Origin of the sequence: Stenotrophobium rhamnosiphilum (genome assembly GCF_003052265.1) — a bacterium.
Classification (GTDB): Bacteria; Pseudomonadota; Gammaproteobacteria; order Nevskiales; family Nevskiaceae; genus Stenotrophobium; species Stenotrophobium rhamnosiphilum.
The window spans coordinates 687,612-745,282 of the sequence record NZ_QANS01000002.1 but is presented as its reverse complement, the minus strand read 5'-3'; the positions used below and the strand labels follow the sequence as shown (position 1 = coordinate 745,282).

The window sequence follows — 57,671 nt, the reverse complement described above, 5'->3', positions numbered from 1 at the left end:
CTATACCGCCTTGGTTGGCTCTATTGTCTTTGGTTTGTACTTGCCGTGGTCATGGGGCGGTCCGGCACCGACACCATTACAGCTTCTACTTTTCCTCGCCACGGGTGTTTTAGGTGGATTGGGACATTTTCTATACACCGCCGCGCATCGTGAAGCTCCGGCATCCTTGCTCGCGCCGATGATGTACATACAACTGGTTTGGGCAGGCCTGCTGGGATGGATCGTGTTTGATCATGTGCCTGACACAACCGCCATTCTCGGCATGTGCATCGTTGCCGCATCTGGGCTGATGGTGGCGCTGAAATCGCGTATGGCGCAGCGGACGTTGGCAGAGCCGGTCGAATAATTGGCAATCCCGGGTTTCACCCGGGCTACAAAAAGCCCGCACTGATTGAAGAGTTCAGTGCGGGCTTTTTAGTGCCTACAACATCAATCAGAAAATCAGTCTCGCAGCGTTGTAAATCAAACCGATCAACACCAGCGAAGACAGAAAGAACACCGCAAAGCGCAGTTCAATCTTGTTAATGACCGCCTGCACAAAACTGTGCAGCACGCGCAATCCCACATACGTCCAAGCCAGCGTCAGGTTCATCCCATCGCCTGCGCCAATGATCGCCAGTGTCAGCGCGATCGCATAGAAAATCGTCGGCTGTTCCATCAGATGGTTGTAGTTGTCTGCTTTCCAGCGAACGTTGGCCGGCAGGGTGTTCATCTGCTCGCCACGCGGCGCTTGGGAATCCAGCTTCAGCTTCATCCTTTGAATGGCCGGAATACGTGTGACGTACATCCAGAGCCACATCACCATCGACCAAGCAATGAGGGCAACAACAGGGGCAAGTATTGGGCTGTGCGGGAACATTTGAACTCCTTGTGTTTGAGATGTTTGTGGTGATGTGTAGGCGAGCGTACCGACTGTTTGGGCGCTATGTGCTTTGTCCTGCATGCCGCAACAAAAAATTGTGCAGTGCACTACAAAGCGCAGCAAAAATAAAAGTGTAAATAACGCACAAAAACGGTGCGTTTGCATAAAAAAAGAGTAAAAGTAGTTTGGGACGCATGCGCGTGAGCGTCTACAAGAAGGACTTTTGCTGCACTTTTCAAGACGGCTGCTTGGATTGACCCGCTGTAAAAAGATAATTCTAAGGAGAGAGAAGATGATGATGAAAAGTCGTGCGTTATTGCGATTGGGTGCGGGCTGCTCGTTATTGGCCCTGCCTTTAAGCGCTATGGCATTCCCCTTTGACCTCGGCCCTGTAAAGGGTAGTTTCGACACTACAGTTTCCGTCGGCACGGCAATGCGTATGCAATCACCGGACGGGAACTTGGTTGGCATCGCCAACGGCGGCACTTCACGAACCCCAAATGAAGACGACGGCAACTTAGGTTTTGCCAAACACGATCTTATTTCGGCCACCGCCAAGGCTTCGCACGACATCGAGTTGAAGTGGAAGAACTTCGGCGCCTTCTCTCGCGTCACTTATTTCTACGATGGTATTTCTACGCATGCGCGGCCTCGCGAAGACCGCATGAATGCATTGAACAATCCGACGAGTGATCGTAAAGGTGGCAGTTACGAGCTCGGTCCCGAGGGTCGTGATCGTCTGGGTTCAGAACTCGATTTTCTCGATCTCTTTGCCTATGCCAATTTCAATGTCGGCGGCGTCGGCGTCTCTACACGCTTTGGTAAGCAAGTGGTGAGCTGGGGCGAAAGCACGTTCATCGGTAACAGCATTAATTCAATCAATCCCATCGACGTTTCCAAGATTCGTGCGCCGGGTGCTGAACTCAAAGAAGCGCTGATCCCAACCGCGATGTTGTGGAACTCGCTACAGGTCGGTGGTGGCGTGAGTGTTGAATCGGTGTGGATGACGTCGTATGAAAGCACCCGCATTGATCCACGCGGCTCGTTCTTCTCCACTAATGATTTTCTGTCAGACGATGGCGATAAAGCCTATCTAAGCTTTGGACGTCGTGAAGACGATGGTCATACGCTGCGTAGTCCTATTGCCGCCAATGGCGGTTCGGCAAGTGTTTGGGCTCCACGCGATGCCGGAAGGAAAGTTGCGAGTGCGACCAAGCAGTATGGTTTTGCAGTGCGCTATATGGCGGACTGGCTGCACAGTACCGAGTTGGGTCTCTACTATTTGACGTATCACAGCCGCACGCCTTTGGCTTCGGGTATCGCGGGTGGTGGTACCTCATCACAAAGAGGCACCAATCTGCTGACGCAAGGTTTGCCAACGTGCTCGTCGCAAGCAACGCCGACAGCACCTTGTCGCGGAACGTATTTCAGCGAGTATCCCTCCAACATCAATCTGTATGGCCTGAGCTTTAATACGACGGGCCCTATCGGTATTGCTTTGCAGGGTGAGTATTCTTACCGTCCCAACATGCCTTTGCAGTTAGCTTCACCAGAGCTGTTGCTGGCTGCCTTGGGTGTGCCAAGCACTGTGAGCGCAACGCCGATAGCAGCGGGTAGCTATATCAAGGGTTATCGTCGTGTCGGCATGCATCAGGCGCAGGCGACGGCAACCAAATTGTTTGGCCCAACGTTTGGTGCTCAGCAGTTCACGATGGTCGGTGAAGTGGGTGCGACTCATCTCAATCTACCTGACAAGCTGAAGTTCAATGGCCCGGGCGTAGCGCTTCCTTCTTGCAGCGTATTCAGAACGCTGCCTGCTGGATCTCAGCTCGGTGTTTCGGGCGGGTCTTGCCAAGAAGAAGTGGGCGGCGGTTATGCCACCAAAGATTCTTGGGGCTATCGCATCGTCAGCCGCTTGGATTATGAAAATGCTATTGGTGCAGCACAGCTTTCGCCACGCATTATTTTTGCGCATGACGTAGCAGGCGTAGGTCCGAGCTTTAATCGCGATACTAAGGCGATCACTTTTGGTCTGGCGCTTAACTATCTACAGCGCTGGCAGGCTGATATCGGCTACACCACTTTCCAAGGCGGTCGCGTATTTGCAGGAACAGATGCAGTTCCTCCAGGAACCGTTCTTGCTGCTGGCCCACCGCCAACGTTTGTGCCGGGTGACTCGACTCAATCAGCTTCATTTGCGACGGGCTCTAACCAAAGCAAGGATCGCGATTTCCTCGCCGTCAGCGTTTCCTACGCATTTTAAATCGATAAGAATTCGGAGAAATTATTATGCGCAAACCATTATTTATCGCCACGCTTTTAGCGGCGACTTTAGGAGCAACGGCTGCACAAGCCGCTGTCTCCGCTGCTGATGCTGAAAAGCTTGGTTCAACCTTGACGCCGATGGGCGCGGAGAAAGCAGGCAACGCTGCAGGCACTATTCCGGCATGGACAGGTGGACAAACCACTGCGCCTGCTGGCTTCAAACCCGGCGGTCATTATCCTGATCCGTTTGCTGCGGACACTGTGCAGTTCACGATCAGCTCAGCAAATATGGATAAGTACAAAGACAATCTCAGCCCCGGTCAGATTGCGCTGATGAAGCGTTATCCCGATTGGAAAATGAATGTCTTTCCAACGCGTCGCAGCGCTGCGTATCCAGCAGGGATCTATGCTGAGACGAAAGCCAACGCCACCAAGGTAAAACTAGTTTCTGGTGGTAACGGTTTCGAAGGCACCACCGGCGGCATTGCATTCCCAATTCCGCAAAGCGGTTTGGAAGTGATCTGGAATCACCTGACGTCTTACAAGGGTGATACCTATGCCACTTCATGGGGGCAGGCGCCTGTTACTGCGAGCGGTGACTACAACTTGGTGAAGTTCGATTATGAGTATGACTTTATCTACGGCAATCAGAAGAAGACAGCAGCTCAGCGTGCGGACAATCAACTGTTCTACTTCTTGCAGGTGATCACCGAGCCGCCACGTTTAGCGGGCGGCATCTTGCTGGTGTACGACTACGCAGACCAAGTGAAAGAACCGCGTAAGGCTTGGACGTATAACCCCGGACAGCGCCGCGTTCGTTTGGCGCCAACGGTGTCTTACGACAACCCGGGCACCGCGTCTGATGGCCTGCGTACGACAGACGATTTCTTCATGTTTAACGGTGCAACCGATCGTTACGATTGGAAGCTGGTTGGCAAGAAGGAAATGTATGTTCCGTACAACAGCTACAAGATCAACGGCCCCAGCTTAAAGACGAAAGATGTGTTGAAAGTGGGTCACGTCAATCCTGACCCAGCACGTTATGAGTTGCATCGCGTCTGGGTGGTAGAAGCCACACTCAAGGGCGGTACCTCGCATCTCTACAAGCGCCGCACGATGTATCTGGACGAAGATAGCTGGACGATTCTGGTTGCCGACAAGTACGACAACCGTGATCAGCTCTGGCGCGTTGATGAATTGCACACCACGCAGTACTACGATGTTCCATTCCTCGCGCCGGGTCTCGAAGTGCATCATGACTTGCAGTCGGGTCGCTACATTGCGCTGTCACTGCGCAATGAAGAGAAAACCGTTTACACGCCGATTAATCGCACCCCGGCAGATTTCTCACCAGATGCGCTACGCAGCAAAGGCACGCGATAAAGTTTTAAGCTTTGTAAAAAGGGCCGACATAATGTCGGCCCTTTTTTTGTACAGGATGTGCGGTATGTAGGCGGAGGTGGGGATGCCTAAGAGCCGACAGATGAGCGATGATTTTACTCAATGTACTGAGGGGATTCCGTCAGCAGGACCGTTGGTGGAATACCGAGAATTGATATTAGTGATGTGCGAGTGCCGAGCATGCCTACAGAAGTTGTGGGGGTGAGTGGACTGCCACTTGGTTTAGGCGACGTTAGGTGCGGAATATCGCGTGTCCACATAACTAGCCGATAGCGACCGCTAGCGTTCTTGAAAAGTAGGGCGTAATCAAGTGGATTGGACAAGGTAATTCTGGATTGGAGTTCGTAACCAGCCAATTCTGTCGACATTGTCTTCAGCGCGGTATATGAAGGTTTTGCAAGAGAAGGTGCGTTGCTGTTCAACGTCACGGCTGAAACCAAGCCGTAGTTTTTTTCGTTATCAAAAGGATCGATCCCGTTATCTTTCCAGTTGTACCAAATGCTAATAGGAATATTGTTTGCAAGGTTGGTTAATTGCTGGCGTACGACAAGCGCCGCTTGAACCATAGACGTTACGCCGTAGCTGACGAGAGGTGCCGAGTAGTAGCCCCATTCACCGCTAATAATCGGTAGCGTGCCTGTGCCAACAGGCGTATTCATCATCTCGCGCAATGTGATGTAGTCATCGGCTACGGTTTCTGGATTGCCTGTTGTCGTAGCGCCAGCTCTATATGGGTGAACGCTGATCGCATCCAAGCATGAGCGTAGGTTCGAGTTTGGATCGAGAAGTTTCTCCATATAAGTTTTTCCGGCAATTGAAACTTGCTGTGTGCTTTGCGGGTTGGTCGCGGAAAAATTCAACTTGGACAGCGCAGGCCCAACGATTGTGGCGTTCGGCGTGACGCTGCGAATAGCTGTACAAGTTGCCACTGCTAGCTCTAAATACTGCTCGACGGGAGTTTTTGAAGAACCTGCTACTGGGTACCAAAAAGTAGCCAAATTGGGCTCGTTCCATATTTCCCAAATGATCCGTGGGTTCGTTGGAAATCTATGCGGATCATCGAAATGACTTACTGCAGCAGCAGCCCAGTTAGAAAAGGCGGCAATGCTATTTGTGTGCTGTGGTGAATAAAGCTTTGAACACTCAGTGCCCGAAGGAACAGCGCAAATTTCGTACTTAGGATGGGAATGATGCAAGATGAAATATGGCCGTATGCCGTTTTGAATCATGCTGTCTACGATGTTCTCGTAGGCGCTCCAGTCATACCAGATATTTCCTTGCTCAGTTCGTTTCTCAATCAGATCCCACGCGAAATCCATTCTGGCAAATTTAATGCCGGCAGCTGCCATCATGGGCATGTCTGTTTTGAATGCCTCAATGCTTGGACCCGTCGCGGTGAATGTAACGTTTACGCCAACGCTATTTGACACCGACGGTGTTGGTAAGTCCGCGCAAAAGGCGGATGAAGATAACAGACCAATCGCGATAGCCTGGAAAATTTTTCCTTCCATGTCGTTTCCCCTCAAGATTTTTGTGGATTTATTTATGCAAGCACTCTAGGTGGGCTTGTCGTAAATCTATTTGACGTAAATGCAGGTTTCTCTTAACTGTAAGCCGCCCGACTTTACCGCATCAATGATGTCCGGTGCGAAACGCGTGGGGCGAAACATTCTTCCATCGCTTGAGGGCATGAATACAGCTGGCCGGTTCTGAGTAGCTCCAGCACATCGAGATTTCTTCAATCTTCACACCCGGCATGCGCAGATACTCCTCAGCCAACATTTGTCGCACTTCTTCACGGCTTGCAGTCGGGCCGCTACATTGCGCTGTCACTGCGCAATGAAGAGAAAACCGTCTACACGCCGATTAATCGCACTCCGGCAGATTTCTCACCAGACGCTCTACGCAGCAAAGGCACGCGATAAAGTTTTAAGCTTTGTAAAAAGGGCCGACATAATGTCGGCCCTTTTTTTGTATAAAAAAGAAGAGCCAAGCTTGAATGTCTCAAGCTTGGCTCTGCTCTATGCGACTTTTTTACTGTAGCAAAGTGCTATTGAACCAGTTTGCACTCATCTACGCCGGCTTTGCCTGTTGATTCATCAACTAGCTGTAGCTTCGATCCGCCAGAAATCATGCCCATCTTTACTTCTTGCCATACAAAGTAATTTTGTCCGGCTTGTGCATTGACGGTTAAGGAACCCTCTCCCTGCGAGGTCAGTACATGTGATCCTGGATTTACCTGACGGTAGATGTAAGTTTTTGATGCAGTTTCGCCAACCTGAGCGCCATCTAGCGTTACAGGCATCTTCAGCGCTGCACCTAAGGTTTCGTTGCGATAAACATAGATATTGGCTTGGCCTGGCGCGGCGCGATAGGCCTTTGCAGTTGTGTCTGCCTGAGGCGATGCCATTGGAACAGACGCGCAACCTGTGACAAGGACGGACAACGTCAACGATGTAGCGATAATAAATTTTTTCAACACAGAATCTCTCCCTTTTTTATGGAACATCGATTAATTGGGGCAAACTCTAAAGCATTTAATTCTTGGAGAGAATAGGTTTCACTTGGAAATAGGGCGCGTAAAGAAAATAGAGTTGTGGGATTTACTGCCCGGCGCGGAAGGCGTGAGGCGAAACATTCTTCCAGCGTTTAAATGCGTGGATAAAACTGGCTGGCTCTGAGTAACCAAGCCGCATCGAGATTTCTTCAATCTTCATGCCCGGCATGCGCAGATATTCTTCCGCCAGCATTTGTCGAACTTCTTCAACCAGTGCACGGAAGGTGGTGCCTTCTTCTTCCAGCCGACGGCGCAGACTGCGCACGGCCAGATGCATCTCTTCTGAGACCTGTTCAATGCCGGGCATTTCGCTGGGCGCTTTGAGCAGACGATCACGCACACGACCCGCGACGCCAGTGCGTATGCGCCGCTTTTCCAGCAACTGTCTGCATTGATCAAGGCAGAGTCGCGCCATGTCGCTGTCGCTTTGCGGCAATGGTTCGTCGATATGAGCGGAGTTGAACGTGATGATGTTGTCTTGCGTTTCGTATTGCGGCTCAACGCCGCAGAGATCGCGATAGCGTTCTCCGTAAGCCGGGCGCTTGCAGCGGAAGGTCGCACTGATCACAGGTAGCAGGTCAGGGCGTATTTCACGCATGACATTGCCCCAAGCGGCGAAATCGCGCTCAAACAAAAACTGTCGCACGTCTTCAGGAATATGCGTTTCTTCTATGCGGAGTTCATACACCTTGTCGCTGACCACGCCTGGCTTGAAGCGGACGAAGGCGTAGCTCAGATCTAGATAGTTCTCGGCGGTGGTGAACATATTGCGAAGGTTGACGCTGGTGAGCAGCGCAAAGCCGAAGATGCCGTAAGACGAAAGATTGTATTGAGCGCCAGCGTCGAGCCCGATGCCGGGGATGTGGCCGATCTCTTTGACGATGTTACGGACTAACTGCAATTCCTGCGAAGCGAGAATTTCAGTGTTGGGATTGGCCAGTGTTGCTTCATCGATTCCGGTGTCGCGCAGGCAGGTCGCCAGCGTTACGCCGTGGCCCGCGGCAAAGCGCGCCTGCAGTTGCATGCTGAGAACGGGACGGCGGACTTCGGAAATCGGCATAACCCATCGGGATGACTATAGACTGGCCTCGATTATCAATCGAATGGCTGCTACCGTCATCCCCTAACGATGGCGGAGTGGTCATTATCTGGCCTCATCAGTACCCCAACTCGGTAATTCAGATGGCTAATCAGGCAAACAACAGCTGCAAGGTCGCGATCATTGGCTCAGGCTTCGGCGGTCTTGGCATGGCGTATTCGCTGCGCAAATCGGGTATCGACTCAATTGTGATTCTTGAAAAAGCCGATGACCTTGGTGGCACTTGGCGTGAGAACACTTATCCGGGCTGCGGCTGCGACGTGCCTTCGCACTTCTACTCATACTCGTTCGAATCTCATTATTCATGGGAATGGCGCTACGCCAAGCAGAGCGAGATTCTGAAATATCAGCACCACATTGCAAGCAAATACGATCTCGAAAAACACATTCGCTATCGCACCGAAGTAACGAGCACTGCGTATGACGATGCACGCGCCGTGTGGGTGCTGCAGATGAAAGATGGCAGCACGCTGGAGGCAGAGAGCGTGGTTAGTGCTGTCGGCCAGTTGCACCAAGCGGCGTACCCAAAGATTGCGGGTCGCGAAAAATTCAAAGGCGCGGCTTTCCACTCAGCGCATTGGGATCACAGTTTCGATCTCAAAGATAAAAAAGTTGCAGTGATTGGTAGCGGTGCGAGCGCCGTGCAGTTCCTCCCGGAGATTGCGAAAACGGTGAAATCGCTTGAGCTGTTCCAGCGCTCACCCGGTTGGACTTTCCCCAAGGCTGAGAAAAAGCTGTCGAACTTCGAGCTCTGGTTGTTCAACACATTTCCGATTCTGCATACGCTTGATCGTCTACGCATCTTCTTGTTCATCGAAACGCTGGCCAAGGCTTACAACGGCAACAAACCTTTGTTGTGGCTGGTAACGGCACTCTCCAAACTGCAAATGCGTTGGCAGGTGCGTGATCCGGAATTGCGTAAAAAGCTCACGCCGGAATTCGCGATTGGTTGTAAACGCCTTCTGCTCAGCAACGATTGGTTGCCAGCGTTGACGCGTTCTAATGTGGATGTGGTCGTTGATGCAGTCACCGAAATAACCGAGACCGGTGTGCGCACCGCAGACGGCAAGTTGCATGAAGTCGATGCCATCATCTACGGCACCGGCTTTGCTGCGACGCAGTTCCTCACGCCAATGCGGGTGACCGGCCGCAACGGTCGCGATTTGCATACCGATTGGGCGAAGGGCGCTTCCGCTTATCTGGGCATGGCGATTTCTGGCTATCCGAATTTCTATGTGTTGTACGGTCCTAACACCAACGTTGGCGCTGGCTCAATCATCTTCATGTTGGAGCAGCAGCAGAACTACATCGCCAAGTTGATGAAGCAGCGTGTGCAGAATAACTGGCGCAGCATTGAAGTGACTGCAGCAGCGCAGGCTCGCTACAAGAACGAAATGGATTCCCGCAGTGCTGAAACCACGTACTCAGGCGATTGCCAGAGTTGGTACAAAACCGCTGAGGGCGTCAACACCAACAACTGGGTTGGCTCCATGGTGGAGTTCCGCCGCCGTTGCGCGGAACCAATCGCCGAAGATTTTCAGAGCGAGAAAGCTTCTACTGCAGCGGCGTGAGGCAAAGCGGTTTGGCGTTGAGACAAAATCAAAACTAGATATGGAATCGACATGATCGATTCCAACGAGGAGCTACAGATGGCGGCCACCAAGAATCCAAAGACCACGTTGCTGCATTGCCTGCTGCATTGGGAAGTGACGCAGACACATCGTGTGTACATGACGCAGCCTTATGCCGATGGCCGCGTGGTCGATTACACATGGGTAGAAGTTGCGAGTCAGGTGCGTCGCATGGCGACGCATTTGCGTTCATTGAATCTGCCGCCGCGTAGCAATATTGCTTTGCTCGGCAAGAACAGCGCGCATTGGATCATGGCGGATCTCGCGATCTGGATGGCGGGTCACATCACTGTGCCGCTTTATCCTGCGCTTAATGGCGATACCGCTGGTTACATTTTGGAGCACAGCGAAGCGAAGTTGCTGTTCCTCGGCAAGATGGACGGCAAGAGCGATGGCTGGAACGAGATTGCGCCGGTTGTGCCCAAGGGCTTGCCGATCATTGCGCTGCCGATGGCCCCGCGTGATGACGTGCCTCAATGGGAAACCATCATCGCCAACACGCAGCCTTTGCAGGACCTGAAACTGCCAAGTGCTGATGACCTCGCAACGATTCTCTACACCTCAGGCAGCACCGGTCGCCCGAAAGGTGTGATGCACAGCCACGGCAGCTTCACGCGTTCGGCTGAAGGTTTGAATCGCATGCTGCACCTGTCTGCGAACGATCGTTTGTTGTCGTATCTGCCTTTGGCACACGTTGCTGAACGCGCGCTGGTGGAGTCAGGTTCCTTGTATAACGGCTGCCGCATCTTCTTCGCTGACAAGCTCGACACTTTTCCCGCGGATTTGCGTCGCGCAACGCCAACCATTTTCTTCTCGGTTCCACGTCTGTGGACCAAGTTCTATCTGGGCGTAAACCAGAAGTTGCCGCTGGCCAAACAGAAGAAGCTGTTCGCTATTCCGTTTGTTTCCAAGATCATCAAGAAGAAAATTCTCACACAACTCGGCTTGCAGGATGTACGCGTTGCGCTCACTGGTTCCGCGCCACTGCCGCAGGAGTTGATGAACTGGTATCGCAAGCTCGGCCTTGATCTGCTCGAGGTCTACGGTATGAGCGAAAACTTTGCGTACTCGCATGGGGCGCAGCCGGGCAATGTGCGTGACGGTTGGATTGGTCAGGCCTATGCAGGTGTTGAGTCACGCATCGATAACAACGGCGAGCTGCTGGTGAAGAGCCCTTGTCAGATGACGGGCTACTACAAGATGCCTGAGAAAACAGCAGAAGAAATGACCGAAGACGGTTTCTTCCGCACCGGCGATCGTGGGGCTTTTGATGAGATCGGTCGCGTGCGCATAACTGGTCGCGTGAAGGAACTGTTCAAGACCAGCAAGGGCAAGTACGTTGCGCCAGCGCCAATCGAAAATCGAATTGGTAGCCATCCTGTCGTTGAATCTTCCTGCGTCACCGGCTCCGGTTTGGCGCAACCTTTTGCCTTGGTGATGTTGTCACCAGAAGCGCATCAGCGCTTGCAGAGTGGCGGTCAGGCTGCCATGGGCGGGGAACTTCAGATCGTTCTGGATCGCGTGAATAAAGAACTTGAAGATCATGAGCAACTCGATTTTCTCGTCGTGGTGAATGAACCATGGACGGTCGAGAACGGTTTCCTCACGCCCACACTCAAAATCAAACGCAACATCATTGAAGAGCGTTACATGCCGCAGGCTGAAAAGTGGTCTGAGCTGAAGCGCGCAGTGATTTGGCAGTAGCAAGAATTTTTAAAAGGAATTGAAATGAATACCCAAACTCCACCCGCCGTGATCGACGCGCCAGCTCCATGGACGTTGCTCGGTCGTGGTTATATCTGCATGTTCCGCGCGCCTGCAGCGCTGCTTGACGACGAACGTTTCGTCGAGCCATCACTGCGCGGCCGTCGCGGCGCATCGCGCTTCTGCTACATGATGTTTGTCGATTACTCAGATTCTCCGGTGGGTCCGTATCACGAGTTGCTGTTCATTCCTGGCACTTTTCCGTTTGAAGACGGCAAGCGACATCTGTCGATCAGCCGCATCTTCGTGTCGTCGCTCGACAGCGTTGTGAATGGTCAACGCAATTGGGGTATTCCTAAAGCTGTTGCACAGTTTGACGTGCGCTATGGCGAGAATGGACTCGACTGTGTCAGCGTCAGTCTCGATGGCAAAACTTTCGCTGAGATGGACTTTGTCTCTTGGCCAATCTCGCTGCCGTTCACTACTGCGATGCTGCCGAATAGCTGGATCACGCTGGGTCAGCATCTCGACGGCAAGAGCTATGTCTATCAGCCTTCAGCCAAAGGCTGGGTGCGTCCGGGCAGTCTGAAGCGTTCGAAGTTTGACCCGACCGTATTCCCTGATCTGGCGCAGGCCACTTCATTGCTGACCGTTGGCGTTTCCAAATTCAATATGACTTTCCACGAATCAACGATTCGACCAGTCGCTAAATAAAAATAATACCGAGGAGCTGTTGCATGAAACGTAGGCCGCTGGATTCCGAGATGGAAATGTTCCGTGACTCGGCACGTAAATTCTTTCAGCAAGAAATTCGCCCACACGGTGAGCGTTGGCGCGAGGCACACATCATTGATCGCGAGGCTTACAAGAAAGCCGGTGACATGGGCCTGCTGTGCATGTGGGCTGACGAGAAGTACGGCGGCCAAGGCATCAAGGATTTTCGTTATGAACAAATCTTGATTGAAGAGAACGCATTTCACGGTGATTCTGGATTCTTCATCACGCTGCACAGCCGCTTGGTTGCGCCATACATTGGCCACTTCGGAACTGAAGAACAGAAAGAGCGTCTGTTCCCCGGCTTTATCAGCGGCGAAAAGATTCTCGCGATTGCGATGACCGAGCCTGATGCAGGTTCCGACCTCGCTGGTATGAAATCACGCGCAGTCGACAAGGGTGACCACTGGTTGCTCAATGGCTCCAAGACTTACATCTCCAACGGCATCAATGCTGATGTTGTGATTGTTGCAGCTAAGACGCACGCCGATAACGCACATGGCGTGACGCTATTCATCGTCGAGCGCGGCATGGAAGGTTTCGAACGCGGCCGTAATCTGAAGAAGATGGGCATGCAGTCGCAAGACACCGCAGAGCTGTTCTTCCGTGATGTGAAGGTTCCCAAGGCTAATGTGCTCGGCAAGGTCGATGGCGGTTTCTATCACCTGATGCAGGGCTTGGCTGAAGAGCGTTTGATTGGCGCTTGCGGCAACATCGCTTCTGCACGTTATGCGCTGGAATTGACCAAAGATTTCGTGCGTCAGCGTAAAGTTTTTGGCAAGCCACTGAGCAAGATGCAGAACACGCGCTTCAAATTGGCCGCGTTGGATACGGAAATTGATATCGCACAGGTCTACGTCGATCGTTGCGTCGAAATGCACAACGAAGGCAAGCTGAGCCCCGACGACGCCGCACGCGCCAAGCTCTACACCAGCGAAGTGAATGGCCGTATGGTGGATGAAGGTGTGCAGCTACACGGTGGTGCAGGTTATATGGACGAATATCCGATCTGCCGTCTGTATCAAGATGAGCGCATTCATCGCATCCTCGCAGGCACTTCTGAGATCATGAAGGAAATCATCGCGCGCTCAACCTTGGATTAATCATGTCCGACATCCTTTACCGTTCTGAGAATGGCGTTGCGATCATTAGCTTCAATCGCCCACAGGCATTGAATGCAGTGACCTTCGATTCACTGGCGCAACTCTCTGCAGCGTTTGATCGCGCTGCGAGCGAAGCAGAAGTGAAGGTGATTGTTCTCACAGGTGAAGGACGCGGATTTTGTTCCGGCGCGGATCTCGCGCAGAACATGGCGAATCCGCCGATCGACGCGGAAGGTCAGTTGGATTTGGGCTTGCCGCTGGAGCAGTACTACAACCCACTAGTGCTGAAGATGCGCGCAATGCCCAAGCCAATCATTGCTGCAGTCAATGGCATGGCCGCTGGTGCGGGTGCTTCATTCGCGTTGATGGCGGATCTCACCATTGCGGCTCGCTCTGCATATTTCCTACAGGCCTTCGTGAATATCGGGTTGGTTCCGGATGCAGGCGGCACTTGGATCCTCCCTCGCAGCATCGGCCCACAACGCGCGATGGGTTTGGCGATGCTGGGTGAAAAACTTCCTGCAGAAAAAGCCAAAGACTGGGGCTTGATCTGGGATGTGGTGGATGATGATGCGTTGATGACGACCGTCAGTGCGCTCGCGAATCGTCTTGCCAGCGGCCCCAGCGCTGCGCTTGCGCGCATCAAGCAGACGCTGCATGCAGCGCACAGCAATGAGCTTGCCGAGCAACTCGTGCTTGAACGTGAGCTGCAACGTGAATGCGGAAGAACAAATGACTTTGCTGAAGGCACGTTAGCCTTCGCGCAGAAGCGCAAGGCTAACTTCACAGGCAACTAAAGCGTCAGAGTAGTTTGGTCACCATATCGACCAAAGTACGTGTGAGGCGCTCACGCGAAATATGTGTGGGTCGATAGAGCACCGTTTGTTGAATCGCCGCCCAACACATCGTCATCAGCAAGTAGGTATCCGCTTCCGGATCTTCAAAGTGCAGCACGCGCTCGCTTTTTTGACGACCTTCGGCGGCGATGTGTTGCAGCGTTTCTGAGAGATCGCGTGCTTCTGGAATATCCCAGAAGAAAGGCACTTCTCGCATCGCAACACGTAACAATTTCCCGCGCTTCTCCAGTGCAGACATCATTCCGCGCATCCAGTGATCAATGCCGCCGCGCGGTTGATCGGGCAGAGCGAGTGCGGTGCGCATGCTGGCTTTCACTTCATTCGCAATTTCTCCGAGCTCGCGCGCCAAGGCTGCGGCGATGATCGACTGCTTGTTCGGAAAGTATTCATAGAGTGAGCCAATGCTGACGCCAGCGGCTTCTGCGACGTGATTCGTGGTTACCCCGTTGTAACCCTCACGCTCAAGTATCTGAGCAGCAGCATCCAGCATGGCCGTAACGGTGGCTTTTGCACGGGGTTGAGAAGGGTTCTTTTTAGCTGTTAAATCAGCGAGATAAGCCTTCTTGGTGGGGCGTGCCATAGGGGGTGTGAAATCCGAGTAGACCTGAGCAATTACTCGGATTAAGTTTAGACACTAAACGCGATAGAGGCAAAGCCCACGCGTACATACATATTCCGGTGGGCTATGACCTGTCTGGAGGAGAAAACGATGCGGAGTTTTTCCCGGGCTAATGGCCTCGTTGCAGTGCTGTTGCTGAGTGCATGTTCCGGCAATTACAGCGGCGGCACTGCGACGTCGGGAAACAACGGTGGCACCGATTCCGGCACGCCATCCAAGACCGTGCAGGAATTTTTTGGCAAGAGCGCACAGACCAATCTCAATAACTGTCGCACGTGTCACGTGCCAGGCGGTGTTGCGGATACGGATGAGGGCAAGCTGTTCATGCTCTCAAGCAATCCCAATGAAGACTACGACAATGTGTATGACTCGTGGATCGCTTTGGACAAAGGCGTCGAGACCAACAAGATTCTGACCAATCCTTCTGATCCCGCACAGCATCACAGTGGTGGTCAGCCTTGGCCTGTTGGCAGTCAGCCTTACAACGCGCTGAAAGTGGTGTTGGGTTGCTGGGAGAATCCGGATAGCTGCGCCGCACTTCTTGCGAGCAATGTTTCCACGCCAACTGCACCACTAGCTTTACTAGGCAGCGCACGCGGTGGCCACGCGTGGTTTGATTTCTGCGAAGGCAAAAGTGACAGCACCGTGTTGCCTGCTGATCCACGCAGTCTCGTGCAACCCGGCATCAACGCTAACAAGGCGGTGTACTACAACGCCTTCTGGAAAGACTGCCATCGCGAGCCAGAAAAAGTAGGCGAAGCTGCGCCCGCAAAAACCTGCGGCGAGTTGCGTACGCTTTCTGCACAAGGTCGCACCTTGATCGAAGGCAATGGCGCAATCGGTGCGGGTTGGTATTTCGGCGGCAATGGTTCCAAGGGCAATCTCACGGCCGCGAAATACAACACCGTGTGGGAGAAGTGGGGACTTCCATCGCGTCCTGATAATTTCGATCAGCTTGTTGCCGAGCGTTATGGAATGGGCATGGGGGCGGCGCGCAATCCGTATCCATTGCCGGGTGAAGACCCCAATAAAACCAATGGTGGCACTGGTCAGTTGCCGACAGGACTTACGCAGACACATGACGCCGAAGGTCGCTGGACCGGCAACATCGGCACCAACTGTCATGTCTGCCACAGCGGTCAGGTCGGTACACCCGCAGATGGCCCCGGTCTTGGTGCGCTCTACGGCAACTCGAATAGCCTCAGCGAGTTTGGTCAGCTAGATACCGATCTCGGTGGCAGTGCTGTTCCCGGCGTTCCGATTCCTGTGCCAATCATCGTCGGCAAAACGCGCGGCACCAATAACGCATTGGCATTGCAGATCATTACTTTCCTTGTAGCAGGCGATCTGCGTCCGCTCGATCCCAACTTTATTGGCTTCACAGTGTTTACACCCAACGGCGGTTCGCTTGATACGCCAGCGTGGTGGAACATGGGTCATCGTCCAACCAAGTTCCAAGATGGATTTCTGGCGATGGATGCACTGCGCGCAGATTTTGGTTTCTTCCTGCCGGGCCCGGGACCTGATGGTTTTGGCTGGGTAAAAGAGCATGTGCGTGCTGGTGATACTTGGCTGATGTCACTCAAGTCGCCGGCATTTCCAGGGCCGATCAACACGGCATTGGCAGAGCAGGGCGCGGTGTTATTCCACAGCAAAAATCTTTGGGCAGAGGGGCTCGACAATCCTTCACCAAAGCCTGAAGGTGGTAACGGTTCATGCGCGAGCTGTCACGGCGCTTACTCGCCGCGTTACGTGAACGATTCAAGATATCTGGACACGCCAGCGTTGGAAGGCGTCGCGAGTTACATCGTTCCGCGTGATTTGATTGCCACGGATAAGTGGCGGGTTGATAGCGACAGCGAAGCGGCAGAGCAATATGGCAAAGAAGATTTCTTTGCATATCCGGAGACGATCAACAGCGATCCTAATCTCGACTGCAGCACGCAGAATCGCGCAGAGATTCGCCAAGGACGCGCGCCGGGTTATCTCGCACCGCCGCTATACGGTGTATGGGCAAGCGGGCCATATTTACACAATGGTTCTGTGCCAAACGTGATGGAAATATTGAATCCCGCAGAGCGCAAATCAATCTGGCGTCGTGTCTCTACGCCAGCGCGCTTTGATCAACTTGGCAAAGTGGTGATGGGCTACGACACGAATTTCCAACGTGCTTATGACAAGGAAAAGTTAGGCTGGAAATACGATGCACTCGCTTGCGGTGCGCCCGGCACGACGCCGTATTTGGATTGCGATCCCGCCAATCAAGACGCAGATCCAGCGCTGGGACAGATGATTAACATCCTAAACTCCAGCAATCCTTTCCTCTGGTATCTGGGCCTAGCGCCGAGTACCGATCAGCAATTAGAGAATCGTAAAATTTACAACACGCATATGTATGGCCAGAGCAATGTCGGTCATACGTTCACTTCAGTGCTCAACGAACAAGAGCGTAAAGCGATACTCGAGTATTTGAAAACCTTATGAACATTTTTCAGGCAACGCCAGGCGTGCAGTTGAACGCAACGATCAAGACCTCATTAGTTGGTGCGAGTCTGCTGCTAAGTGCTTGTTCGGGTAATTACAGCGGTGGCCCCGCGCCAGATGGCGGCAGTGGCCCCGGTACGCCAGGTGCGCCTTCTAAAACCGTTCAAGAATTCTTTGGTAAGAGTGTTAAGACCAATATGAATTTTTGCCGCACTTGTCATGTGCCTGACGGTGTTGCGGATACGGATGAAGGCAAGTTGTTCATGCTGTCTGCGAACAGCAGTGAGGATTACGACAACGTTTACAAGTCGTGGATCGCTTTGGATAAGGGTGTCGAGACCAACAAGATTCTGACGAATCCATCCGATCCTGCGCAGCATCACAGCGGTGGTCAGCCATGGCCTGTAGGCAGTCAGCCTTATAACGCGATGAAAGTCGTACTCGGTTGCTGGGACAATCCAGACAACTGCGCAGCCTTGCTTGCCGCTGGAACGACGACACCCGTGACTTCAGAATTTCCGTTGCTGGGTAGCGCGCGCGGTGGTCATCTTTGGGATGACTTCTGTGTAGACAAGCCCGATAACACGGTGCTGCCGGATGACCCACGCACTTTGGTTGTGCCTGGCGTCAACAAGAACAAAGCGGTTTACATGAACGCTTGGTGGCAGACCTGCCAAGAAGGCAATAAGCCAGCGAACTGCGGTGAGCAACGTGCGCGTGTTGCGCGTGGATATCCGATTGTTGCGAGTGCCGGACAGGTTGGTGCGGGCAGCTTTTTCTCAGGTAGTTCTTCTACGTCGAGTTACTCGTTCCCGGCCGCTGATTACGCGGGCATGTGGGATTCCGTGTTGAGCATGTCGGCACGTCCTGATAACTTTGATGACTTGATTGCGCAGCGTTGGGGCATGCCTTTGAGTCCAACACGCAATCCTTATCCGCTCGCGGGTGAAGACCCCAACAAGACCAACGGTGGCAGCGGACAATTGCCGATGGGTGTGACGCAATTGCGCAAGGCCGATGGCAGTTGGACTGGCAATCTCAATGTGACTTGTAGCATCTGCCACGGTGGCGGCATTGGCAGTGCGTCGGATGGTCCGGGCTTGGGTTCGGTGTACGGCACCAATAGTCTCAGTGACATCACACTGATGTTTACCGATCTGTCGAGACTTGCACCGCAGCAGTCTGCGCTTGCGATCATCGCGCAGAACAAAGTGCGCGGTACCGGCAACATCACCAACTTCCAGTTATTCGGCTTGCTGACTATCAGCGAAATCACAACTATTCCAGGCTATCTTTCGATCCAGACGCAGCCTTCGACGGGCACCGAAGATCCGCCGGTTTGGTGGAATGTCGGCCATCGGTCTGCCAAGTTCTTTGATGCGGGACAAGTCACAGATGCTAAGCGCATCGAGCTGTCTTTCCATTTTCCAAATACGCCTTTCCATACGGACATGGCGGCCGATAAAAAGTGGATTCTCGATCACCAGCAAGACAGCGACGCCTGGATTGCATCGCAGAAGTCGCCCGCTTGGCCGGAAAACAAACTCGGCAAAATCAATACAGCACTCGCTGAGCAGGGCGCGATTCTTTTCCATAGCAAAGATCTGTGGTCGCCCACGCTGAAAAATACAGTGCCAAAGCCACCGGGTGGAAACGGTTCTTGTGCAAGTTGCCACGGTGCGTACTCTCCGCGTTACGTCAACGATACGGCGTATCTCGATACGCCAGCGCTAGAAGGTATTGCGGCTAACGTTGTTCCGATCGATGTCATTGATACCGATCGCAGACGTTTGGATGGCAACAGTGCGATGGTTGCTACGTACGCTCGTCAAGATTGGTTTGCGTATAGCGACGGTGAAAAGAATGCTGATGGCGTGCCGCTGTGTGGCGACTGGAACGATAAGTCGCTGCGTGGTGATCGCGAACTGGGCTATCTCGCACCGCCGCTCTACGGCGTGTGGGCCACGGCACCGTATTTTCACAACGGTGCAGTACCAACCGCATGGGACGTGCTTAAGCCTTCTGATCGTCACTCGATCTGGCGTCGCTGGTCCAACACGGCGCGTCCCGATCAGACGAGTCAGGTGATGGGCTTTAGATACGATCTTGCCGCTTACGACAATCAGAACTTGGGTTGGAAGTACGACGCTCTCGCTTGCGGTGTGACCGGCACAACGCCGTACATCGACTGCAATCCTGCGGATGCTGCGCCGACGATTCAAGATTTTCTCAATCTGATTTATGCCAATGGTGGATTAGTTTGGAATTTGGCCAATCTTCCAATCCTGACGAATGCACAAGCTGAAGATCGCAAGATCTACAACACGCGCATGTATAGCCAAGACAACGGCGGTCATGAGTTCACGTCAGTGCTGACCGATCAAGAACGCAAGGCGCTCATCGAGTACATGAAAACGCTATGAGATATCTACGCATCTTGTTGGCTCTGAGTGTGCTGCTGCTATCGCCGCAAGCGATGGCATTGGGCGAAGGCAGTGTCGTGCCTAATCTCAGCGCACCAGCCAGTGATGGAAAAACGCTTTCACTTGAACAATATCGCGGTCAGGTGGTGTACGTAGATTTTTGGGCATCCTGGTGCGCGCCTTGTCGTCAGGCGATACCCGCATTGGATACCTTGCATCAGCGTTACAAGGCGCAAGGATTTACGGTGTTGGGCGTCAACGTTGATACCGAACACAAAAGCGCGCAACGCATGATCGATCAGCTCGTTCCAACGTTTCCGATCGTGTTTGATCCGAAGGGACAATGGCCCGAAGCGTTTGGTTTGCAGGATATGCCGTCATCTTTTTTGATTGATGCAAAAGGTGTTGTGCGTTTTGTGAAGAAAGGATTTCGAGAGCGGGATGTGCCACAGATTGAAGCGGCAATTAAAGCAGTACTGGGGGAGAAACCATGAAAATGAACAATGTGCTCAAAATGAGTGTTGCCTTATTGATGCTGGCGCTAACAGGTTGTGCCAACGTGCAGCCGTGGCAGCGCGGTGATCTGGCCAAGCCGGGCATGGCGTTTGAGTCAGATCAATTGTTGACGACTTATCGTCAGCATATTGCCGTCAGCAAAGAAGCTGCCTCTGGGGACACCACGCTGGGTGGCGGCGGTTGCGGGTGCAACTAATGACCCAGCCCAAAAATAAAATGCGTGCATCGCTGTCGGCGTTAACGGCGGCCGCGTTGGCTTTGCCCGGCATCGCAAAAGCTGAAGTGCAGACCGATTATCTTTTCTCGCATTATCAAGAAAGTGACCTGCCAGGAAATCGCAGCGCCAGTGGACAAGGTTCTGAGCGCTACAAAGTGGATACGCATTTATTCCGATTAGCAGGAACGCCAATCGCTGCAGATCAAGTCGCTCAGCTTGATGTCACTTATGAAGCCATGAGCGGTGCCAGCCCTTGGTGGGTGCAGCCCGGTGCAAATGGAAAGCCCGTGCAAGTCATGAGCGGCGCAAGCATTAGCGAAAACCGTGTTGCTGTTGACGTCAGTTACGGCATTCCCTTAGCAGGCCTTGACTGGGGTTTACGCGCGGGCTATTCCTCCGAGAACGATTACAAGTCTGTTCACGGCGGCGTTGAAGTCCAGTACACACCGGAACATAAGATGTACACCGTCAGCGGTGGCATCGGATATTCCTCCGACAAACTCGACCCAACGGACGGCGGCAGCGCTCAATATCCAACGCGTATTAGTCACGCCAGCAAAAACACAGTGACGGGATACGGTGGCGTGTCATGGGTGCTCAGCGCGCAAACTACGGCGCAGGTGTCGATGAGCTTGAGTCGCGATAGCGGATTCTTGAGTGACCCATACAAACAGGCCTACATCATTGCTATTGCCAGCCCTGTTGCGGATAGCCGACCCGATGGCCGACAAACTTTTGCAGTCACTGGAAAGCTGCGGCATTACATTCCTAGCCTAGGTGCTGCGCTACGCGCCGATGCTCGCTATTACCACGGCGATTGGAGCATCGAGTCGCATACGGTCGATCTGTCGTGGGATCAAACGATCGGCGATACCTGGCGTGTAACGCCAGGTGTGCGTTGGTATAGCCAGTCGCAAGCGTTCTTCTATCAGCCTTACTACGCTGATTTCCGCACTGATGGCTTTGCCTCCAGCGATTACAGACTGTCGCCTTACGGCGCAATTGCCGGACGTGTTGACGTGCGCAAAGTCCTAGGCAAGTGGGAGCTTGGCGGCGGCGTTGAGTACTACGACGCTTCAGCTAACTACGCGATCAAAAACGTAGGAATCGAGAACCCCGGCCTCGTACAGTACTGGTCTGCGAATCTGCGGTTGAGTCGACGTTTCTAAGTAGTGAAAGCAAAAAGGCGCTGCACGAATTGTGCGGCGCTTTTTTTATTGCCTGATGCTTGCTAGTGAACAGCGTCAGTTCAAGCTTCGCCAGTTTCCATCGACCACTCGCGCACCAGTGATAACAGTGCTTGGCCGTAGCGTTCACGTTTGGTTTCGCCAAGGCCGAGAATGCCGTGGAGTTCTGCGTCGCGTTGAGGTTTCTTCTGCACGACTGCGTTGAGGCTGGCGTCGTGGAGAATGACGTAGGCGGGTACGCCGTGTTCTGCGGCAGCAGCGCGGCGCCATGCGCGTAGGCGATCGAGCAGGACTTGTTCTGCGCCGCTGAGTTCGACGTCACCAATCTTGCTGCGCGAGCGTTCACGTTCGCGCTTTTCTTTCTTGGTTGTGGTGCTGGCGATGTGTTCGCGCAGCATGACTTTTTGTTCGCCTTTCAGAATGGGCTTGGCGGCTGCGGTGAGTTTGAGCACGCCGAAGCTTTCGTGATCGACTTCTAGAAATCCGTTGCTGATGAGTTGGCGGAATACACCACGCCATACGGCGTCGATGGTGTCTTGGCCGATGCTGTAAACGCCAAGTTCGTGATGACCGAAGCGACGAATCTTTTCTGTGTCTGCACCACGCAAAACATCAATGAGATGCGCGACGCCGAATCGCTGGCCGGTGCGATACACGCAAGACAAAGCTTTCTGCGCTTCTGCGGTGGCATCACGCACGCTGGGTGGATTGAGGCAGTTGTCGCAGTTGCCGCAGGGTGTGGCACTTTCGCCGAAGTAGGCGAGTAGCTGTACGCGGCGACAGCTGACGGTTTCACAGAGGCCGACTAGCGCATCGAGTTTTCCACCGATGACGCGCTTGTGGACGTCGCCGGCTTCGGATTCTTCAATGAAGCGACGCTGCTGCACGATGTCGGCTGTGCTCCACATCATCCATGCTTCTGCTGGATCACCATCGCGACCGGCGCGGCCGGTTTCTTGGTAATAGCCTTCGATGCTCTTAGGTAGATCGTAGTGCGCAACGTAGCGTACGTCGGGTTTGTCGATGCCCATGCCGAAGGCGATGGTGGCGACCATGACAATGCCGTCTTCGCGTTGGAAGCGTTGTTGGTTTTTTGAACGCAGATCAGCGCTCATGCCAGCGTGATAGGCCAAGGCTTTGATGCCGTGATCGCAGAGCCAGCCTGCAACTTCTTCGCAACGTTTGCGCGAGAGGCAATAGACGATGCCGGAATCGCGACGACGGCTTTCAAGAAATTCCAGTAGCTGTTCGCGCGCTTTTACTTTGTCGGCGACGCTGTAGCGAATGTTGGGGCGATCAAAGCTGGAGATGAACTGACGTGCATTCTCCAAGCGCAGTTCGCGCACTATGTCGTCGCGTGTTTGTTGATCTGCGGTTGCGGTAAGTGCGATGCGCGGAACATCGGGGAAGCGTTCTGCGAGTACACCAAGTTGGCGATATTCAGGGCGGAAGTCGTGGCCCCATTGCGATACACAGTGTGCTTCGTCGATTGCGAACAATGCGACGGGCAAGCTCTCCAGCATCGGCAACATGTCGCCCATCAACAGGCGTTCGGGTGAGACGTAAAGAAGATCGAGTTCGCTAGTACGCAATTTGCGGAGTACTTGTCCGCCAATTTCTGCGCTGAGGCTGGAGTTGAGGCAAGCGGCGCGCACGCCGAGTTCTTCCATCGCCGACACTTGATCTTGCATCAGCGCGATCAATGGCGACACGACTACTGCAACGCCGTGGCGCAACAGTGCGGGGATTTGATAGCACAATGATTTGCCGCCACCGGTGGGCATCAACACCAGCGCGTCGCCGCCACTGGTGATCTGCTCGATGATGTCAGCCTGCAATCCGCGGAATGCGGGATAGCCGAATACGGTGTTAAGCGCGTCCAGTGCGCTTTTAGGGCCTGTTAACACTTATTTCGCGCCAGCGGCGGAGAGCCATTGGGTGCAGGGCAAGGAAGAGAGAGCGCTGCATAGTGAACTATGTAAGCGAACGATAACGCCGCCATGTGCCCAATGGCTCCCGCCCCAGAGGGCTGCCGCCTCAAAAATTGCCATGCCGCGTTGCTCCTTCCTCATTTAGAACTACTAAATCTCGTCAGTCGCGCCTTGCCTGGCAATTTTTGAGGGGGCAGCGCTGACGTGAAATAAGTGTTAACAGGCCCTGTGTTTTCCGGGTGGTGCCATCAGGGTGCAGCGACGACTGCGCCAATAGGCTGCATGCGCTGTTTAAGTTTTTCACGCAGCAGCGGCAGCGCGGCTTGCATCGATCTTTCGCCTTCGAGAATCGCTTGATGCTTGGCTTCGATATCGGTGGAGCTGACTTTGGTTAAATCAGGACGCACCAAGATATCGGCCATCGGTGATTCCCAAGCGCGAATTGATTTGCCCATGATGTCGAAGGTGCGCATCAGCACATCGACTTTGCCAGTGGTTGGCGCTGCGCTAGGTGGACTCGATACGTCGACGGCGATGATGAAATCTGCGCCCATTTGTTTGGCATAACGAATCGGCACTGGGCTGACGAGGCCGCCATCAACATATTCGACGCCCGCAATCACAACAGGTTGGAACACACCGGGGACAGATGATGATGCGCGCACTGCGGTGCCGACATTGCCGCGTTGAAACAGAACGGCATCACCGGTATCGAGTCGCGTTGCAACACAAGCGAAAGGAATTTTTAAATTCTCGATGCTCTTGTTGCCAACGGCTTTGTTAACGAAGTCTTGCAAGGCTTCGCCTTTGAGCATGCCTTTGCTGAAGATGGACCAATCCATGACGGTCGCTTTGTCGATATCGAATGCGATGGTTTGCATGTCGTAGCCGCTGAGGCCCGCAGCGTAGAGCGCGCCAGCAACGCTGCCTGCGCTGGTGCCAACAACCATGTCTGGCACAATGCCTTCGGCCTGCAACACTTTGATCACGCCGATATGCGAGAAGCCGCGAATGGCGCCGCCGCCCAATACCAAAGCAATTTTTGGTGGCTTGGGTGGAATCGATGTTGGTGGTATCTGCGTCACCGGCACGACAGGTGCAGTGACACATGCAGCCAACAAAAATGTGGCGAGAGTGAGTGAGACGAGAGTGCGGAATTGGCGAGTCATGGCGTGAAGCGTGAGCGCTCTAAGATACAAATGGTCTAAACATAGGTTTGAAGAAGGCTTCCGATTAGAGAGGCATATCGGTAACTTGGTTCCTGTCTGCTGGGGACGGCGGACCTGCACCTTTTCTCCTTAAAGGACGCACTATTATGGCTGAGCAACGCAAGGAGGTACTGGATTTCTTTTGATTGATGCCCCCTGTGTCAACCAAATCCCAGTACTGAGTGGCGTTGTCTCAGCCAATATTTTTTGTGTTTTTGCGAGTGCGCGCCGGCGTTGAAGGCGCTGCGCCGGTTTGCATCAAGTAGCCGGTCACCATATCGGTGAGTCCGTTGATCACATCCTCACGTTTAACATGGCTTTGCGGCTGGCTCATGTAGCGCATGCCGGTGAAGACCGTGCTGTTAAACACGATGAACAACGTCGCGGGCAAATTCTCAAAACGGTATTCCGCGTGATGACGCAGCAAGTAGAGGCGGAAAGCCTCGGTCATGTAACGCTCTAGCGAATCCACCGTGCGCAGGGTTCTGGCGTCGTACCAGTTGCGAGCAAGCTCCAAATACAACCCTTTGTGCATCTCAAAATAGTCGAACACCGCGGTGAGCGCGCCGCGGGTTAGCGTGTGCAAATCGGCGTCTAGCAGGGCGCGGACTTGGGCATCAACCGCCTGCGTCAGCTCTTTGCGCATGCGCTCGGAGAGTGCGTCGACAATCGCATCTTTGGTCGCAAAGTATTGATAAAGAGAGCCAACGCTGACGCCCGCTTTCTTGGCGATGTGATTGGTGGTGGTATTCGCGAGCCCATGTTCGGCGATGGTCAGCGCGGCGGCGTCGACCAAGGTTTCGACCATGATTCTTGAGCGTTCTTGGCGAGGGGCTTTGCGCAAGGGAAATGGACCTATTTCAGAATGCGAATTGAATGCGAGCAAATATTCGCATTAAGGTACGGCCTCACTCGTAATAGAGCAAATCGTGATGAGCGCGACTGCAAGCCAAGCTGTACCCCAATTTTTGAACCAGCCCGCTGGTGCGACGCCAATCCCGACGCGCCATGGCGCTGATTTGGTTGAAGGCCGTCGCATGGCCAAATCTGTGGGGGTGATGATTCGTGGAAATGCTGAGCCGACGCCGGATGAGTGGCAGGCCTTGGGTGAAGCGCTGACTCACGGTGATGAAGTCGCTGATCGCATGGTTGATTGGATGTACACGGCAGGCATGCAGGCAGCGCATCCGATGTTTGAGCGCGCGCTGAATCACGGTGTCGCCAGTGTTCCCGATGCGCCCGCGCCATTGCGTGAATTCTTTGAAATTTGTGAGCGACGCCCTGAATGGGTCGATGACAAATTACTCCGGCAGGGTGCGGAAGTTTTCCAGCAAGCAGGTATGTCGTCGTATTACGTGTTGCGTGATTTAGCCTTGATGGGTGGCTATCAGGCGGCTGGTTTCAACAAAACATTAATCCTCACTGGCGCGCTCAAAGGCCGCGCTTCACGTCGTGTCGCGGAGACAATGAAGTGGAGTAATGACGTCACCGAAGTGGGTGGCATGGAGCGTTTCGCAGACGGATTTAAATCCACCGTTCATGTGCGTTTGGTGCACGCGATGATTCGTCGTCGCGTTCGTGGGATGCCGGAGTGGAACGCCGCAGCGTGGGGCGTGCCGGTGAATCAAGCGGATATGGCGGCAACGTATCTGGGTTTTAGCGTGGTGTTGCTGATTGGTCTGCGCGTGATGGGCATGCCGATCAGCAAAGAAGAAGGCCGCGCAGTGATGCATCTCTGGAGTTACACCTGTTGGTTGATGGGTGTGGATGAGCGCTGGATACGACTTGATGAACAAGGTGGGCGCAAGCTGTTGTTTCAACTTCTGCTCACGCAATTGCCGCCTGATGACAGCAGCAAGCAACTTGGCCATGCATTGATGCAAGAGACTTTGCAGCTGCCGTACAAACATCTACGCAAGCTTCGTGTTCGCTTCGAACGTGCGCGACATATCAGCGTGACGCGTTTGTTTGTCGGTGCACGTGGCATGCAGGCGCTAGGCCTGCCGCGATTTGTTTTTCCTTGGTATCCGCTGATTAGCCTGCCATTCACTTTTGCCTGGCACGGCTTGCACAAACTTCTTCCCGGTGGGCGGGCGCGCATGATTCGGGTGGGGCGTCAGGCGCAGTTGGATATTCTGCAGCTGCACTTCGGCATGCTGACGCCTGAGGTAGTGGCGTTAAATGCTGTTTAAGTGATTTTCTACAGTATTCGGTCTTCATAAGTAGGAAAAAACTACACGGCCTACACCTCTGAGTAGTGTTGCTTGTTCTGGCGTGAGCGTAGTGTCCAAAGGATAGATTCCGCAAAAAAGCAACGGAACCGGAGGAGCTGCACATGAGTAACAAAGCTGTAAATCGCCGCATTATTTTGGCCGAGCGTCCGCGCTACATCATTCCAACGGCAAATGTTTTCCGCATGACGGAAGCCACCATGCCTGAGGCGCGCGACGGGCAGGTTTTGATCCGCACCGTTTGGTTAGGCGTTGATTCGTATCTCTACAGTCGCTTGCAACGTGACTCGCCGTTTGCGGCGCCGGTCAATATCGGTGACGTCATGGTCGGCGCTACGGTTGGTCGCGTCGAAGTCTCCAATCACCCGGACTACAAGGCTGGCGACATCGTTCACGGTTTCTGGGGTTGGCAGGAATACTTTGTGTCTGATGGCAGTGATATCGCCAAGGTAGATCCAGAAATTCCACGCGCCACATACATGCTGGGTGCGCTTGGCATTTCCGGTTTGGCGGCTTACGTGGCCGTCAATGAACTGGTGAAGCTCAAGGCGGGCGAAACCCTCGCCATCGGTTCTGCGTTGGGCGGCGTCGGGCAAATCGCTGGACAGCTCGGCAAAATCAAAGGCGCACGCGTTGTTGCAGGCGCCAGTGGCCCAAAGAAATGTCAGTACGCGATGGAAGAACTGGGTTACGACATTTGCCACGATCGTACCGGCCGAGACTTTATGGCCAAGGCGACGGCAGAATTTGCGAAGGCTGGCATTGATGCTTACATCATGCTTTCCGGCGGCAAAATCTTAGATACAGCGCTGCCTTATTTCCGTCCGAATGCACGCGTTGCGGTCTGCGGCATGATGGCGACTTATGGCCTGACTTCGCTGCCACCTGGCGGAGATCGCACGGTTCTCCTGTTGGCGGAAATCATGCGTCGTCGCTTACAGGTTCGTGGATTAATCACCACCGACTACCTTGGAACGCCCTTGGAAGCGGAATTCCGCAAGGATATGAAGGGTTACATCCTCAGCGGCAAGGTCAAACCCTTGGAACATATCGTCAAAGGCCTCGAAAACGCGCCGAGCTTGATGCAGGGTCTGTTTGAGGGCAAAAACTTCGGCAAAGCGGTGATTCAGGTCGCTGATTAGCCCCTAGTCACGAGGTATCTGGGCCGGACGGATGGCGCAAACGCCATTCTGTCCGGCCTTTGGTCGTTTTGGACGGTCGTTTCAGGCCATTTTTGTGGCGATATTTCATGCGCTTGGCTAACATAGCGCCCCTTTTGTGCCCACTCCACTCGGCCTTCAATGAACAGCAACGAACTTCGCGCTAAGTTCCTGGAATTTTTCCAGAGCAAGGGGCACACAATCGTGTCCTCGTCGCCGCTGGTGCCGGGTAATGACCCGACGCTGCTGTTTACCAATGCGGGCATGGTTCAGTTCAAGGACGTTTTCACCGGCCAAGATAAGCGCCCTTACGTGCGTGCGGCCTCATCGCAGAAATGCGTGCGCGCTGGCGGCAAGCACAACGATCTTGAGAACGTCGGTTACACCGCACGTCACCACACCTTCTTCGAAATGCTGGGCAATTTCAGCTTTGGCGATTACTTCAAGAAGGATGCGATTCACTTCGCTTGGAATTTCATCACCGGCGCGGAATGGCTGGGCATCGACAAGAGCCGCTTGCTAGTCACGGTTTATCACACCGACGACGAGGCGTATGAAATTTGGAACAAGGAAATTGGCCTGCCGGCCGAGCGCATCGTGCGCATCGGCGACAACAAGGGCGCCAAGTACGCGTCTGACAATTTCTGGGCGATGGGTGACACCGGCCCTTGTGGCCCTTGCACCGAAATTTTTTACGACCACGATCCCGACGGCAAGAAGGGCATCTGGGGCGGTCCTCCTGGATCAAAGGAAGAAGATGGCGATCGCTGGATCGAAATCTGGAACGTAGTGTTCATGCAGTTCGAGCGCTACAAGGACGGCACGATGGTTGCGCTGCCCAAGCCCAGCGTCGACACCGGCATGGGCTTGGAGCGCATCAGTGCGCTGATGCAGGGCCAGCATGACAATTATCAGACCGACACTTTCCGTCATCTGATCACTGCTATTGCAAAATTGGCGAACCAGAAGCCTTACGAAAATTCTTCACAGAAAGTTATCGCCGATCACATTCGCGCGACCAGCTTCCTGATCACCGATGGCGTGATGCCGTCGAATGAGGGCCGCGGTTATGTTCTGCGTCGCGTTATGCGCCGTGCGATTCGTCATGGGTACAAGCTCGGCTTGAACGAACCGTTTTTCTACAAGCTTGTTGCACCGCTCGCTGAAATCATGGGCGGCGCGTATCCAGAGCTGAACGAGAAGCGCGCGCTGATCGAGAAGGCAATTCGCTCGGAAGAAGACAGCTTCGCCGTTACGCTCGACAAGGGCATGAAGCTGCTTGAAGAAGCGATCGGCAAATTGCAGGGCGAAGTGATCATTCCGGGCGAAGTGGTGTTCAAGCTGTACGACACTTACGGCTTCCCGCTCGATCTCACCGCCGACATTGCACGCGAGCGCAATCTCAAGATTGATGAAGCCGGTTACGAACGCGAAATGGAAGCGCAGCGCGATCGTGCACGCGCCGCCAGCAAGTTCAGCAGCGCAGGCAATGTTGCGTACGAAGGTGCGGACACCTGCTTCGTAGGTTATGACGGTCTCGTCGCCGATGGCGCAAAAGTGCTGGCGCTGTATCGCGATGGCAAAGCTGTTGATGAATTGAAGTCGGGCGACGACGGCATCGTCGTGCTCGATAACACGCCGTTCTACGCAGAAGGCGGTGGTCAGGTTGGTGATAAAGGTTCTATCGGCAGCTTCGCAGTTGCTGATACGCAGAAAATTAAAGGCAGCGTGTTCGGTCATCACGGCACGTTGAAGAGTGGCTCGCTGAAAGTTGGCGATGTCGTTATTGCGAAGGTCACGGAATCCGTGCGCCGCGCAACGATGCGCAACCACTCGGCGACGCACTTGCTGCATCGCGTGCTGCGCGATGTGCTTGGTGGGCACGTGGCGCAGAAGGGTTCGCTCGTAAACGAACAGCGCACGCGCTTCGACTTCTCGCACACGCAGCCGGTGACGGCTGATGAACTGGCCGAGATCGAAACGCGCGTGAATCGTGCTGTGCTAGCCAACGTTGAAGTCACTGCTAAGTCGATGAGCTACGACGATGCGATCAAGTCTGGCGCGATGGCGCTATTCGGCGAGAAGTACGGCGACGAAGTGCGCGTGCTGGCAATGGGTGATCATAGCGTTGAACTTTGCGGCGGTACGCATGTGAGTCGCACCGGCGATATCGGTCTGTTCAAAATCTTAAGTGAAGGCGGCGTTGCTGCTGGCGTGCGTCGTATTGAAGCGACGACGGGCGAAGGCGCGATGAATTTCGTGCGTGATACCGAAGCCAAGCTCAAAGCTGCAGCCGATCTCGTTCGCTCAGGTCGCGATGATCTCGTCGACAAGATTCAAGGCCAACTTGAGCGCAGCAAGCAGCTCGAAAAAGAACTCGCCGCACTCAAGGGCAAGCTGGCTTCGGCTGCAGGCGGCGATCTCGCTTCGCAGGCGAAAGACATCAAAGGCGTGAAGGTGATTGCTGCAAAACTCGACGGTGTCGAAGGCAATGATCTGCGCACGATGATGGATCAGCTCAAAGACAAACTCGGCTCCGGCATTGTTCTGCTCGGCAGCGCGAATGGTGACAAGGTCAGCCTTATCGCTGGCGTCACCGCGGATCTCACCAGCAAAGTGAAAGCTGGCGAGTTGGTGAATTTTGTCGCCACGCAAGTAGGCGGCAAGGGTGGTGGTCGTCCTGATATGGCACAGGCAGGCGGTACGCAGCCTGCGAATTTGCCAGCAGCAGTCGACAGCGTTCTGGCCTGGGTTGAAGGCAAACTCTAAAAAGCATTATTGAGAAACAAAGAAGTCATGGCACTTATCGTTCAAAAATACGGCGGCACATCGATGGGCTCTTTGGAGCGCATCGAGCATGTGTGCAGAAAAGTTGCGTCCTTTGTTGAGCAGGGACATCAGGTGGTGGTGGTGGTGTCGGCAATGTCCGGCGAAACCGATCGCTTGTTGAAACTGGCCAAAGGTATTAATCCGAAAGGTAGCGAGCGCGAGTATGACCAGATTGCGTCGACTGGCGAACAGGTGACGATTGGTTTGTTGGCGCTGGCGCTGGAGAAGCACGGCGTTAAAGCGCGCTCTTACACCGGCCCGCAGGTCACGATTAAAACCGACAGCTCGTTCATGAAAGCGCGCATTCTGTCGATTGATGCAGACAAGCTACTTGCAGACTGCAAGGCAGGCATCGTCCCTGTTGTTGCTGGCTTCCAAGGCATTGCGCCAGATGGCAGCACGGCAACGCTTGGTCGCGGCGGTTCGGATACCACCGGTGTTGCGATTGCTGCTGCACTGAAAGCTGACGAATGCCAGATCTACACCGACGTCGATGGTGTTTACACCACCGATCCACGCGTTGAGCCTAAAGCTCGCCGTTTGGACAAGATTACTTTCGAAGAAATGTTGGAAATGGCCAGCCTTGGCTCCAAGGTTCTGCAGATTCGTTCGGTCGAATTTGCTGGCAAATACAAGGTTCCGCTGCGCGTGCTCTCCACCTTTGTGGACGGCCCCGGCACATTGATTACGCTTGAGGACAACAAGATGGAAGACGCACTGATTTCTGGTATCGCATTCGCTAAAGACGAAGCGCAGCTCACTGTTGCTGGCGTGCCAGACCGCCCAGGTATCGCAGCTGCGATTCTCGGCCCTATCGGCGACGCCAACATCGAAGTCGACATGATCGTGCAGAACGTGGGAGCCGATGGCACCACCGATTTCACCTTCACCGTGCATCGCAACGATCTGGAAAAAGCGCAGGACATCTCGACCAAGGTTGCCAAGGAACTCGGCGCCAAGGGCGTTCGCGCTGCGAATGACATCGTCAAGGTTTCGCTGGTCGGCGTGGGTATGCGCTCACACGCGGGTATCGCGAGCCAGATGTTCAAAGCATTGGCCGGCGCGAATATCAATATCCGCATGATCTCGACGTCTGAGATCAAGGTGTCGGTCGTGATCGAAGAAATGTATCTGGAACTTGCCGTGCGCACGCTGCACAAAGCCTTTGGTTTGGAAGAAGGCGGCAAAGTCGCTTAAGCACACACATATTCAGCTTCGTATAGTGTGTTTTAGAGGATTTGCACTCAGGCGTTAGCACTGCAAACTTCCAGCGTTGCCAATGGAGTGTGCCATGCTAATTCTGACAAGGCGTGTCGGTGAAACCCTTGTAATTGCCGAAAATATTGAGATCACCGTACTGGGTGTGAAGGGTGGGCAGGTGCGTATCGGTGTGAAAGCACCACGAGACGTTTCTGTTCATCGCGAAGAAATCATTGAGCGCATCAAGCGCGGAGATGAATTTACCCCTGCTGGACCCAACACCACTGCGGTGTGATCAACGAGAAGGCTGCGATGTTTGCAGCCTTCTTTGTTCCGAGATGTTCACGATTAACGCAGAACCCTCGAATAGTTCTTTACCTTCTTCAATCAGGTCGTTAGAATTGCGCCCCTTGCAGCGGTAGCATCGCGGCAGGAGAGAGAGCCGGGTACTCCCGGAGGCAGTCCCGGAGAGATGGCCGAGTGGACGAAGGCGCGCCCCTGCTAAGGGCGTATAGGGTTTATCCCCTATCGAGGGTTCGAATCCCTCTCTCTCCGCCAGTTTTCTTTTTTAAAAGTGCGCTCGTAGCTCAGCTGGATAGAGCACTTGGCTACGAACTAAGGGGTCGGGAGTTCGAATCTCTCCGAGCGCACCATTTATATGGCGGTAGTACACGAGGCCCCTTCATTGGGGCTTTGTTGTTTTTGTGCTTTGGAATCGAGATTCGTCCTCCCTCGGGAGTTGTTCGGCTCATCCTGAGCCTCACCCCCGTCGCTGCGCTCGGGGGACATGCCTTCGGCATGCGCAAAATCGTTCCAGACGATTTTGTCGAATCTCTCCGAGCGCACCATTTATATGGCGGTAGTACACGAGGCCCCTTCATTGGGGCTTTGTTGTTTCTGCGGTTTGGAATTCAGACGCCAACTTCCTTCGGAAGCTGCTGGCGATCGTCCTGTGCCTTTCAGGGCCGGCTAATGGGGCATTTACTCCATTGACCGTAAATATATTCTTACATCTAATGGGCGGCATGAAGGGCTCACCGATCGGAAAAGGTGGCTATTCACGCATCAATGGATATTGATGAAGTGTCATATCGATCAAATAAGCTGACGACGAAGTCAGTAGTAAATAAAAGCTTACGAGTAAAATTTAGGGAGTTGCTCAGATGCACCATCAATGCCCAGCTTGCGGTGTGGTTACCGCATTTGAGCGCCGCAGACGCACGTTTGCCGAGCGCGTTAAAACCTTACGGACAACCTATCGCCCTCACCAATGCACTGAATGCGATAAGGAAATCATGATTGATGTGCATTCCCGAGATGCAAAAGACATTTGGCTGGGCACATCGATTGCTATCACTGGGCTGGTGCTGTGCGGCGGCTTGGTAGAAATCTTGGCGAGCGTGATTCGCTAATAAAATTTTGCTTTAACAGATGACAATTATTCAAAAGCCCCGCATGCGGGGCTTTTTTGTTTCTGCGTGAGCAGGAGGCTAATCAGGTTTCTTGAGCTTCTGCGTGGAAACCATCGTTGCCAGCGGCAACCCGGCCTGAATGGCCATCGCGCCTACGAAGAGTGCGTTGATGAACTGGACGACGCGGCGGAGGATTTCGCTGCGCTGGTCCGGATGTTCTAGGTAATCGAGTGTGCTGTGAAAGGTTTGAACCGCCACGACTTCGGCCAGTTCGCGTGCAGTTTTGTCGTCTAGGCCTGGGGTGATTTGCATGACACGCATGTCTTCGGCCAGATCCCCTGCAACTTCACCGATGGTGCGACGAAGCGCTTCGCGCACGCGTGGTGAGGCGCCGTAGAGCTCACGTACGCCAACGATGAACACGTCCGGATGATCCTTGGCAAAGTCGAACACCAGTTCAACCGTTCGCACGGCATTCTCTTCCCGACTAACGATGCTGCGACGCAGGGCTTGTAGAGGTACGCGCAACTCTTTTCCAAGCTGATCAATCAGTGCCATCGACAGATCATCAAGATCAGTGAAATGGCGATAAAACGTATTGGGATTGAGCCCGGCCTCGCGGCCCAATTCACGGACGCCGATGGTGCTTAGGTTGCGTGATTTGGCAGCCAGTTTCAGGGCCGCACTTAGCAATTTTTCTCGGCCTGTCGGCCCAGCGGCCTCGTCTTGCGGGCCAATGTCTTTGTGCTTGCTCATAGCGAGAGTGTACCCGCCCTTGACAGCGATGTATACGAGTGTCTACCATCAAGTAGACAGATGTATACGTGCCAGGGAAGGCCGAACCCAATCAACTTCGGTCAGTAACAGTTTCTCAGGGGTGTTTCATGGTTAAGGGTTCAACGCAGGCAGCGACTCATACGCGCGTCGTCATCGTCGGCACCGGCTTTGCTGGTCTGGGTATGGCGATTCAGCTGAAGAAAGAAGGGAAGACTGATTTCGTCGTGCTGGAAAAAGCGGGCGATGTCGGCGGCACCTGGCGTGACAACAACTATCCGGGCTGCGCATGTGATGTGCAGTCACACCTTTATTCGTTCTCGTTCGAGCCGAATCCGAACTGGACGCGCATGTTCGCGCCGCAGCCAGAAATCTGGAACTACTTGCGCGCAGTGACCGACAAGCATGGCCTGCGTCCATTCATCCGATTCAACAGCGGTCTGCAGAAAGCCGTGTGGGATGAATCCGCGCATCTGTGGCGTATCACTACGAGTGATGGCGCTGAACTCACCGCTAACGTGCTGATCTCCGGCATGGGTGGTTTGAGTCGCGCGGCTTATCCAAAAATCAAAGGCCTTGAGACTTTCAAAGGCAAAAGCTTCCATTCACAAGATTGGGCGCATGACTACGATCTCACCGGCAAGCGAGTTGCGGTGATTGGTACCGGTGCATCAGCGATTCAGTTCGTACCTAAAGTGCAGAAGCAGGCGGGTCGCGTTGATCTTTATCAGCGCACACCACCTTGGATCATGCCGAAGCCTGATCGCGAGATCAGCGACAGCGAACGCAAGATGTTTGCGCGCTTCCCTGCGACGCAACGTGCGTTTCGTTCGGCGATTTACTGGATGCTCGAATCACGCGTTGCAGGCTTCGTCATTAATCCACGTTTGATGAAACTGGTTGAGCGCGAAGCGCGCAGCCATATCCGCAAGCAGATCAAAGATCCTGTGCTGCGTGAAAAAGTTACGCCGGATTACACGATTGGTTGTAAACGCGTGCTGATCTCGGATGACTACTATCCTGCGCTGGCGCAGCAAAATGTCGACGTCATCACCACCGGCATTCAGGAAGTGAAAGCGCATAGCGTTGTCACCACTGACGGTGTTGAGCGCGAAGTCGACGCGATCATTTTTGGCACCGGCTTCATCACCGCTGATCCATTGCCGCAGGGCATGATCTACGGCCTGAACGGTCTGGACATCATGGACGCGTGGAAGAATGGTGCAGAAGCTTACAAAGGCACTACCGTGAGTGGCTTCCCCAATATGTTCATGATTGTTGGTCCGAACGTCGGCCTCGGCCACAGCTCGATGGTCTACATGATCGAATCGCAGATCGCTTATGTGTCTGATGCACTCAACACGATGCAGCAGAACAAACTCAAGAGCGTTGATGTGAAGCCACAGCCGCAGGCGGCATACAACCTCGCGTTGCAAAAACAACTCAGCACCGCGATCTGGGGTGTTGGTGGTTGCAACAGTTGGTATCTCGATTCCAAGAGCGGCAAGAACGTTGCGCTGTGGCCGGGTTTTACCTGGGCCTTCCGTCGCAAGCTCAAGAAGTTTGATGCAGACGCTTACGTGCGTCGCGCTTAATTTTATAAATTCACTTTAACGATAACGAGCGAGATGAAATTCTCGCGAATTCACAAGGAGCGTTATGAAATCTTTTAACAATAAAGTTGCAGCGATCACCGGCGCAGGTTCAGGCATTGGCCGCGCACTGGCTTTGGAACTGGCTGCACAGAATTGCGCGCTGTCGCTCAGCGACGTCAACGAAACTGGTTTAGCTGAAACCGCCAAGCTGCTCGCCGATAGCGGCGTGAAGGTAACCACCAGCAAAGTGGATGTCTCCAAGCTCGAGCAGGTGCAGGCCTGGGCCAAGAAAACCGTCAAGGATCATGGCAAGGTCAACCTCATTTTCAACAACGCCGGCGTCGCAGTGGCGGGTACGGTTGAAGGTCTGAGCTACGAAGAATATGAGTGGATCACCAACATCAATTTCTGGGGCGTTGTGTACGGCACCAAGGAATTCTTGCCTCACTTGAAGGCCAGCGGCGAAGGTCACGTTATCAACGTATCCAGCGTGTTTGGCCTGTTTGCGCAGCCTTCGCAGAGCGCCTACAACGCAACCAAGTTCGCGGTGCGTGGCTTCACCGAATCGCTGCGTCAGGAATTGGACATGACCGGTACCAACGTCAGCGCGACCTGCGTGCATCCGGGCGGCATCAAAACCAATATTGCTCGTTCTGCTCGCACCAATGACAGCCTGCGTGAAATTACTGGCGTCGATCCTTCAAAGGCGACGGCAGACTTTGAAAAAATGTTCACCACCACGGCGAAGAAAGCAGCAGAAGTGATCTTGGCTGGTGTTAAGCGCGATGCGCGCCGTGTGTTGATTGGTAATGACGCTCGTGCGTTCGACGTCATGCAGCGTTTGTTGCCAACGGCTTATCAGGCGCTCGTAACGCGCGCGATGAAAGCGCAATCCAAGCGTAAATAAGAAGGTGCAAGACATGGGCGCTCGTCAAAAATCTCCGGCACAGAAACTCGCTGAATCATTCCGCTTGCCGAACGGCGTGCGGATTCCGAATCGCCTTGCGAAGTCGGCAATGAGTGAAGCACTGGGCACGATGGACAATCGCCCAACTGAGCGGTTAGTGCAGCTCTATGGTCGTTGGGCCGACGGTGGTATTGGCTTGAGCATCACCGGCAACGTGATGATCGACCGTCGCGCCATCGGCGAGCCCGGCAATATCGTGATTGAAGATGAATCCGATTTGCCGACGCTGCGTCGTTGGGCTGCTGCGGGCACACGTCATGGCGGTCAGCTGTGGATGCAGATCAATCACCCGGGCAAGCAGTCGCCTAAGGGCTTGAACAAAGAGACGGTATCGCCGTCAGCGATTCCATTCGGTCGTGATCTCACCGCGTTCTTCTCAACGCCACGTGAGTTGACTCAAACGGAAATCGAAGATCTGATTCGTCGTTACGGCAACACTGCGCGTATCGCGAAGAAAGCTGGATTCACCGGCGTGCAGATTCACGGTGCGCACGGTTATCTGGTGAGTCAGTTTTTATCGCCGCGTCATAACCAGCGTCAGGATCAGTGGGGCGGTACGCCAGAGAATCGTCGTCGCTTTGTGCTCGCGGTTCTTGCGGAAATGCGTAAGCAGGTTGGTGCCAAGTTTCCAATCGGCATCAAGTTGAACTCCGCAGATTTCCAACGCGGCGGTTTCACCGAAGAAGAATCACTGGCGGCGATTGAAGCCTTGGCCGAAGCAGGCATTGATATGGTCGAGATTTCCGGCGGCACGTACGAAGCGCCTGCAATGACCGGCATCGAAGCCAAAGCCAGCACGCGTGCGCGTGAGGCTTACTTTATGGAGTTTGCCGAGAAGGTACGCGAGGCGGTGAAGGTTCCATTGATGCTCACCGGTGGCTTCCGTAGCGTTGGCGGCATGGTGGGCGCACTGGATAGTGGTGCGATTGATTTCATCGGCTTGGGTCGTCTGCTGGCCGTAGAGCCGGATGCGCCATCTCGATTCTTGCGTGGCGAAGAATCGCTGCATCAGATTCGTCCGATCAGCACCGGCATCGGCATGGTCGATCGCATGGCGCTGATGGAAGTCGCTTGGTACACGCGTCAGTTGCGTCGTATCAGCGAAGGCCGCAAGCCCAAGCCTAACGAGTCTGGTTTGCAGGCTTTTGCGCTGGGCATGTTGTCGAATGGTTGGAATACTTTCAGAACACGACGTTTGCGCGCTTAGTTTTTCGCTACGCAAAAGCCCGCCATTCGGCGGGCTTTTTTGTGGCGATCAAACAGCAATCAACGCTTGTCGAAATAATGAGGTTTCATGCGTGAGCTGCCGTGTATTTCAAGCACACGTAATTCTGTTTCCATTTCCATGCGTTTGGCGCGTGTGTAAATTTTGATGGCTTGCACCAAGGACAAGATGGCGAGTGCCATGAGTGTGTTGGCGATCAACGGTGAAAGCACCGAGCCATTCTGGATAGGGATGCCCGCAGCAGAAGCGGCATTCAGAACATAAGGATTCATGCTGATGGCCTCAACATGGCCGTTCAGAGAATTCCAGGTGGTTTCGCCGGCACTGACTCCGAGCATCGATAGCAACAAGATTTTCTTTGTGGCCATCCATGACGCCCAGAAAAACAGCAGGCCACAGAACAAGGGCTTGAGAGGGCTCAACTGAATTAGCAAATCCGTATGCATGGTGCACATCCATCGGCGAAACCAGAGTCATTGTTGATCCTGTTTGGCCAGAGTTGATGCGCGGTGCGACCGGCGGGACCCCTCTGCGGATAGTCGGCAGAGGACATAGAAAAGGCGTCAGGTAATTCCTTACCTGACGCCTTTTGAGACAACTGCCGCTTATTTTTCTACGAAAGCGCGTTCGATCACGTAGTCGCCAGGGGTGCCCTGATGCGGTGAGATCTTGAAGCCGCGCTTGTCCAGAATCGCGCAGGTGTCGGTCAGCATGCTCGGGCTACCGCAGATCATGGCGCGGTCGACTGAAGGATCAATCGGTGGCAGGCCAATGTCCGAGAACAGCTTGCCGCTTTCCATCAGGTCGGTGAGACGACCGCGGTTGCGGAACGGCTCGCGGGTGACGGTTGGGTAGTAGATCAGCTTGCCGCTGACCAGTTCGCCCATCAGTTCGTCGTTAGGCAGTTCGTTGCTGATGTAGTCGGCGTAAGCCAGCTCGCTGACTTCGCGCACGCCGTGTACGAGCACGACTTTTTCGAAGCGCTCGTAGATCTCTGGATCTTTGATGATGCTCATGAACGGCGCCAGACCGGTGCCGGTGCCGAACAGATACAAATGCTTGCCCGGATTGAGATCTTGCACGATCAGCGTGCCGACTGGCTTGCGGCTGACCAGAATTTCATCGCCGATCTGCAGATGCTGCAGACGCGAAGTCAGCGGGCCGTCTTGGACCTTGATGCTGAGGAATTCGAGATGCTCTTCGTGGTTGGAGCTGGCGATGCTGTACGCACGCATCAGCGGACGGCCTTCAACTTGCAGGCCGATCATCACGAAGTGACCGTTATGGAAACGCAGGGCAGGGTCACGGGTCGTCTTAAAACTGAACAGGGTGCTGTTCCAGTGGTGGACGGAGGTAACGCGCTCAGGGGCAAATGCAGCCATTGATCCAATCTCTCAAGAAGCGAATATGAAAAGCGCGCGTATTGTAAAGAATCAGAAGGCCTTAGCGTTTAATCCATATAGAGCAGAAAAGCGTTAAGCCGTTAAATGGCTTTGACGACAAGTCTTTACGTAGGGCTGGGGCCTTAGAAGTTCTAACTAAATAAGCAAAATCAGCCCCCAATTGGGCTTAGCTCAGGGCAATTCCGAAACCCAGCAGGTACAGGACCAAGGCCAGCGCGATGCCTCTGAGCGGAATTTTGAACCAGTAAGCCTTGGCCGTGACCAGATAGATGGCCAGAGTCAGGCCGCCCAAGACCACCAAAAACGTGGACTGCTTCAGGAACTCGAAGTGGCAGATCGTCAGATAGCCATAGATCAGGCCCAGCAACATCGGCCCCATGCTGTGGCTGACGTGAAAGCCTTGCGCCGCACGCCACATCGTTGTCTGGCGACTGATGATGGGCGAGACAGTGCGCAACTGCTCCGCCAGATTGGCATCGCGCGGCTCAAAGCGACTGCTGAAAAACGTCAGCGCCAGATGCGCTGTGCCCAAACCAAAAACGATGGCGCAGCTCGCAAGAATCAGGATCGAGTCATACATGATCAAACTCCAGACAGTGATGCGCGGGCGAGCATGGTGCGAGCGAGCAAACGGTGAAATGGCAGGATCATCGTCAAGTACACACGACCCAAGCGGTTATGCGTTTTGACTAGCGAGGTCACGGTGATCGTTTGAGTACTCGCTGAGGTGGAGTCCAAAGTCACGATCAATCGAAAATCCAAATGGTGATCATCCATCCCCAGCAGAATTTCCTGCGGTGACTCAAGCACGATTGGAAAAATGCCGACGCGCGAAGGTTCATTCGTTGCTGTTGAGCGCGTGCCTGCCTTGAGTCCAAACCATCCGACGATCCAGTTACGCAAAGCCATCAGTGCATTCACCCAAGCTGGTGGCGAATTGAAAATCGCGCGCGCAGCTTGGCGTGCATTGAGATCCGATCGAGCGCCGACCACGCGATAAGCATCCGAAAATGTAAAACCCGGCAATAGGTTTTCCAGACGTGGATCAACTTTCACGGCGTGGGATTTCATCTGCGTGATTTCAGTGAGCGGCAACTACAGCTGGAGGCTGCCAGGTTTTGAGCAGCTTCTGAAGCTTGTTCGCTTGCAGGCCGAGCATCGCACTGGTGGTGAGCACGCCGCCCATCAAGGCGCCGCCGATGCCGCAAGTGACCACGTCTTGTCCCGTCATGTAGAGACCTTTCACCGGCGTGACCGGATGCAGCCAGTCCTGACGGAAGCGATCCGGATCATGCTCAAGGCCATAGATTTCTCCACGGTCATTGAGCTGGAACCATTCGGTCGACAGCGGTGTTGAAAGCTCAGCGTAATCGACGGTGCCGCGCAGCTGCGGCATCTGCTTGTACAGCGCTTCCAACATTTGCTCGGTGATTTTCTGCTTGTGCTCTTCGTAACCTTCGCCGCGCTGATTCCACGTGGTGCCGCGCCATTTAATGTAGTCCTCGTAGCGGCCCAGCGTCACCACTTCAATCGTGCTCTTGCCGGGATAGTTTTGTTCCCAGGTTGGATCTTTCGCGGAAGGGAAGGAAATGTAGAACAGCGGCGCGCCAGTCTCAGGATTGTCCAGATAGTTCTGAATGTTCTGCTCGTGATGCGGAGACGGATAAACCCACAGATTGGTTTTGGGAATGCCTAGTTCCTTCGCTGTGCCTTTGCAGCCAATGTAGAGGCAAAGGTGTGCGCTGGAAGGTTTTACCGTTGTGAGTTTTTGCTCATAACGATGTTGTGCGCGAACGGCTTCAGGTAGGAGTTTTTCAAAGGTGAGACGTGCGCCGGTATTGCTGACGATGCTGTCGGCCAGCAGACGATCACCGTTCTCCATCAACACGCCGATGGCGCGATTCTTTTCGACAATAATTTCTTCAACGCGAGCGTAGGTGAACACTTCACCGCCACCCGCGCGGATCACCGGCACGATGGTCTCGGCCATTTTCCAAGAGCCGCCAACGGGATAATTGCCGCCAGCAAAATAATGCTTGGCAACCATCGCGTGCATGAAGAACGTCGACTCGCTTGGCACCATGCCGTAGTCGCCCCACTGACCAGTGAGCACGGCAATCAGTTCTTGATTCTGCGTCAGTGCTTCCAGCACTTCGCGTGTGGTCTTGAGGCATTCATTCGGTACCAAGAAGCGGCGCGTTTTGTTGTAAGCCTTTGCGAGCAGAGGCGGCATCGCTTGGCCAGCGAAGAAAGGCGTCGCAGAGCGTGCCACTTTGTAGACCAGATCAACGTACTGGCGAATCGCGGCTTCTTCCTGCGGAAAGTGCGCAATCATGTCGTTGACGAAGTTCTCGCGGCCCGCGCGGAAATCATATTTGCGGTCGCCAATGATGATGCGATCGTAGACCTCATCCATTGGTGCCCATTCAAGCTTGCCGTCGGAGATCACATCAAACACGCGGCGCAGTGGCGAGTGCGGTTTATGTACTTCGCCAATGTAGTGAACGCCGACGTCCCACTCGTAACCTTCGCGCTCATACGAGTGCGTGTAGCCGCCAGCGGTGTAGTGCTGTTCCAGCACGCAGACCTTGCGACCGAGCTTGGTCAGCAGCGCGGCGTTGGTGAGGCCGCCAATGCCGGAGCCGATGACGATTACGTCGTAATGCTGCTCTGCGCGGCCAGTGCGGTAACGGCGTCCAATGCGTTTCATGACGAGACTTCCTATGCAAATGTTTGCATATTAGTAACATTGCCAGAATTCATATGCAAGAGTTTGCATAGCCGGTAGGCAGGGTTTACGCTGTTGGCATGTCACTCAAACACGCCATTCTCGTACTACTGGATAAGAAACCCGGCAGCGGCTACGACCTCGCACAGCGCTTCGGCGGCGGCATCGGCAACTTCTGGAACGCCACACATCAGCAGGTTTATCAAGAGCTTAAGAAGCTCAGCGCTGATAAGTTGGTGGAGTTTGAGGTGCACACGCAGGCCGAGCGGCCGGACAAAAAGGTCTACCAAATCACCTCGGCGGGGCGCACCACGTTAAAGGCTTGGCTCAAGCAGCCGATCAAGCTCGCGCGCATCAACAGCACCCTATTGGTCAAGATTTACGCGGCTCATTTGGCGGATCCTGTCGAGCTCGACAAGGAACTGGCGCAACACATTGCGAACCATGAGCAGAAGTTGCTTGAGTTCGCGGAGATGGAGCGTTTGTATTTCAGCGCCGACGCCGCCACGCGCCGCAAGCAACGCATGCCTTATCTCACGCTGCGTTCAGGCATCCGCTACGAGTGGACTTGGATTGAGTGGATGAAGGAAGTGAAGCAACTGCTGGCGGATGATGCTTTGCCTGAGAAGCCGATGATGGAGTTGTTGGCCGCGGCTGCGAAGATCAAACCGTAGGGTGCGCTGTGCGCACCATTGTCATTGAGAAAATACATGACTACGACAAATTTGTAGGGTGGGTAGAGCGTAGCGAAACCCACCGTTTTTCACGCGCGAACACGGTGGGTTTCGCTGCGCTCTACCCACCCTACGAAAGATGAGGTTTGGCTAAATATTCCTGCGACTGCATTTCCTGCAATCGCGACAAGGTGCGCTGAAATTCAAAGCGCAGTTTTAAACCCGCATAGAGTTTTTCCTGCGGTACATCTGCCGTAATGATCAGCTTCACTCCGCGATCATAAAACTCATCGACCAGATTGATAAAGCGACGCGCCGCATCTTCCGTAAAGACAGTCAGCTGCGGCACATGCGAGAGCAACACCGTGTGATGGGTGCGACCAATCTCGATGTAATCCGCTGCGCTACGCGGACCGTCGCACACCGCCGCAAAATCAAACCATGCCACGCCATCGGCCAGTCGGCGCGCGACGATGATGCGATCGTGGATTGGCATCTCGACATTCTCAACGCCGGTGCAGCCCGCAATCGCGCTGAAGTCGCGCAGCATGTTTTGTTCTGATGTGGCATCGCAGGGTGAGTGATACACCTCAGCACGCGTGAGTGCACGCAGGCGATGATCAATGCCGCCATCCACATTCAGAACCTTGACGCTTTTCTTCAGGCGATCAATCGCCGGCAGAAAGTTCGCACGCTGAAGGCCGTCTTTGTAGAGATTGTCTGGCACAACGTTTGATGTCGCGATCAGCGTCACGCCATTTTCAAACAGCACTTCGGTGAGTCGGCCAAGAATCATCGCATCGGCAATGTCAGAAACATAAAATTCGTCGAAACAAAGCACGCGTATCTTCGCTGCGAATTCCAGTGCAACCTTGCCGATAGGATCAGTTTCGTGAGCGTAATGCTGGCGACGTTGGTGAACCTCCAGCATGAAGCGATGGAAGTGCGTACGCATCTTACGATCGAAGGGCAGCGCGTCGTAAAACGTGTCCATCAAATAGGTTTTACCGCGGCCGACACCGCCCCACATATAAAGCCCGGCAACCGCAGGCCATCTCAATCGGGAACTGCCGAAACGTTTCTTCGGTGGCGCAGCAAGCAAGGCTTCGTAAACACGCTGCAAGGCGTCAACCGCCTGAGCCTGTGATTCGTCGCGCTGAAAATTGTCACCCGCCAAATCGCGTTGATAGCGTTGGATGGGTGAGAGCAATTCTTGCGGCGTAGCCATGTTCTGCGCTTACAGTTGATCTACGCCGAACAGCGCGCAGAGATGAGGATTGAGGAACACGCCGCGTGGGTCCAGCTCTTTGCGCAGCTTCTGAAAATCAGCGAAACGCGGATAAAGCGCAAGCAGATCGTCGGCAGTTTTATCGTGCAACTTGCCCCAGTGTGGGCGACCTTCATAGCGCTCGAAAATTTCCGCCATCGCATTGAAGTAATCCTGATGCGGCACATCAACCGGCGCGCTCACGGAGATGATGGCGCTGTCGCGTTCATAGCAAGGCGACAACCAAATGTCGTCTGCTTTAACAAAGCGAACTTCAACGGGCAGATGCGTTTTGAAACGTAGGGCGCGGATGATGCTTTCCATCCGCTTCAACGCTTCTGGCAGAAATTTGGCGGGGATCGCGTAAGCAGATTCAACAAAACGCACGATGCGCTTGGTGTCATAACGCAGATTGGGCTCGCCGATGACATCGTCATTCGAAGCGGCCCAAGTGGTCATGCGTTGCGCAGCTTCTCGGCTGCCGGGCATGCGACGCGTCAGTGTCGACAGCGCCCACATCGCGCCATTTTCCAACACCAGATTACGCGCCAAGCGTTGAGCATTGAGCGGCGATAGCGGCTCGACCGTAGTGTCCATAAAACGCAGCTGGACGTTGTCGTTATTCGGATACCAGGCAAACTCGAAGTGACGATGCGAACGCTTGAGTTTGTCTAGCTTGCGCAGCGTCGGACCCAGTTGGTCGCGGCTGCTGCGATAGTGCAGGCGATAAGCATCAACGCACTGCAGTTCCACATGCGTGATCACGCCGAGCGCGCCGAGTGAGAGGCGCGCGGCATCAAACAAAGGCTTGTTACTTTCTGCGCTGATCGTTCTGACGGAGCCGTCTGCGCACACCATTCTCAGCGCAGTGACCTGCGTCGACATATTGCCGAAATCCACGCCGCTGCCATGCGTGCCAGTGCTGATCGCGCCCGCCAAAGTCTGCTGGCCACTGGCACCGAGCATGACTTGAGCAAGGCCACGCTCGGAGAGTTGATTCGCCAGATCGACCAAGCGTGTGCCGGAGCGAACCCAGACACGACGATGCTGCATGTCCATCGACTCAATGCCGGTGAAGTAATCCAGCGACATCAGGTTTTCGTCAGTCCAGCACAGCGGTGTGAATGACTGGCCACTGCCACCCACGCGCAGACGCTCGCCATCATCGGCAGCACGCAGCACTTCAGCTTGAATTTCTTCCAACGAAACCGGGTACGAGCGAAAGTTGGGAACGGCTTCAACCAGCCCTGACCAGTTGCGCCAGCGGCGGCGGTATTTGGCGAGCATGGTTATGCGTCCTCGTCGTTAGACGAAGATTGCAGTCGATCGTGTTCGCCGCACATCGCAAGAACTTGTGCGCGCACGGCATTGCTCAGATTGGTTTCAGCAGCTTTGTCCGTGCCAGTCGGCGAAATCGCGGCGCTGGCTTCAACTTCAATATGGCTCCAACGCGGCAATTTATTGCCGGAGCCCCAGAGTCGGCGTGAGCCGCGGATGGCCATCGGCACCACTGGCACGCCAGCGCGCACCGCAATCATGAAGGTACCGTTCTTGAATGCCATCAAGCCGGGTTCTTCCTTGAAGGTGCCTTCGGCGAAAATTGCGAGCGAGTCACCATCCTGCACGCGACGTATCAGAGCACGGGTTTGCAGCGCGCCCTCGCGAGGATTGCTGCGATTCACAAAGGTCACGCCCATGCGGCGCAGCGTCGGCCCCACAACCGGCCAAGAAGCCGCGCCGTCCTGCACCACAAAGGTGAAGCGGGTTGGCAGAGCGGCGGTGAGGATCAGGCCGTCCATATAGCTGGCGTGGTTGGCTACTGCGATGCAGTGACCCGCAGGCAGGTTTTCCATGCCGCGTACGCGCATCGGCACCCCAATGCAGAGCAGGCAAAAACGCACGCAAAAGCGCCCAATAATCCGGCGCAGCGTGAGTGTCGGCGTGATGATGATGATCACGCAGAAAGGCAGCACGACTGCTACGAAGACCAGCGCCGCCAACGGGGCGTAAAAGAAATTGAAGAGACGGGAGAACATTGGCCGTTATTATATTGATTCGGCAAGATGAAGTTTAAGATTGAGGAGCGGTAGGCGGTGATTTTTGGGTCTTTTAGTGGCGTTTCCTTTGAGCGGCTTGCCGAATCAATATCCATGATCACCATTGCTATTGAACCGGCACGAATCGCGCCATGATCCAAAGTACTTTTTCAGGCCGCCCCATGATCCTGTTCCAACCAATTCGTGCCGGTTCAATAGTCTGATGAGCCTTGAGAGCGCCCCAATTTTCGCCGAACGGTTGACTGAGGAAGACGACGCAGCGATTGCACGTTTTCTCGACCGGCTATGGCTAGAGCGTGGCCTATCGGCCAATACCCAGCTTAGTTACCGTTCCGATCTGGCCTTGTTTGCGCGTTGGTTGGCGCTGCAGAGCGTAGAGCTGACCAAGGCAGTCGAAGGCGATATCCAAGGCTATTTCGCCGCACGCAGTCGGGACGCACAGAAATTTACGCCGCGCTCGCAAGCCCGTTTGCTGTCAGCGCTGCGCCAGTTTTATCGTCATCTCGTTATGGATCGGCAGCGCTCAGACGATCCCACCGCGAAATTGGAATCACCCAAGCTGCCACGTCGTTTGCCCAAAACCTTGAGTGAAAGCGAAGTCATCAAAATATTTGATGGCCCGGACGTGAACACCGATCTAGGTCTGCGCGACCGCGCGATGCTGGAGTTGATGTATGCCTCGGGGCTGCGCGTCTCAGAGCTGGTGAAGTTGGAACTGCCTCGCGTGAACATTCAGCACGGCGTGGTGCAAGTCGTCGGTAAAGGCGGACGTGAGCGATTGATCCCGATGGGCGAAGAGGCGATGGAATGGATCAAACGCTATCTCCAAAACGCGCGGCCAACTTTGGCTGATGGTGCTGCATCAGATTGGTTGTTCATCACGGGTCGCGGCGAGCCGATGACGCGGCACAATTTTTGGCATTTGATTAAGCGCCACGCTGCTACCGGCGGTGTGCATATTCCTTTGTCGCCACATACTTTGCGACATGCATTTGCTACGCATTTGCTGGAACACGGCGCGGATTTGCGTGCGGTGCAGTCTTTGCTGGGGCATGCGGATTTGTCGACTACGCAGATTTATACGCATGTGACGCGGCAACGTTTGCGGGATATGCATCAGAAATTTCACCCTCGGGGGTGAGCAGGCTCGCTTCGCGAGCACTGCTCGCGGAGCCTGCGAACGCACGGCCATGGATGGCCGGGCAGGGTTTTCAAATAGAGATGCAGTTACGCCATGGAAGGCGGCGATGAGCTACTAAACAAGTGCTGTCAGGTTTGTCATTCCCGCGTAGGCGGGAATCCAGTTTTGCTTTTGTCTTTTTAGCTGCCGCCTGTTGGTCTTTGCGGTGTCGTCTTTCGCGCTGTAGCGCGAGTTACTTTTCTTTGCTTGTGCAAAGAAAAGCTAACCAAAAGAAAGCACCCCCAGCGTCTACGCCCGCACGATGAAGCTGTGCGGGTTCCCTGCGCTTCTCGTCTTGACCGGGGTGCGTGACAGGCCATCCATGGCCTGGCACGCACGCTCGGCTCCTGCCTCGCCCGCGTCGTTGCGCGGCATTAACCGGGCAAGACGGTGATGCTCGGCGTGGACGAAGGGGCCCGACATCAAAAGCAAAGCGACTCTTGCTGTGAATGAGGAGAGAGTCTCCTCAATGGCGCTTTCTGTTCTTAAGAACAGTAAAAGTGTTGACGGCATTTTTGTCCGCATGAAGAGCTTCATCACGGCTCATTCGCTCGCTAGCTGATGCGATGTACAAGTGGCTTTGCTTTACCGGGTTCCCTTCGACAACGCCGAGCATCACAGCACTGATCGGTTATTGCCGACGCTTTGCGTCGGGCGAGGCAGGAGCCGAGCGTGCATGCCTGGCCATGGATGGCCTGTCATGCACCCCGATCAGTGCGAGAAGCGCAGGGAACCGGAACGTCTTTTGTTCCGGCGTAGTCGCAGGGTGCCCTTTCTTTTGGTTACTTTTCTTTGGGCACGCAAAGAAAAGTCACTCGCGCCACAGCGCGAAATACGACACCGCAAAGAACAACAGGCGGTAGCTAAAAGAAGAAAAGCAAAACTGGATGCCGCGCCTACGCGGGCATGACAGCTAAGCGGAACACAAACAAAAACGGCGCCCGAAGGCGCCGTTTCCATACAGGCAAAACTTAACTCTTTGGTGCAGGAGCAGGCGCAGGCGCCGCATCCGTAGGCCCAGCAACCTTAGCTGCCTTGCCTTCCAAAACCTGCAAAAGCTGATCCGGAGTCTGATAGCCAGGAATCATTTCGCCATCTTCAAGAATCAGTGACGGTGTGCCACGTACGCCAATCGCGCCGCCAGTGGTGTACTGATCCAGAATCGGATTTTTGCACTTGGCGACTTCAGGAATCGTCTCGCCCAGTTTTGATTTGGTCAATGCAGTCTTGCGATCAGCCGAGCACCAAACGTTTTCAGCTTCAAAGAACGCCTTCGTGTTGGGGCCGCTGCGTGGGAAGAATACATAGCGAATCGCGATGCCCTTGGCGTTGTAATCGGCCATCTGGCTGTGAAGCATGCGGCAGTAGCCGCAGTCGATGTCGGTGAAGACGGTGAGGGTGTGTTTAATCTGATCAGCAGGTGGCGCGAAGATGATCATATTCTCGACGCCCAGCTTTTCGACTGCCGCGAGACGCACAACTTTGCGACGTTTTTCGGTGATGTTTTCGCCGACGCTCAGATGCACCATGTCGCCTTCAATCAGGTACTCGCCATCGCCGCTGACATAGCCAAAGCTGAGGCCGGCCTGAATTTCATAGATGCCTGGCATCGGTGAAGGGCGGATCGCCTGAATTGGCACGGCAAGTTTTGCTGCGAGCTTGGTGCGCAGCGCTTCCAGTTCAGGCGTGCTGGCAGGTTCAATGGCGGCTGCAGGTGTTGCAGCCGCGGCTTCAGTCGTCGCGGCGGCTGGCGCGGCGTCGACGGCCGGGTCATATGGCGGCGCGCAGGCGGCAAGCGTTGGCAACAGTAGGGCGGCGACAGACAGAAACTTAAATGAGGACATGGAGTGCACTGTAGTAGGAAGCTGGGTTGAGACACTGTCCCCGCACTGGGGTTCAAAGGCTCAGGATTGCGGGCGATTTTGGCATATTCGCGGCCCGTACCCTAACTCGGGCTGTAGACAAGATTTTTAGGCTTTGTGGGTAGTGCTCAGCTCAACTCTAGCCAGCGCGTAGCGTGGGTGAGTAGCAGCCCTATTCGTACCGGGCGACCCGGCCATAAGCGCATCACGCCTTCGCGATAGGCCAGTAGCTGGTCGCGATAGCGAGTGAGTAGTGCCTCATCCTCACCGCCGCGCGATGTTTTGTAGTCGAGCACCCAGAGCGTTTCGCCATCATCGACGAGACGGTCAATCACGCCATGAAGCTCGCCGTGGCTGATCGGCACTTCGTTCCATGCGCGCTGAATTTTGCTGATATCGAAGAAAGCTTGCAGCGCAGGTGCGGCGATGACGGCCTGTGCTTCTGCAAGCCACGTCGCGAAGTCGGCGTCACGCACGCTGCTGCCGATCGCGGCTTCAAGTCGACCGCGCAGAGCCGTCTTCGTATCTGCATCGGATTCGCTCAGCTGTTGCAGCAAGTAATGCACTGCGTGGCCACGCAAGATCGCGGCGCTGTCGTGCTCTTCACCATTCGCACTGGGGCGATGTGTTTTGCTGATTGAAAGTTTGATCGGCTGACGCAGGCGTGGATCGTCAAGAACTTCATCAGCCTTGCTTGCTTCGCCATTGACGATAGTAGGTACGCCATCTGCAAAGACGTAACTGTCGTCGTCACCGACATCCACGCCCATCTGCATAAAGGCATTCGTCGCGTGTTCGTGCCAGCTACGTTCTTTGTCTGCTTTGCTTGGTGCAAAGCCAGAGAGATGCAAGAACTGACGCGCGCGTGTCGCTGCCACATAGAGCAGATTCATATCTTCAAGAGCTTCGCGTTGCTTGCGAGCGTCGATCAGTGATTGCGAGAACGCATCACGATTATCTTTGTTGGCAGCCAGAACAAAGCAGGTCGGACGCGGTTCGTTCGAAGGCCATTCAACCACCCAGCCGGCATCCTTGTTACTGCTATTGCCATTGCCGGTTTGCGCCATGAACACTGCAGGTGCTTCCAAACCTTTTGCTCCGTGCACCGTCAGGATGCGGACTTGGTTGTTCGCGGCATGAGGCGGTGTTTCGTCTGGTGCTTCACTGCTGCGTTCAAGCTGCGCTAATTCTTGGAGGAAGCGCGACAGCGAAGGGTAACGACCGCTATCTGTTTCTAGTGCCATCTGAAGCAGCGCATTGAGATTGCCGCGCACACGCACACCTTGTGCGGCAGGCAGTGCGGCTTCGTAACGCGCAGCCACATCGCCTTCGTTATAGATGCGATCCAGCAAATCGTGCACAGGCAATTGGCGCGACAATGCGAGCCATTGTTCAAGCAGAGTCTGAGCGCGTTGTAATGCAACGCTCGTTGTTGTTTGCTGAAGTGCTGCGCGCCAGTTTTGTTCGTTCTTGCGTGCAGTGCTGACCAGTTCGATCAGGTCATCATTGCTGGCAGAGAACATTGGCGAGCGCAGAACGTGCGCTAGCTCCAGATCACGCACAGGTGAGAGCAAGAATCTCAGCAGCGCAGCAAGATCACCGGCCTCGGCTGTTTTCAGTAGGGTGCCACGTGCAGCGCCGATGAAAGGAATATCCGCTTCAGTCAGTGCCTGTTCCAGCGCACGCAGATGTGTGCGCTTGCGCGTGAGGATCAGCACATCGCCATAAGACAGTGCGCGCCCTTCGATTTCCCAGCGTGCGTCAACCAGCTTACGGATGCGTGCTGCGATCAAATGTCCTTCGCGTAGTGCGCGCGTATTTTCCGGATCAGGACGTGGCGTGGTCAGCGGATTGCGGAAGGGTTCAGGCTCGTCGCCATCCTTGATATCAGGCGCAACCAGTGGTGCGAGTTCGACGCGACCCCAGCCGCTACGAGCCGTGCCGTGAACGGGAAAGTTTGGAATCAGATCCGGCGGCGTGAATAGCGCATTAACCCAGTTGATGATTGCCGGAGAAGAGCGACGCGAGAGTGAAAGCGTTTCCTGATGCGCGTCCAAATGTTCCTGCATCCACGCAGCGGCCTGCGGCAACAAATCCGGATTGGCGCGACGGAAGCCGTAGATGCTCTGTTTGATATCGCCCACGATAAACAGACTGCGTGCACGCTCTGAATTACCTGCGGCCATTTCTTCAAGCAGTGGTAATAAGAGCTGCCATTGTGTTGGGCTGGTGTCTTGGAATTCATCGAGCAGCAGATGATCAATGCGTTGATCGAGTTTGAACTGCACCCAATTTCCTGCATCCGGATCGCGTAGCAATTTGCTGGCGTACCACTCCAGATCAGTGAAGCCGATGCGGTTGCGCGCACGGAATTCGTCTTTGAGTTCAGACAGCGCAGCAGTGCCCAGGATTAGCGCGGATTCTGTACGGCGCAAGGTGTACAAGCGCGCAAGCTGATCAATGACGCGCTGTACGACTGCAACAACTTCGCCATGCGCCTGAATAAAACGATCGGCCGATGATCCCAATGTTTTCAGCGCGACCTGCGAAGGCTTGAAACCGTAGGGTGTGAGCTTCTGGGTGAAGAGTCCGGCGATCAGCGTTTGATAACGCAGATCGCCTGATTGTTCGAGCGCTGGCAACAATCCATCAGCGCGAACATATTGACCAATCTTGCCGACGGCGCCGAGCCCGCGACTGAAATCGCCAAGCGACTGTTCAAACGATGGGACTTGCAACGCGCTGTGCGGATCGTCGCTGACGATGTCCAGTTGATCGCGGAGATGATTGATCGCAAATCCCAGCGCGTCATCTTGACCGTCGGTATAGCTCCACCACTCTGCGCGACGCTTGAGGAACTCCACAATGATATTGCGCAGGCTCCATTCGGTTTCGCCTTCGTCGATCAGTTTCTTCAGTGCGAGGCCGGGCGCGCTTTGTGGCGCGGCCAAAAGTTTTTTCTGTAATCCGCTCCATGCGGCTTCCAGCAATGCTTGTTCGTTCTCGCTGACTTCAAAACCGGGTGCAATACCAACTTCCTGCGGGAAGCGTGCTACCAAATCCTGACAGAAGGCGTGCAGGGTGGTGGCGCGCAGTGGCCACGGATGAAACAGCAGTTGCTCGTAGAGACCGCGCGCGCGTTGACGAATGGCGTCGTTGGCTTGGAGATCAAGCTCGGCGAGTGAAGCGTCGAGCGCAGCATCGTCTGCGAGCGCAAGTTGACGTAAACGTTCTTCAACACGATGGCGCATTTCTGCTGCGGCCTTGCGTGTGAAGGTGAGCGCGAGAATGCCATCGGGCGCATGGCCTTCAAGCAGCAAGCGTGTGATGCGTGCCGTCAGCAGCCAAGTCTTGCCACTGCCTGCAGAGGCCGAGACGCTAACGCTGCGTGCGGGATTGAGTGCCTGATTCATGCGCGCTCCTCCGCCCACGTATCGACGCGGCAGAGTCCACGGAAATCGCAGCGCGAGCAGGTCAGGGCATCGCCATGTGCGGGCAAGGGCGCAGCTTTGCGCAGAGCAGCGAAGACATCTTGAAGGCGATCCAACACGCCAGCGCTTGCGATGCTGAGGTCTTCGCCTTCAATGGGTTTGGGTGAATTTTTGTCGCGTTCGAGAACCAGATATTCAACGCTGGCGCAGGGTTCAGTCAGCAAAGCGTAGTGCGTGGTTTGTACGGATTCACCGTTGAGCACATCTTCTTTTTTGGGGAAGGCGCCAGTCTTGTAGTCGACTACGCTGTAAGCCGTATGGACACCATTGTCATTGTTCTCCAGGCGATCAATGCGTCCTTTCATCGTCAGCTCAGCATCTAGCTTCAGATGTTTATCCGCTTCTGATTCAACCTTCGGCCATTGCGCGCTGCGCACGATCATCCAATTGGCGAGTTCTGGAATCAGTGTGTTGATTTCAACCAGCCAGACTTGCGCCAAAGCGCGATTGCGTAGGTCGTCTGCCAACACGGCATAAGTGATGACACGCAGCGCGTGCTCAATTTCATCGCGTCGATCAGCGGTGATTTTTCCAGAGAATGCAGCTGGCATCCCGGGCCGCTGCTGATGGAAGGCTTGCAGGATGTTGTGCACACGTTCGCCGAAATCACGACGGCTTACGGGCTCGTCGGGCTCTCGTGCCTTCTTAAGTCCCAAACCACTGCTGGCGAAAAACTTATACGGGCAATCAATCAAAGTCTGATGCGCGCTTGCGCTCAAAGACTTTGTGAGCAGCGACAGTGGCAATGCCGGACGTGGTGCGGTGTGAGGCGTTGGCAACGTTGTTGGTGTCGAGACTTCAATCGCTTTGCTTGCTGCAAGCAGTGGCAATGCGGTGTCGACGCTTGCGAGTCCTGTCACCTGCAACGCTTCGGCCCAAGGACAAACTTCTGCAGATTCATCTTCCTGATCTGCGGCGTAAGTGATGAGCACTTGCGGCGCGGCGTGGATCAGGCTGCGGAAGCGCCCGAGTTGCTGTTCAAGTTTAGCGATCCAATGCGGCAGGCCTAACTCAGCACGAACGCTGTGATTGAACACGGGCTGTGCGCTGGGCTTGCCGGGAAATTGTGCAGCGCTAGCGCCAGCAAAAATCAGCACGTCGCAACGAAGGCCTTGTGCTTGTTCCGGTGTGAGCAGGCGCACGGGACTATCAATAGGGTTTGGAATAAAGCTCGCGCTTTCGAGCGCGCGCTCAAGTATGGAACGGAATTCGTTCCAGCTTAAGCGGGGTTTCTGACGTTGCAGCACGGCGTGCAGTTCTTCCAACTGGCGAATCAGTACTGCACCTGCCGCATCGCTCTGCCATGTGCGCCACAGTGGCAAAGCTTGCAGACTTTGAATCAGCATCTGACTCCAATCTGCGCCGTTGCGCGCCGGGCCGTGCACAGGCGGCAGCAAGCGCGCAGCGGAGTCCAGTGGGCTCAAGAGTTCTTTCGGCACATCTGCGTGTTTGCGTAAACGTTCAATGCCACCAGAGATTTTTCCTGCGTAGATCGCGAGTTCTAACTGGTCGATTGCTTCAGGCGCAGCGCTGTCATAGAAACCAGACTTGAGTAGATCGAGCAGCGCGCGGAAAGGGAAGTCGCGATCGCAGCAATCCAGCCAATGACCAAGACTTGCTGCAGCAGAACTGGTGGAGAGCGCCCAGCCGGCTTCATCGCGCAGCGGAATGCCTGCACGTTCAAGCAGCGCACGCAGGCGACGAGCAAGTGCGCGATCTTGTGTGACGACGGTGATATCGCAAGGACGCTCCAGCAGAGTGCGACGCACTGCTAGATCAACCATGCGCGCTTCATGCTCAGCTTGCGTGGCAGCAGCGAGTTGAATGCGTGTAGAGCTTGTTGATGAGATGCGTTGCAGTAATGGTGTGCCGCTGTCGTCGAATGCGCGTGCGCAGTCGTCATCGCCGAGATCAACGCTGACAGCATCGCCGCCTAAATCTTTTGCAACTTGCGCAACGGAAGCACGGCCACGACCCGTGAGCGGGCCTTGCAGCCAGACGCAAACTTGCTCGCCGCTCAGGGCATCTCGCAATAAAGTTTTTTCGCTGGCACTGAAATCATCGAAGCCAATCAGCACTACACGTTCATTGGGTTTGAGAGTGCTTAGCGCCTCTTGTAATTGCCGCGTGTACGCCACTGCTGGGCTGCGACCTGCGGTGTCGCGCAGATATGCGGCCCACAGCACATGAATATTTTTTGCTTCCGCGGACGCCTGCGCTAACTTCGCTCCATATCCGCGCTCGATGCGCGCAAGAAAGCGCGCTTCGTCTTCTGCCAAATCTGGCGTGTTAGCAGAGAGTTCTTCAAATAGGCCGAACAATGCTTCTGCGACTGTTGCGGGATCTTGTCCGGGAAATGCGCCGGGATAGGCACGCAGTGCTTCGGCGAGAATCAATTTGCAGTCGAGTGCGGAAAGCGTCGATGTGTTTTTGGTTTGCGCCGCAAAACCCGAGAGCGTGGTGATGCGCGGACCCAACAATGCGCCGCAATGTTGCGTGAGTTGACGACGCAATCGCGAAATCTGCGCAGCAGCAGGCAGCAGCAACGTGAGCGAGCTGAGATCAGGAAGTTGTGAGCGATAGGCTTGCGCCAGTGTCTCTGCGGCCCAAGCCAAAGGATCGGCGTGGGCGGGGATCAGCGCCAGTTTAGGCGCGAGCGGAGGAGAGACTGAGCCGTTCATGAGCGCGCAAGCTCAACATGAACGGCCCATGTGCTGCAATGTTTAACGTTCGAGCTGCGCCAGCTTGCCCGGCTTGCCATCCCAAGAGGTGGCATCGGCAGGCTGTTCTTTCTTTTCGGTGATGACTGGCCAAATTTTGGTCAGTTCCGCGTTCAGGCCTTTGAAATTGGCCTGATCAGCGGGCAAATCGTCTTCGGCAAAAATCGCCTTCGCCGGGCACTCGGGCTCGCACAGGGTGCAGTCGATGCACTCTTCGGGGTCAATCACGAGGAAGTTCGGGCCTTCGTGAAAGCAATCCACGGGGCAAACTTCGACGCAGTCGGTGTATTTGCACTTGATGCAGTTTTCGGTGACGACAAACGTCATGGTGTTCCTCTAAGGCCTTAACCCAAAATCCGGCGCGGATTGTAATGGTTTAGCGCGCTTCCGTCAGGTCGCAACGCATTAGAACGCTATTGATAAGGCCTTTGGGCCTTTCAGGCTTACTCCGGTCGGAGCAGGCGTTTGGTCAGATCAAGCTCATGAAAGCCCTGAATGCCCTGTGCCCGGTCAGCAAAAAAGAACTTGAGACTGTGAAAAATCGTCGGGAAAGCAATCTCATCCCAGGGGATTTCGTCCTCGCGCATCAGCCGGACTTCCGCGCTTTCGTTGGTCGGGCCAAACTCCGGGCGCAATAGCCGCGCACGATGAACTACATAAATTTGGCTCACATAGGGGACATTAATGACGGACAGCAGGCCGGTAATCTCGACTTCCGCCTGTGATTCCTCTTTGGCCTCGCGCGCGGCGCCTTGGCCACTGGTCTCGTTAAGCTCCAGAAAGCCGGCAGGGAAAGTCCATTTGCCCAAGCGCGGCTCGATATTGCGCTTGCACATCAAAATGCGTCCGTCTTCCCACTCCGGGATGCAGCCTGCGATTACTTTCGGGTTGAAATAGTGAATCTCGCCGCATTGCGTGCAGACATGGCGGGGCAGGTGATCGCCAGGCGGGATCTTCAGTTCCACTCCTTGTCCACAGGCGCTGCAGAATTTCATCGGTGTTGGTCAATCCGGGTTTGAGCGCGCATTGTGCGTGGAAACATCGCAGACAGCGAGCGCGCAGTGCCCGGTACGGCGTCTGGATTTAGAGAGGGAAATCGGTGAATATTCGGCAGCCGTTACATTCGTACTAAATAAATAGAGACGGGGAGAGATATGAAAAAGCTGGGCACACTACTCTTAAGTATGTTCGTCGTATTGCCGGTCTATGCGCAGGATGAAGCTGCCGCTGCCCCCGCCGCTGAAGAAGCCGCACCTGTCGACGCTGCGCCAGCGGATGCAGCACCAACTGATACCGCAGCCGCCCCAACTGAAGAAGCTCAAGCAGAAGCCGCGCCCGCTGCTGATGCAACTGCCGCCGACGCTGCTCCTGCTGAAGCTGCACCAACAGACGCCGCAGCAACTGAAGCTGCCCCAGCTGATGCCAGCGCAGAAGCCGCTCCAGCAGATGCTGCTGCAACCGATACCGCAGCAGCAGAAAGTGCCCCAGCTGACGCCGCTGCTCTGACCGATGGCAGCGCCCCTGCGGAAGGAGCTCCGGCTGACGCTGCAGCTGCAACCGACGGCTCCACCGAAGCCGCTGCTTCTGAAACGCCAGCAGAAGAACCCGCCGCTGAAGAGCGCAAGCCTTGGCAGCTTTATGCCGGCTACAACTACGTGCTGGCTAACTTCCTCGCGTCCAGCCCAAGCTCACCACCGACGCCGAACCCAGCCAATCAGTTCAGCACCGATAACCTGCACGGCAAGTTCCACGACGTTCGCTTCGGCGCCCGCTTCTTTGATGTCGTAGGTCTTGAAGCGCACTACGGCTTTAAGGCGGGCAGCGACGACAAGCCAGACAGCATGGGCGTCAAAAACAGTATGGCGCTGTACATCGTCCCAACCGGCACGCTGTTCGATGTGGTCGAAATCGCTGCGCTGGTCGGTTACGCCCGTACCAAGCTTGAGCACGACGGCAAAGAACTCAGCCTCAACGGCGCGTCTTATGGCGCGAACATTGAAGTGCCGCTGCGCCCATTGCTCGGCGACTGGATGCCTGACCTCCGTCTCGGTGGCGGCT

Annotated in this window: 48 protein-coding genes and 2 tRNA genes (2 of these 50 cut by a window edge); 27 read left to right on the top strand and 23 right to left on the bottom strand. The window is 54.7% G+C overall.

Translation table 11 applies throughout. The features are described from left to right. Positions 1 to 346: the 3' portion of a DMT family transporter gene (locus CJD38_RS07395; RefSeq protein ID WP_107939654.1), read on the top strand. It extends 569 nt beyond the left edge of the window; 346 of the gene's 915 nt are visible here — the last part of the coding sequence; its start codon lies off the left edge, out of view; the stop codon is at positions 344 to 346. Positions 347 to 433: 87 nt separating this feature from the next. On the opposite strand, the gene CJD38_RS07390 is transcribed toward CJD38_RS07395, so the two are convergent. Beyond that, positions 434 to 859, bottom strand: coding sequence for an MAPEG family protein (locus tag CJD38_RS07390; protein ID WP_107939653.1), 426 nt, complete (start codon positions 857 to 859; stop codon positions 434 to 436). A 295-nt stretch (positions 860 to 1,154) separates the two neighbouring features. Here CJD38_RS07390 and CJD38_RS07385 point away from each other — a divergent pair, with 295 nt between their 5' ends. Both CJD38_RS07385 and CJD38_RS07380 read left to right on the top strand, forming a co-directional pair. Next, on the top strand, positions 1,155 to 3,125 hold the full coding sequence (locus tag CJD38_RS07385) for a DUF1302 domain-containing protein (protein ID WP_107939652.1): 1,971 nt from the start codon (positions 1,155 to 1,157) through the stop codon (positions 3,123 to 3,125). Positions 3,126 to 3,151: 26 nt separating this feature from the next. Next, positions 3,152 to 4,510 (top strand): DUF1329 domain-containing protein, encoded by a 1,359-nt coding sequence (locus CJD38_RS07380; RefSeq protein ID WP_107939651.1) that lies wholly within the window; start codon positions 3,152 to 3,154, stop codon positions 4,508 to 4,510. Positions 4,511 to 4,623: 113 nt separating this feature from the next. Here CJD38_RS07380 and CJD38_RS07375 read toward each other — a convergent pair whose 3' ends face one another. The 3 genes from CJD38_RS07375 to CJD38_RS07365 all read right to left on the bottom strand — a co-directional run bounded on the left by CJD38_RS07375 (position 4,624) and on the right by CJD38_RS07365 (position 8,145). Beyond that, a complete protein-coding gene (locus tag CJD38_RS07375; RefSeq protein ID WP_107939650.1) occupies positions 4,624 to 6,039 on the bottom strand; it encodes a cellulase family glycosylhydrolase in 1,416 nt (471 codons plus the stop codon). Between the two features lie 539 nt (positions 6,040 to 6,578). Further along, the gene (locus CJD38_RS07370) at positions 6,579 to 7,010 is read right to left on the bottom strand and encodes a DUF2846 domain-containing protein (protein WP_436295532.1); all 432 of its coding nucleotides are present in this window, start codon (positions 7,008 to 7,010) and stop codon (positions 6,579 to 6,581) included. Between the two features lie 121 nt (positions 7,011 to 7,131). After that, the gene (locus CJD38_RS07365) at positions 7,132 to 8,145 is read right to left on the bottom strand and encodes an AraC family transcriptional regulator (RefSeq protein ID WP_107939648.1); all 1,014 of its coding nucleotides are present in this window, start codon (positions 8,143 to 8,145) and stop codon (positions 7,132 to 7,134) included. A 122-nt stretch (positions 8,146 to 8,267) separates the two neighbouring features. Here CJD38_RS07365 and CJD38_RS07360 point away from each other — a divergent pair, with 122 nt between their 5' ends. The 5 genes from CJD38_RS07360 to CJD38_RS07340 are packed head-to-tail and all read left to right on the top strand — an operon-like array spanning position 8,268 to position 14,193. Further along, positions 8,268 to 9,755 carry a flavin-containing monooxygenase gene (locus tag CJD38_RS07360; protein WP_161554181.1) on the top strand — a complete coding sequence of 496 codons (1,488 nt, stop codon included), beginning with the start codon at positions 8,268 to 8,270 and terminating at the stop codon, positions 9,753 to 9,755. 51 nt (positions 9,756 to 9,806) lie between these two features. Next, positions 9,807 to 11,519: an AMP-binding protein gene (locus tag CJD38_RS07355; RefSeq protein WP_206362910.1), complete on the top strand. Its 1,713-nt coding sequence runs from the start codon at positions 9,807 to 9,809 to the stop codon at positions 11,517 to 11,519. Positions 11,520 to 11,543: 24 nt separating this feature from the next. After that, positions 11,544 to 12,233: an acetoacetate decarboxylase family protein gene (locus CJD38_RS07350; protein WP_107939646.1), complete on the top strand. Its 690-nt coding sequence runs from the start codon at positions 11,544 to 11,546 to the stop codon at positions 12,231 to 12,233. A gap of 23 nt (positions 12,234 to 12,256) precedes the next feature. Continuing rightward, on the top strand, positions 12,257 to 13,396 hold the full coding sequence (locus tag CJD38_RS07345; RefSeq protein ID WP_107939645.1) for an acyl-CoA dehydrogenase family protein: 1,140 nt from the start codon (positions 12,257 to 12,259) through the stop codon (positions 13,394 to 13,396). A 2-nt stretch (positions 13,397 to 13,398) separates the two neighbouring features. After that, positions 13,399 to 14,193, top strand: a complete 795-nt coding sequence (locus CJD38_RS07340; RefSeq protein WP_107939644.1) for an enoyl-CoA hydratase-related protein — start codon at positions 13,399 to 13,401, stop codon at positions 14,191 to 14,193. Between the two features lie 4 nt (positions 14,194 to 14,197). Here the strand turns inward: CJD38_RS07340 and CJD38_RS07335 are convergent, their stop codons facing one another. Continuing rightward, positions 14,198 to 14,833 carry a TetR/AcrR family transcriptional regulator gene (locus CJD38_RS07335; protein ID WP_107939643.1) on the bottom strand — a complete coding sequence of 212 codons (636 nt, stop codon included), beginning with the start codon at positions 14,831 to 14,833 and terminating at the stop codon, positions 14,198 to 14,200. Positions 14,834 to 14,962: 129 nt separating this feature from the next. Between CJD38_RS07335 and CJD38_RS07330 the strand changes: the two genes are divergently transcribed. The 5 genes from CJD38_RS07330 to CJD38_RS07310 are packed head-to-tail and all read left to right on the top strand — an operon-like array spanning position 14,963 to position 21,681. Then, positions 14,963 to 17,356, top strand: a complete 2,394-nt coding sequence (locus CJD38_RS07330) for a c-type cytochrome (RefSeq protein ID WP_146165945.1) — start codon at positions 14,963 to 14,965, stop codon at positions 17,354 to 17,356. Next, a complete protein-coding gene (roxB, locus tag CJD38_RS07325) occupies positions 17,353 to 19,779 on the top strand; it encodes a rubber dioxygenase RoxB (protein WP_107939641.1) in 2,427 nt (808 codons plus the stop codon). The genes CJD38_RS07330 and roxB overlap by 4 nt, the downstream gene beginning before the upstream one ends. Next, positions 19,776 to 20,273: a peroxiredoxin family protein gene (locus CJD38_RS07320; RefSeq protein ID WP_107939640.1), complete on the top strand. Its 498-nt coding sequence runs from the start codon at positions 19,776 to 19,778 to the stop codon at positions 20,271 to 20,273. The genes roxB and CJD38_RS07320 overlap by 4 nt, the downstream gene beginning before the upstream one ends. Then, entirely contained in the window at positions 20,270 to 20,491 is a 222-nt protein-coding gene (locus CJD38_RS07315; RefSeq protein WP_240783552.1) for a DUF4266 domain-containing protein, read from the top strand. Before CJD38_RS07320 ends, CJD38_RS07315 begins: the two co-directional genes overlap by 4 nt. After that, positions 20,491 to 21,681 (top strand): DUF3570 domain-containing protein, encoded by a 1,191-nt coding sequence (locus CJD38_RS07310; protein ID WP_107939639.1) that lies wholly within the window; start codon positions 20,491 to 20,493, stop codon positions 21,679 to 21,681. The genes CJD38_RS07315 and CJD38_RS07310 overlap by 1 nt, the downstream gene beginning before the upstream one ends. An 80-nt stretch (positions 21,682 to 21,761) precedes the next feature. Here CJD38_RS07310 and recQ read toward each other — a convergent pair whose 3' ends face one another. The 3 genes from recQ to CJD38_RS07295 all read right to left on the bottom strand — a co-directional run bounded on the left by recQ (position 21,762) and on the right by CJD38_RS07295 (position 25,646). After that, on the bottom strand, positions 21,762 to 23,606 hold the full coding sequence (recQ, locus tag CJD38_RS07305; RefSeq protein WP_107939638.1) for a DNA helicase RecQ: 1,845 nt from the start codon (positions 23,604 to 23,606) through the stop codon (positions 21,762 to 21,764). Positions 23,607 to 23,878: 272 nt separating this feature from the next. Next, positions 23,879 to 24,799: a patatin-like phospholipase family protein gene (locus CJD38_RS07300; RefSeq protein WP_107939637.1), complete on the bottom strand. Its 921-nt coding sequence runs from the start codon at positions 24,797 to 24,799 to the stop codon at positions 23,879 to 23,881. A 232-nt stretch (positions 24,800 to 25,031) separates the two neighbouring features. Then, positions 25,032 to 25,646, bottom strand: a complete 615-nt coding sequence (locus CJD38_RS07295; RefSeq protein ID WP_107939636.1) for a TetR/AcrR family transcriptional regulator — start codon at positions 25,644 to 25,646, stop codon at positions 25,032 to 25,034. Positions 25,647 to 25,770: 124 nt separating this feature from the next. On the opposite strand from CJD38_RS07295, the gene CJD38_RS07290 reads away from it, so the two are divergent. From CJD38_RS07290 to CJD38_RS18360, 8 genes are all read left to right on the top strand, one after another. After that, complete coding sequence (locus CJD38_RS07290) at positions 25,771 to 27,030, top strand: oxygenase MpaB family protein (protein WP_107939635.1); 1,260 nt, start codon at positions 25,771 to 25,773, stop codon at positions 27,028 to 27,030. 143 nt (positions 27,031 to 27,173) lie between these two features. Then, on the top strand, positions 27,174 to 28,211 hold the full coding sequence (locus CJD38_RS07285; protein ID WP_107939634.1) for an NADP-dependent oxidoreductase: 1,038 nt from the start codon (positions 27,174 to 27,176) through the stop codon (positions 28,209 to 28,211). A gap of 159 nt (positions 28,212 to 28,370) precedes the next feature. Then, a complete protein-coding gene (gene alaS, locus CJD38_RS07280) occupies positions 28,371 to 30,998 on the top strand; it encodes an alanine--tRNA ligase (protein ID WP_107939633.1) in 2,628 nt (875 codons plus the stop codon). A gap of 27 nt (positions 30,999 to 31,025) precedes the next feature. Further along, entirely contained in the window at positions 31,026 to 32,255 is a 1,230-nt protein-coding gene (locus tag CJD38_RS07275; protein WP_107939632.1) for an aspartate kinase, read from the top strand. Between the two features lie 94 nt (positions 32,256 to 32,349). Next, entirely contained in the window at positions 32,350 to 32,553 is a 204-nt protein-coding gene (gene csrA / locus CJD38_RS07270) for a carbon storage regulator CsrA (RefSeq protein WP_107939631.1), read from the top strand. 171 nt (positions 32,554 to 32,724) lie between these two features. After that, positions 32,725 to 32,816: transfer RNA gene (locus CJD38_RS07265), tRNA-Ser, on the top strand. An 18-nt stretch (positions 32,817 to 32,834) separates the two neighbouring features. Further along, a tRNA-Arg gene (locus tag CJD38_RS07260) sits at positions 32,835 to 32,911 on the top strand. Positions 32,912 to 33,421: 510 nt separating this feature from the next. Next, entirely contained in the window at positions 33,422 to 33,670 is a 249-nt protein-coding gene (locus CJD38_RS18360) for a hypothetical protein (protein ID WP_146165944.1), read from the top strand. A 78-nt stretch (positions 33,671 to 33,748) separates the two neighbouring features. On the opposite strand, the gene CJD38_RS07250 is transcribed toward CJD38_RS18360, so the two are convergent. Continuing rightward, positions 33,749 to 34,426 (bottom strand): TetR family transcriptional regulator, encoded by a 678-nt coding sequence (locus CJD38_RS07250; protein WP_107939629.1) that lies wholly within the window; start codon positions 34,424 to 34,426, stop codon positions 33,749 to 33,751. Positions 34,427 to 34,554: 128 nt separating this feature from the next. On the opposite strand from CJD38_RS07250, the gene CJD38_RS07245 reads away from it, so the two are divergent. From CJD38_RS07245 to CJD38_RS07235, 3 genes are all read left to right on the top strand, one after another. After that, on the top strand, positions 34,555 to 36,039 hold the full coding sequence (locus CJD38_RS07245; protein WP_107939628.1) for a flavin-containing monooxygenase: 1,485 nt from the start codon (positions 34,555 to 34,557) through the stop codon (positions 36,037 to 36,039). A gap of 64 nt (positions 36,040 to 36,103) precedes the next feature. Beyond that, the gene (locus CJD38_RS07240; RefSeq protein ID WP_107939627.1) at positions 36,104 to 36,946 is read left to right on the top strand and encodes an SDR family NAD(P)-dependent oxidoreductase; all 843 of its coding nucleotides are present in this window, start codon (positions 36,104 to 36,106) and stop codon (positions 36,944 to 36,946) included. A 13-nt stretch (positions 36,947 to 36,959) separates the two neighbouring features. Further along, positions 36,960 to 38,213, top strand: a complete 1,254-nt coding sequence (locus tag CJD38_RS07235; protein ID WP_107939626.1) for an NADH:flavin oxidoreductase/NADH oxidase family protein — start codon at positions 36,960 to 36,962, stop codon at positions 38,211 to 38,213. Between the two features lie 59 nt (positions 38,214 to 38,272). Here CJD38_RS07235 and CJD38_RS07230 read toward each other — a convergent pair whose 3' ends face one another. From CJD38_RS07230 to CJD38_RS07210, 5 genes are all read right to left on the bottom strand, one after another. Then, positions 38,273 to 38,677, bottom strand: coding sequence for a hypothetical protein (locus CJD38_RS07230; RefSeq protein WP_146165943.1), 405 nt, complete (start codon positions 38,675 to 38,677; stop codon positions 38,273 to 38,275). A 159-nt stretch (positions 38,678 to 38,836) separates the two neighbouring features. Next, on the bottom strand, positions 38,837 to 39,613 hold the full coding sequence (locus tag CJD38_RS07225; RefSeq protein ID WP_107939624.1) for a ferredoxin--NADP reductase: 777 nt from the start codon (positions 39,611 to 39,613) through the stop codon (positions 38,837 to 38,839). Positions 39,614 to 39,800: 187 nt separating this feature from the next. Then, entirely contained in the window at positions 39,801 to 40,214 is a 414-nt protein-coding gene (locus CJD38_RS07220) for an LIC_13387 family protein (RefSeq protein WP_107939623.1), read from the bottom strand. 2 nt (positions 40,215 to 40,216) lie between these two features. Continuing rightward, positions 40,217 to 40,705: a DUF2867 domain-containing protein gene (locus CJD38_RS07215; RefSeq protein ID WP_146165942.1), complete on the bottom strand. Its 489-nt coding sequence runs from the start codon at positions 40,703 to 40,705 to the stop codon at positions 40,217 to 40,219. A 10-nt stretch (positions 40,706 to 40,715) separates the two neighbouring features. Continuing rightward, a complete protein-coding gene (locus tag CJD38_RS07210) occupies positions 40,716 to 42,344 on the bottom strand; it encodes a phytoene desaturase family protein (RefSeq protein WP_107939621.1) in 1,629 nt (542 codons plus the stop codon). A gap of 98 nt (positions 42,345 to 42,442) precedes the next feature. Between CJD38_RS07210 and CJD38_RS07205 the strand changes: the two genes are divergently transcribed. Beyond that, the gene (locus CJD38_RS07205; RefSeq protein ID WP_107939620.1) at positions 42,443 to 43,036 is read left to right on the top strand and encodes a PadR family transcriptional regulator; all 594 of its coding nucleotides are present in this window, start codon (positions 42,443 to 42,445) and stop codon (positions 43,034 to 43,036) included. Positions 43,037 to 43,166: 130 nt separating this feature from the next. Here the strand turns inward: CJD38_RS07205 and zapE are convergent, their stop codons facing one another. The 3 genes from zapE to CJD38_RS07190 are packed head-to-tail and all read right to left on the bottom strand — an operon-like array spanning position 43,167 to position 46,339. Next, entirely contained in the window at positions 43,167 to 44,264 is a 1,098-nt protein-coding gene (zapE, locus tag CJD38_RS07200; RefSeq protein WP_107939619.1) for a cell division protein ZapE, read from the bottom strand. 9 nt (positions 44,265 to 44,273) lie between these two features. Next, a complete protein-coding gene (locus CJD38_RS07195) occupies positions 44,274 to 45,590 on the bottom strand; it encodes a D-arabinono-1,4-lactone oxidase (protein ID WP_107939618.1) in 1,317 nt (438 codons plus the stop codon). A 2-nt stretch (positions 45,591 to 45,592) separates the two neighbouring features. Further along, entirely contained in the window at positions 45,593 to 46,339 is a 747-nt protein-coding gene (locus tag CJD38_RS07190; RefSeq protein ID WP_107939617.1) for a lysophospholipid acyltransferase family protein, read from the bottom strand. Between the two features lie 223 nt (positions 46,340 to 46,562). Between CJD38_RS07190 and xerD the strand changes: the two genes are divergently transcribed. Next, positions 46,563 to 47,501, top strand: coding sequence for a site-specific tyrosine recombinase XerD (xerD, locus tag CJD38_RS07185; RefSeq protein ID WP_107939616.1), 939 nt, complete (start codon positions 46,563 to 46,565; stop codon positions 47,499 to 47,501). 288 nt (positions 47,502 to 47,789) lie between these two features. Here the strand turns inward: xerD and CJD38_RS07180 are convergent, their stop codons facing one another. The 6 genes from CJD38_RS07180 to CJD38_RS07155 form a co-directional block, all read right to left on the bottom strand. After that, entirely contained in the window at positions 47,790 to 48,077 is a 288-nt protein-coding gene (locus CJD38_RS07180) for a hypothetical protein (RefSeq protein ID WP_107939615.1), read from the bottom strand. Between the two features lie 434 nt (positions 48,078 to 48,511). Further along, a complete protein-coding gene (locus tag CJD38_RS07175; protein ID WP_107939614.1) occupies positions 48,512 to 49,384 on the bottom strand; it encodes a thioredoxin fold domain-containing protein in 873 nt (290 codons plus the stop codon). 146 nt (positions 49,385 to 49,530) lie between these two features. Next, on the bottom strand, positions 49,531 to 52,815 hold the full coding sequence (locus tag CJD38_RS07170) for a UvrD-helicase domain-containing protein (protein ID WP_107939613.1): 3,285 nt from the start codon (positions 52,813 to 52,815) through the stop codon (positions 49,531 to 49,533). Then, positions 52,812 to 55,574, bottom strand: a complete 2,763-nt coding sequence (locus CJD38_RS07165; RefSeq protein WP_107939612.1) for a PD-(D/E)XK nuclease family protein — start codon at positions 55,572 to 55,574, stop codon at positions 52,812 to 52,814. Before CJD38_RS07165 ends, CJD38_RS07170 begins: the two co-directional genes overlap by 4 nt. Positions 55,575 to 55,616: 42 nt before the next feature. Continuing rightward, a complete protein-coding gene (gene fdxA / locus CJD38_RS07160; RefSeq protein ID WP_107939611.1) occupies positions 55,617 to 55,940 on the bottom strand; it encodes a ferredoxin FdxA in 324 nt (107 codons plus the stop codon). Positions 55,941 to 56,056: 116 nt separating this feature from the next. Then, positions 56,057 to 56,608: an NUDIX hydrolase gene (locus tag CJD38_RS07155; protein ID WP_107939610.1), complete on the bottom strand. Its 552-nt coding sequence runs from the start codon at positions 56,606 to 56,608 to the stop codon at positions 56,057 to 56,059. Positions 56,609 to 56,767: 159 nt separating this feature from the next. On the opposite strand from CJD38_RS07155, the gene CJD38_RS18535 reads away from it, so the two are divergent. Further along, a protein-coding gene (locus CJD38_RS18535) for a hypothetical protein (RefSeq protein WP_206362909.1) crosses the window boundary here: on the top strand, positions 56,768 to 57,671 show its 5' portion. The gene runs 77 nt beyond the window's last position; only the first 904 of its 981 coding nucleotides appear in the window; it begins with the start codon at positions 56,768 to 56,770; its stop codon lies beyond the right edge, outside the window.

Excerpts from the sequence above, each read along its gene's own strand:
- CJD38_RS07215 (WP_146165942.1), bottom strand. The coding sequence starts at position 40,705 with ATGAAATCCCACGCCGTGAAAGTTGATCCACGTCTGGAAAACCTATTG.
- CJD38_RS07245 (WP_107939628.1), top strand. The coding sequence starts at position 34,555 with ATGGTTAAGGGTTCAACGCAGGCAGCGACTCATACGCGCGTCGTCATC.
- CJD38_RS07355 (WP_206362910.1), top strand. The coding sequence starts at position 9,807 with ATGATCGATTCCAACGAGGAGCTACAGATGGCGGCCACCAAGAATCCA.
- CJD38_RS07230 (WP_146165943.1), bottom strand. The coding sequence starts at position 38,677 with ATGCATACGGATTTGCTAATTCAGTTGAGCCCTCTCAAGCCCTTGTTC.
- alaS (WP_107939633.1), top strand. The coding sequence starts at position 28,371 with ATGAACAGCAACGAACTTCGCGCTAAGTTCCTGGAATTTTTCCAGAGC.
- CJD38_RS07365 (WP_107939648.1), bottom strand. The coding sequence starts at position 8,145 with ATGCCGATTTCCGAAGTCCGCCGTCCCGTTCTCAGCATGCAACTGCAG.
- CJD38_RS07220 (WP_107939623.1), bottom strand. The coding sequence starts at position 40,214 with ATGTATGACTCGATCCTGATTCTTGCGAGCTGCGCCATCGTTTTTGGT.
- CJD38_RS07340 (WP_107939644.1), top strand. The coding sequence starts at position 13,399 with ATGTCCGACATCCTTTACCGTTCTGAGAATGGCGTTGCGATCATTAGC.
- CJD38_RS07350 (WP_107939646.1), top strand. The coding sequence starts at position 11,544 with ATGAATACCCAAACTCCACCCGCCGTGATCGACGCGCCAGCTCCATGG.
- CJD38_RS07360 (WP_161554181.1), top strand. The coding sequence starts at position 8,268 with ATGGCTAATCAGGCAAACAACAGCTGCAAGGTCGCGATCATTGGCTCA.
- CJD38_RS07165 (WP_107939612.1), bottom strand. The coding sequence starts at position 55,574 with ATGAACGGCTCAGTCTCTCCTCCGCTCGCGCCTAAACTGGCGCTGATC.
- CJD38_RS07390 (WP_107939653.1), bottom strand. The coding sequence starts at position 859 with ATGTTCCCGCACAGCCCAATACTTGCCCCTGTTGTTGCCCTCATTGCT.
- CJD38_RS07180 (WP_107939615.1), bottom strand. The coding sequence starts at position 48,077 with ATGAAGCTCTTCATGCGGACAAAAATGCCGTCAACACTTTTACTGTTC.
- CJD38_RS07175 (WP_107939614.1), bottom strand. The coding sequence starts at position 49,384 with ATGTCCTCATTTAAGTTTCTGTCTGTCGCCGCCCTACTGTTGCCAACG.
- CJD38_RS07330 (WP_146165945.1), top strand. The coding sequence starts at position 14,963 with ATGCGGAGTTTTTCCCGGGCTAATGGCCTCGTTGCAGTGCTGTTGCTG.
- fdxA (WP_107939611.1), bottom strand. The coding sequence starts at position 55,940 with ATGACGTTTGTCGTCACCGAAAACTGCATCAAGTGCAAATACACCGAC.
- CJD38_RS07190 (WP_107939617.1), bottom strand. The coding sequence starts at position 46,339 with ATGTTCTCCCGTCTCTTCAATTTCTTTTACGCCCCGTTGGCGGCGCTG.
- CJD38_RS07235 (WP_107939626.1), top strand. The coding sequence starts at position 36,960 with ATGGGCGCTCGTCAAAAATCTCCGGCACAGAAACTCGCTGAATCATTC.
- CJD38_RS18360 (WP_146165944.1), top strand. The coding sequence starts at position 33,422 with ATGCACCATCAATGCCCAGCTTGCGGTGTGGTTACCGCATTTGAGCGC.
- CJD38_RS07300 (WP_107939637.1), bottom strand. The coding sequence starts at position 24,799 with ATGACTCGCCAATTCCGCACTCTCGTCTCACTCACTCTCGCCACATTT.
- CJD38_RS07210 (WP_107939621.1), bottom strand. The coding sequence starts at position 42,344 with ATGAAACGCATTGGACGCCGTTACCGCACTGGCCGCGCAGAGCAGCAT.
- CJD38_RS07250 (WP_107939629.1), bottom strand. The coding sequence starts at position 34,426 with ATGAGCAAGCACAAAGACATTGGCCCGCAAGACGAGGCCGCTGGGCCG.
- CJD38_RS07285 (WP_107939634.1), top strand. The coding sequence starts at position 27,174 with ATGAGTAACAAAGCTGTAAATCGCCGCATTATTTTGGCCGAGCGTCCG.
- CJD38_RS07195 (WP_107939618.1), bottom strand. The coding sequence starts at position 45,590 with ATGCTCGCCAAATACCGCCGCCGCTGGCGCAACTGGTCAGGGCTGGTT.
- CJD38_RS07320 (WP_107939640.1), top strand. The coding sequence starts at position 19,776 with ATGAGATATCTACGCATCTTGTTGGCTCTGAGTGTGCTGCTGCTATCG.
- CJD38_RS07295 (WP_107939636.1), bottom strand. The coding sequence starts at position 25,646 with ATGGTCGAAACCTTGGTCGACGCCGCCGCGCTGACCATCGCCGAACAT.
- CJD38_RS07315 (WP_240783552.1), top strand. The coding sequence starts at position 20,270 with ATGAAAATGAACAATGTGCTCAAAATGAGTGTTGCCTTATTGATGCTG.
- xerD (WP_107939616.1), top strand. The coding sequence starts at position 46,563 with ATGAGCCTTGAGAGCGCCCCAATTTTCGCCGAACGGTTGACTGAGGAA.
- CJD38_RS07335 (WP_107939643.1), bottom strand. The coding sequence starts at position 14,833 with ATGGCACGCCCCACCAAGAAGGCTTATCTCGCTGATTTAACAGCTAAA.
- zapE (WP_107939619.1), bottom strand. The coding sequence starts at position 44,264 with ATGGCTACGCCGCAAGAATTGCTCTCACCCATCCAACGCTATCAACGC.
- CJD38_RS07240 (WP_107939627.1), top strand. The coding sequence starts at position 36,104 with ATGAAATCTTTTAACAATAAAGTTGCAGCGATCACCGGCGCAGGTTCA.
- CJD38_RS07380 (WP_107939651.1), top strand. The coding sequence starts at position 3,152 with ATGCGCAAACCATTATTTATCGCCACGCTTTTAGCGGCGACTTTAGGA.
- CJD38_RS07225 (WP_107939624.1), bottom strand. The coding sequence starts at position 39,613 with ATGGCTGCATTTGCCCCTGAGCGCGTTACCTCCGTCCACCACTGGAAC.
- CJD38_RS07275 (WP_107939632.1), top strand. The coding sequence starts at position 31,026 with ATGGCACTTATCGTTCAAAAATACGGCGGCACATCGATGGGCTCTTTG.
- CJD38_RS07170 (WP_107939613.1), bottom strand. The coding sequence starts at position 52,815 with ATGAATCAGGCACTCAATCCCGCACGCAGCGTTAGCGTCTCGGCCTCT.
- CJD38_RS07375 (WP_107939650.1), bottom strand. The coding sequence starts at position 6,039 with ATGGAAGGAAAAATTTTCCAGGCTATCGCGATTGGTCTGTTATCTTCA.
- CJD38_RS07345 (WP_107939645.1), top strand. The coding sequence starts at position 12,257 with ATGAAACGTAGGCCGCTGGATTCCGAGATGGAAATGTTCCGTGACTCG.
- csrA (WP_107939631.1), top strand. The coding sequence starts at position 32,350 with ATGCTAATTCTGACAAGGCGTGTCGGTGAAACCCTTGTAATTGCCGAA.
- CJD38_RS07385 (WP_107939652.1), top strand. The coding sequence starts at position 1,155 with ATGATGATGAAAAGTCGTGCGTTATTGCGATTGGGTGCGGGCTGCTCG.
- CJD38_RS07290 (WP_107939635.1), top strand. The coding sequence starts at position 25,771 with ATGAGCGCGACTGCAAGCCAAGCTGTACCCCAATTTTTGAACCAGCCC.
- CJD38_RS07310 (WP_107939639.1), top strand. The coding sequence starts at position 20,491 with ATGACCCAGCCCAAAAATAAAATGCGTGCATCGCTGTCGGCGTTAACG.
- CJD38_RS07155 (WP_107939610.1), bottom strand. The coding sequence starts at position 56,608 with ATGAAATTCTGCAGCGCCTGTGGACAAGGAGTGGAACTGAAGATCCCG.
- CJD38_RS07205 (WP_107939620.1), top strand. The coding sequence starts at position 42,443 with ATGTCACTCAAACACGCCATTCTCGTACTACTGGATAAGAAACCCGGC.
- roxB (WP_107939641.1), top strand. The coding sequence starts at position 17,353 with ATGAACATTTTTCAGGCAACGCCAGGCGTGCAGTTGAACGCAACGATC.